A 57671-nucleotide genomic window follows, 5' to 3' on the forward strand; every position below is an offset into this window, starting at 1 on the left:
GGCGTTCCTTCGCGGGAATCAGGTGACGTGAACAATCACCAGCCTGCCATGACCGCCCCCTCTCAGCGAATTTGCAGAACTCTCAGCACACTACCTGTGGAAGTCGTGGCTCCAACAGTCGCCGATCTGGCGCCTGTCGGCCACCGCCTGGTGCGTCGGTCACCGCGCACCTGAGAAAACCAACTGCAGTCCACTAAGGAGCGCCTCAGGTCACCGCTTCCACCAAACGCCTGAGGAAATCCGTCAGACCGGCTTCAGGATCATCACCTGCGCCAACGAGCACCGAAATACCCCAGCGCCCAAGCACGGCCTCCTCCACAGGGTTGCGGCTGGGCATGAAGATGAACGAAGGGGGACGATCTTTCTCATATCCAGACCGGTGCCAGGTTTGCCAAAGCCGGTGCAACAGCAGCCGGATGTTTGGATCGGAGAGGCTATAGCCAATGAACAGGATCGTGCTGCCGAGAGCATCGGAGCGAAAGCGGACATCAAGGGGAGAATTGAAGGACAGGCGGTCAAGATAGTCGGTTTCGGTGAGGACAAGGGAAGAGTCCTCGTCAAAGTCGCCGTGAAATTTCACGATGTGCGTTACGCCTCGACGGGCCTGCGCAACGTGCCGTGCGTTGGCCACTTTCACGTACTCTCGACCGTGGATTTCAAAAGCGAGTTCCAGGTTCCGGTCATAGTTCGTCGTGTAGATGACGGGAAAATCGAGCGTCACGATGAGACGGTGCAATTCCGATTTCTCAATCCGTTCCTTGGCGACAGACCAGTTTCTGTCCATCCAACTGCGAAGTGGTCCGATGCTGCCATGCTTGATCCGATAGTATTCGGCCAAGGTCTGAAAACGATCGCGTCGCGTGGAAAATTCATCGTCGACGCCGAGCTCCTTTGCCATTCGCTCGATGAGTTTCTCCCAAGACGGAAGTCCGACGCTGATCGATACCCCCGCCCCCACAAACAAAATTGCGCTGCGATGACGAATTGCATTGGCGAGCGAATCTATAGGATCATCATCGTTCATGGATTGGTCCTCCGAAGCCACTCGCGTGGGCCGGACCTAAGGTGCGTGCCCCGGTGCGGGGATCGTGGACGCGGCTCCCCAATTCGAGCCAGCGTGCTCCGCCCTCATCGACGAAATCGGATCGACCACGCACCAGCCAGCCCAGAGGGGGCGGCCCTTGCAGTCCTGCCGAGCCGCTTGCCACCCGAACCGAGGTAGCGGCCGCGAGGACACTGGCTGTGAACTGGAACCGGCGCTGTTGCGGTTTACTGGCCACGTTGATTCAGTTCTGCGCCAGCCATATTGCGCAAAACTCTATCGAGTTTCGCATTCACCAAAAGGTTGCGCCGCTTCGCGCCGATAAAGATGGCGAGAGAGTAAATCATTGTAAGAACAGAGATCATCGTCATTCCGGCCTAAACATCAGCGACCGGAGATGTTCCATGCGCCCGGAAATATTCCAGTGCAGGTGTTTTAAATCGCCGAAGCTACGCGCTCAATGCGCGGTTGGTTTCGTGTCTAGGGCGGACGAATTAGCGCAAGGCGGTATTCATCCTCCCACATCGGCGGCGGACTGAAGCGAAATGCTGGTTGTGTCCCCCAGGATGCAATGAAACGCCGATGCTTTGCATGCGGCCCGGAACAAATGCCCGCTTGCACAGTTCGAGCCATGCAGCGGTCGACCCCCGCGCTGCAAGATCGGTAGCCCGATCGCCCGCGCCGGCCCCTCCCACGGCGCGGGCTTTCGTTTGAATTCACGCTGTCGGGGTTGGAGTCGCTCCGCCGTTGTCGCGAGCCGGCTGATATACGCGCTGTCCGGGGCTCGCGGGATGCCGGCGACATCGGCATTCGCGCAGTCCGGCAGGTCAGCCGATGCACGGGAACAACGCGGCACTGTGATGGTTTGGTGGCCTCGGAAGGTGGCAGAGAACGATGGGCAAAAAGCCCAAACAGCACGCAAAATCCACGGCGGATCGCGAAAAGGCGATCGAGGCGCTCTACTTCGCGCGCAAGTGCGGCCTTACGAAGGAAGAGGCACTCAAGATGCTCAGGGAAGCCCCGATCGGGATCGATGATGAAGCCGAAGAGCGCTCCGGCAGTTAGAGGCGACCGCCATTCGCGCGTCGCAGCCGGCCGCGGCGCATGATCTTCTTCACTTCCGATACGCATTTCAACGATCCGCGCATTCTGCGCCTCGACCGGCGTCCCTTCGCCTCGTTGGTAGAGCATGACCAGGCGCTGGTTGCGTTTTGGAACGAAACCGTTGGCCCGAACGACGAGGTCTGGCACCTCGGCGATTTCGCCAAGGGTCCAGCCGAGACCGTGTCTTCACTGCTGTCGTCTCTTAACGGGTCCAAGCACCTGATAATTGGCAACAATGACAGCGCTGCCACCGTTGGCGACCCGGCCTGGGCGAGCGTGCACCACTACATGGAGCTTCTTGTCGAGGGCCGCTTGCTGGTTCTGTGTCACTATCCTTTTCGCACCTGGAACCAGATCGGCAAGAGATCGGTAAACCTGCACGGTCATTCGCACGGTCGTCTGAAGCCGATGACGCGCCAGCATGATGTCGGCGTCGACGCATGGGGGTTTCGTCCGGTAACCTTTGCTGCCATTCGGGCCAGTCGCCGGCGGGGTTAGCCCGGCAGAACGCCGGGCGAGCGAAGGTGTCAGCTTTGCGGGATTCGAGCCGACGAGAGGCCGTCTGTAATCCTGCCGGGCCTGCCACAACGCGACAATCCTGGTTGGGCGACTTCAAATAGGAGAACTGCTTCATATATGCGGTTTTCGCGGTACGCGGACCGCGCCGCACCATCAGCTTGAGTGCGGCGAAGTCTTAAGAAATCCCCACCGGTCGTCGCAGCGCGAGATCGAACGCATCGCCTGAGCTCAGCACGTGAACCCTCAGATCATGGATGGAAAGGGCGGCATCAGGCTCACCTTCCGCGATGTTGGAATGCGTCACGCCGGCTGCATCGACCAGATAGACAGCGCCGCTGCCGATGACCTTGAACATCTCGCCCTTCACCACGATCGCCGTGTCTTCATCGATGCCGATGCCGAGGACGCGCGGGTTCTGCGACACCGCCCCGATGAGCCGCCCAATGCGGCCCCGTTCCGCAAAGTGCTGGTCGATAATGACGTTCGGCAGCAGGCCCAGTCCCGGCGCCATGCGAATGTGGCCGATCCGAAAGGACGCTGCGTTCGGCCCCTTCACCATCATTGTGTCGCTCATGACCGACGCGCCCGCGGAGGTGCCGGCAATGACGCCTCCGGCTTCATAGATTTCGTGCACCCGCTCGTCGATGGGCGTGTCGCCGATCTGGCTGGTGATCCGGAGCTGGTCGCCGCCGGAGAAGAACACCGCACTCACGTCTGCGAGCGCACTTATTTTCTTTTCATGAGCTGCCTCGAGGCGGTCGTTGACGTAGAGCTCGATGACATCCTTGATGCCCAGCTCACCGAAGGACCTCTGATACTTCTCGAGATAGCCATCCGGCTCATGAGACGCGATGGTGGCAAGCACCAGGCGGCCGTTCGGAACCAGGCTCGCTACCTCCTTCAAGATGACACGATCGCCATCATGGTCCTCGTGGCCGCCGATGATGACGAGCGTTCCGGCTTTACCGTTCGAGGATCGTTTTTTCTTCTTGTCGGTCATTTGCCCACGTCTTTCTTGCGCAGGAAAACGTGCGGGTGGTTGTCCTCGCTGGTCATGAAAGCGACTGCGAACTCCCTGCTGTTATGCGCCCATCCAGACACGCCGGTCGCGGTAAGCACGATGGCTCCGGCTTCGCCGCCGATCGCCTCGACTTCCTTGAGCGCGGGATTCAGCACCTGCTCCAGGCCGCCTTCAGCCTGTCCCGAAGACAATGCCTGCCGCGCCGAGAGTGCCTGCATGACACGGGCCGCGAGAGCCTTTCGCGCGATATGCTCACCGTCTCCCGAGAAGGCGACGGCTCCCAACCGGTTGTCGGCATAATAGCCGCAGCCGGGTTGCGGAGAATCCCCCACACGACCGGGAGCACTGCCGTCCAGTCCGCCGGTCGAAGTGCCGACGGCGATGTCCCCGTACTGATCCAGGGCAACCACACCGATCGTATCCTTCGCCTCAGACTTGCTGGAGGCGTCGCGCTGCTGCGACGTGATCAAATCCGCCGGATCGCAAAGCTCCAGCTGCTTGTCGGCGGCGAAACGCCGGGCCCCCTCCGACGCCAGCAGGATCGGCTCCTCATGCAGCATGGCCTTGGCGACACTGATTGGATGGCGCACGCCCTTGATCACTGCGACGGCACCTACATTGAAGTCCCTGCCCTCCATCAGGCCAGCGCACATCTCGACCTCGCCGTCCGAATTGAGGGCACTTCCATATCCCGCATTGAATGTCGGGTCGGCCTCGAGGACGCGACCGGCAGCTTCCACGGCATCGACCGCCGTTCCGCCGCCGGCCAGGACGGCCCGACCTGCCTCGAGCGCCTCGATGCATCCGTTGCGATGCGCCTCCTCCTCTTGCGGATCGATCTCCTTGGCGCCGCCGTGCAGGATCAGCGACCACATCAGCCAGCCCTCAGATGGCGAATATGGGTCTGATCGGGCCCTCCCCTCGAAGGCGTCGCGCCTCCGAAGCCGGTTACCTGCCGCCACACGGCTTCAACGTCGTCGACGGTCAGCACGACAAGGTCGTTTTCCCGTGCAAGCCTGAGACACACGTCGACGGCCTCCTTCTCGGGACAGACGGCGTGAATGCGGCCTGGGGCGCAGCCGGCGTTCAAGGCACCTTCCCGCAGCAAGCCGGCGATCGCTCCGGGGGCTCGGCCGCGCAGCTCCTGCTCATCCTCCTTGAAGACGATGACGTCGAATATCCGCGAAGCGATCGCGCCCATCTCGCGTATATCACAATCGCGGCGGTCACCGGGTATGGCGACCAAGCCGATCGTGCGCTGATAGCCGCGCCTCATGTGGGAAACGAGCTTTCCGAGTGCCTTCAGCCCTTCCGGATTGTGCGCATAGTCGACGATCGTGCGGAAACCATGCCCGTCGAAGACGTTGAGGCGACCGGGAGATTGCTCGAACGAGGTGCCAAACTCGGCCAGCGCCGCCCGGATCGTTGCCGCCGGAACGTCGTAGCAATGCGCCATGGCGACGGCTGCCAGGCTGTTGGCAACGTTGAATTCGGCCGAACCCTCGAAGGTCGCGGGAATTTCGTCGACGCTCATCAGGAACATCGACTCCCCATCCTCGTGGATGAGCCGTCGCTGCTGGGCTCCCGCGTCACGGCGCGGCCGCCTTCCGCCAGGTGGCTGCGCAAGAAATCGGGCCACTCGCTCCTGCTCGCCAGCGAGAAGTAGCAGATCCTGCCGCCGGCATCTCGCGACATTGCGGACGTGTGGACGTCGTCGGCATTAAGAATGCTCCATCCGCCGCGGCGGACGGACTCGACCACGACAGATTTCACCTCCGCCAGGTCCTCGATCGTGTCGATGCCCCTCAGCCCGAGATGATCGCCGTGGACGTTCAGCACCGCGCCAACATCGCATGCATCGAAGGCAAGCCCTTCGCGCAGGATGCCGCCGCGTGCACATTCCAGCACCGCGACATCGACACCCGGCTCGCGCAGCACGATCCTGGCGCTCTGCGGGCCTGAGCAATCGCCTGTGATGATTCGCTCGCCGTTCAAGTAGACGCCGGTGGTGGAGGTGAGCCCGACGGTTGCCCCATTCGCCTGCAGGATGTGCGCCAGCATCCGGGCAGTGGTCGACTTGCCGTTGGTTCCCGTGATCGCGAAGATCGGAATCCGGCCGTCCTTGCCGCCTTTGAAGAGAAGATCGAGCACGGGCCGTGCGACGTTGCGGGCGCGCCCCGACGAGGGTTCGAGATGCATGCGAAAGCCAGGACCGGCATTCACCTCTATGATGCCGCCGCCGGTTTCGCTCACCGGCCGTGAGATGTCGGGACAGACGAAGTCGATCCCGGCAATGTCGAGGCCGACGATCTGTGCCGCCCGCCTGGCGATCAGCGCGTTTTCGGGATGGATTTCTTCCGTTCGGTCGATCGCGGTCCCACCGGTGGAGAGATTGGCGGTGGGCCGCAAGAGCACCATTTGACCCGGCGCTGGAACGCTCGCCAGGGTGAGCTGCGATTTTGACAGGAAATGCTCGACGCATTCGTCGATCTCGATGCGGGTCAATACCGAGGAATGGCCCTCTCCCCTTCGTGGGTCGCGGTTCGTCTCCTCGACGAGCTCGGCGACAGAACTCCGGCCATCGCCGACCACATGGGCCGGAACCCTCTCGGCAAGCGCCACGACCTTTCCACCGATCACCAGGATCCTGTGGTCCGAGCCGACGAAATGCTGCTCGACGATAACGCTGCGGCTGTATTCTCGCGCCTGTTCGAAGCCCCAGCGGACCTCGTCTTCTGTTGCCAAACCGATGTTGACGCCGCTTCCATGATTGCCATCGAGTGGTTTGGTGACCACGGGGTAGCCCAGCCGTGCTGCCGCCGCGACTGCGTCCTGCGCCGATCGCACCAGCTCCCCGCGTGGCACCGGCAGGCCGGCCTGTTGCAGCAGGAATTTGGTCAGGTCCTTATCCGAGGCGATCTCGGTCGCAATCTCGGAAGTGAGGTCGCTGCAACTGGCGCGGATGCGCTTCTGATGCTTTCCGTGACCAAACAGCACGAGGCTGCTGTCGTCGATCCGCGCCGCCGGAATGCCTCGCCTCTCGGCCTCGCGCACCAAGGAAGCAGTCGTAGGCCCCAAGGCACGCTCGGCGGCCAGAAGCTTGAGCTGCTGCAGCCTGGCTGCGAACTCGAATGGCCCCTGCCTTTCCGCAATGTCGCCGAGCCCCTCGACACCATGCAGATTGGCCGGCAGCAGGCTGTCCACCAGTTCGAGCGCGACGCATCCGGCGAGCAGCCCGACAAGCTCATCCTTGTAGGCGAACATGACGTTATAAGTGCCGGGACTGCCTTTGACCGACCGTGTCTTTCCTCGTGTCACCCGGTGACCGAGCATGCTCTGCAGTTCCAGGGCGACATGCTCGACGACGTGGCCGAGCCAGGTTCCTTCCTGCATGCGGCGGACGAAGCCGCCGGCGGCGCCATAGCTACAGCCATGGCCCGCAAGGCCGGGCAACAGTCGGACGATTTGTTCGGAAAACCCAGGCAGTTTGTCTGTCGGGAACGCCTCAAGTGCTCCGAGGTCGATCCGAATCTGGACCATTGGCGTCATGCTATAGAGGTGCGGCCCGCGAAACACACGGGCGTCCACGACGCGGATAGGGCGAAAACGCGAGGCGCCCCGATGAATTTCTTTGTCCGACATAGTCCGTTTCTCCTGACTAACTCCGCAACATCCGGAGGATCGGTTAGTTCCCGGCCTTTAAGCCCAAATATTTTTGCAGGAGAGAGAAACAAAAGTGGCCGTTAACATATGTTGGCCCAAGAACACCCTCTGGTCATCTCGGCCACGTGCGGTCGCTGTTCTGAGGGCTACTTATCTCTCGGGACGAGGCGGGCCAAGCATTCGCTCCTCTTCACAATCATTCGCCGGGCACACCGCGGCCGTTGAGCTAGTGCCCGGCTTTGCTCATGGCGACCCATTGTGCGGGTGCAGCACTGAGGCATTAATCTTCAGCACGCCTTCGGCACCCGGGAACATTTCCAGACGCGTCAGGTTTGGAACCATCCTTGCACCGGAACTACAGCCATGCAGAGTCGAAAATCGGTGAAGGCCGCGCTTGTCAAGGAGATCGACGCGGTCCGCCTTCGTATCTCGCTGCTTGAAAGCGAGCTATGCAGAGATGGCAGACCCAGGCAAATTGGATGGCGTTCAGGATACGAACTGAACGCCCACAAAGCCCGCCTTGCTCGACTGGAGACCGTGCTTGCCCAATATCCGTCGGCACCGACGGCCCGGGCATCGAAACAGCAACAGCTTGAGTTGCGCGCAAGGCAACCAAGTAGTTTTGGGGAAACGCCATGGCTGACAGACCCTCAATCAGAACTCCGCTAGCTCGAGTGCGGGGCCTTGGATCGGCGAAACACGGAACCGAAACGTTCATGCTGGAGCGGCTGACATCTGCTGCCCTGTTGATCCTTGTCATTTACATCGTCGCGATCGTTATAATGCTGGTCGGTGAGCCTCGAGACGCCGTCCTCAGCGTCGTAGGATCGATCTATGTCGCGCCAGCCCTTATTGGCTTCATTCTCGTAAGCTGCGTTCACATGCGGCTTGGAATGCAATCGATCATCGAAGATTACTGCCATGCCACCGTGCTCAAATCGCTTCTTCTGATCGCCAATTGGTTATTCTGCTGGGCAGTCGCGCTCGCAAGCTTGTTCGCTGTGCTGTTAATCAGCTTCAGATAGCGATCCGGTTCTCAGCTGCAGCCAGCGTCTGCCACCGGCAGGCTGAAGTTCGCCTCAGCGGCGAACCGGGCTTGCTTGCGCAAAGGAGTTCGACAACCCGGCCTCATCTGATTTGCGGCAGCCTGTCCCATTGATGGAAAGGGGGTGGAGAGGTCAGCTCCCACTCCAATGTGGTAGCTCCTGGCCCCCATGGGTTCATGCCGGCGGCTCTTTGCCGGTAGAAAGCTTCCAAGATGCCGAAGAGGAAAATCACGACACTGGCGGCCGACAGGTACGATCCATACGAGGACACCATGTTCCAGTCGGCGAATGCGTCGGGATAGTCGACATAGCGACGCGGCATTCCAGCCAATCCAAGGAAGTGATGGGGGAAGAAGACGAGGTTCACGCCGACGAAGGTCGTCCAGAAATGGACCCCAGCCAGAAGCGGATTGTAGAGATATCCCGTCATTTTCGGAAACCAGTAATACCAGCCCGCGAAGATGCCGAAGATCGCTCCCAGTGAAAGTATGTAGTGGAAATGCGCGACGACGAAGTATGTGTCGTGCAGTTCACGGTCGAGGCCGGCATTTGCGAGTTGAACGCCCGTCACCCCGCCTACGGTGAACAGGAATATGAAGCCGAGGGCCCAGAGCATCGGCGTCCGCAGGCTGACCGAACCGCCCCACATGGTTGCAATCCAGGAGAACACTTTTATCCCCGTCGGCACTGCGATCACCATCGTGGCGAAGGTGAAGTAGCGCTGCGTGTCGAGGCCTATCCCGCTGGTGTACATATGGTGGGCCCAGACGACGAAGCCGATCACCCCGATCGCCACGATTGCGTAGACCATCCCGAGATACCCGAAGATCGGCTTTCGCGAGAAGGTCGAGATCACCTGGCTGACGATGCCGAACGCCGGCAGGATCATGATGTAGACTTCCGGGTGGCCGAAGAACCAGAAGAGATGCTGGTACAGCAGCGGGTCGCCTCCGCCGTCCGGCGCGAAGAACGTGGTTCCGAAATTGCGATCGGTCAGGAGCATGGTGATGGCGCCGGCCAGCACCGGCAGAGCCAGCAGCAGCAGGAAGGCGGTGATGAGGATCGACCACACAAACAGGGGCATCTTGTGCAGGGTCATCCCCGGCGCGCGCATGTTGAAGATGGTGGTGATGAAGTTGATGGCTCCCAGGATCGAGGAGGCGCCCGCAATGTGCAGAGACAGGATGACCAGATCCACGGCGGGACCGGGATGGCCGGAGGTCGACAGCGGCGGGTACAGGAACCAGCCGGTCCCAGGGCCATAGCCGCCGGGGACGCTGGGCATGAAGATCGACAATAAAAGCAACATCAATGCCGGCGGCAGCAGCCAGAACGAGATGTTGTTCATGCGCGGGAAGGCCATGTCGGGGGCGCCGATCATGATCGGAACCATCCAGTTGGCGAAGCCGCCGATCAGGGCGGGCATCACAGTGTAGAAGATCATGATCAGCGCGTGGGCCGTGGTGAAGACGTTGTAAAGCTGCTTGCCGGCGTCGATCGCCGCGTCGCCCTGGTAACCGTAGATCATCGACGCCAGTCCGGGGAAAAACTGGATCCCGGGTTGCTGCAGCTCGATTCGCATGCTCACCGACAAGAGCATGCCGATCACCCCCGCGATGAAAGCGAAGACCAGATAGAGTGTGCCGATGTCCTTGTGGTTGGTCGAAAACAGCCATCGGGTGATGCCGCTCGGCTGATGGCCGTCGAGACCGCCCGGATCTGCCGCCGTATATTCGTTCATGACCTTCTCCGCTTGAGCCGTCCGTCGCCAGCATCGAACCGTGCTGGAACTTGATTGTTCCCTCCACCGAACCGACAGCCAGGAACATTCCACGGAAGCCGCTGTTAGGTTCCGCGCGGCCGACCCTGCGCGGCTGAGGATCGACGTCCATGCTGGCGATAATTGCTGCGACACTGGTTCTGACGACGGTGGTTGGTGGGCTGATATCCGCCTTCTGGCTCGAGGCGCGTCATGGTCTCCATGACCCCATGCCGCCGGACATGTCGGTGCGCAGGCAACTGAACGCCCCGGCCTGGAGCCGGTGGTCCTGACATGGACGCGATCACCGCGACACTCGACCCGAGAACGCGAGCCGGCTGGCTGCTGCTCGGCTTCGCGCTCGGCGGTTTCTTCGACGGCATCGTCCTGCATCAGATCCTGCAATGGCATCATCTTCTCTCGGGCGTCGCCGATCCGGTGGGTTCCGACCTGCGCTTCCAGATCATGGCCGACGGCCTCTTCCATCTTTGCATGTATGTGCTCGCCGTCGCCGGCACGGTGCTGCTGGTGGCCGCGAGGGCGGCCGGCGCGCGGCCCGGGACCACCACGGAGATCCTGCGGCTCGCCTTCGCCGGGTTCGGCGTCTGGCATGTCGTCGATGCCGTCGTGTTTCACTGGCTGCTGGGTCTGCACCGGATCAAGATGAACAGCGACTTGCCGCTCGCCTGGGATATTGCGTGGCTGGTCATCTTCGGCATCGTGCCGCTTGTGTTGGTGCTGGTGCTGCCCAACCGCGGCGGACCGGCACGCGGTGCTTCGGCAGCGCTGACCAGCATCGTCCTGCTTGCGGGACTGGCAGCCGGCGCCGGCCCGTTCTTCAACGGCGCCGCCAATTCCATCATCGTCTTTCGGGCCGGGATGGAACCGGCGGCGATGATGCGGGCCGTTGAAGTCGCCGACGCCCATCTCAAATGGGTCGACGCCAGCGGCACCATCTGGGCGGTCGACCGCGTCTCATGGCGCGGGTTGGTAGCTCTTCACGCGCGCGGCGCCCTTGTGGTCAGCACGACGCCGGTCATTGCCGGATGCCTTGCCTGGACCGATGCCGCCGGAGTGAGCAGTAGCTCCAGCCAGCAGCGAGGCACTCCTGCCAGGCTATGACTTCCGGACAGGGATAGGGGAGTATCAAGCATGCAATTCGCCACCGAGAGCAGCCACGGCCGGAGCCTGACACCGCGCATCGTCGTGGTCGGCGGAGGCTTTGCCGGTCTGGAGGTTGCCAAGGCGCTCGGCAAGGCGGAAATCGGGGTGACGATCATCGACCGCCACAATCACCACCTGTTCCAGCCCTTGCTCTATCAGGTTGCAACCGCCGCCTTGTCGGCGCCTGACATCGCCGAGCCCATCCGCAAGATCCTGGGCCGCTATCCCTCGGTTCAGGTCCTCTTCGGCGATGTCACCGAGATCGGCACCGAGGCCAGGATACTGGTGCTGGCCGATGGGACCACGGTCCCCTACGACATCCTGGTCTTGGCCACTGGTTCGCAGCCATTCTATTTCGGCCAGGAGAGCTGGGCTCGGGTCTGTCCCAGTTTGAAGACCATCGAGGACGCGCGCACGATCCGGTCACGGCTGCTGCTATCGTTCGAGCACGCGGAACGGACCACCGATCCAGTCGAGCAATCCCGGCTGATGACGATCGCCATTATCGGCGGCGGCCCGACCGGTGTCGAACTGGCGGGCTCGATCGCCGAACTCAGCCGGCACACACTGGCGCGCGACTTCCGCAACATCCGGCCCGAGAAGACAAGGATCATACTGGTAGAAGCCGGCGAGCGTCTGCTCGCCGGATTCGCCCCGGAGCTTTCCAGATATGCACGTCTGCGCCTTGAAAGCCTGGGCGTCGAGGTCGCGCTCGGCAACCGGGTCGAGGCGATCGAAGCGCATCAGATCACCGTCGGCGGCCAGGTGATCCCGGTGGCCTTGACGCTCTGGGCCGCCGGGGTGGCGGCTTCTCCGCTGGTCGCCCAGCTTGGTGTCGGGCTCGACCGCGGCGGTCGGGTGAAGGTCGAATCCGACCTGCAGGTCGTCGGCCATCCCGATGTCTTCGCGCTTGGCGACGTCGCACTGGTCCTCGATGGGAACGGCCAGCCATTGCCGGGTCTTGCCCAGGTCGCCAAGCAGCAGGGCGAGCACCTCGGCAAGGCACTGGCACGCCGGATAGATGCTGGCGATACGCTGCCCGCTTTTGTCTTCAGCAATCGAGGCAACACGGCCATTGTCGGCCGCCACGCTGCCGTGTTCGAATCGGGTAGGCTGAAACTGAAAGGCTGGTTCGCCTGGTCTGCCTGGGCGCTCATCCATGTCTACCTGCTCGTCGGTTTTCAGCACCGCGTTCAGGTCTCGATCCAGTGGCTCTGGCGCTACCTGACCTATGAGCGTGGCGCCCGGCTCATCGCCGAGGAGCGAGTCGAACCGGGTTCGAAATCATCGCCGGGAGCGGCCCCGAGAGAGCCGCTGCCAACCAAGGCAGACGCCGCCCCGGCATTGCACGCCCGCACTGACTAGATTGCCGGGTGCTCAGTTCGGAGACAGTGGCGATGCGGGGGTCATCTCTGGATTCCGCCACGGCCCGTCGTCCCACGGCAGCCTGAACCTCGAAAATCGAGGCGGGTGGTTCCCAGCTTGTATCCGGTGCCGGCCTGATGGGATCCGGATGGCACCAGCGGCGTTGCGTCCCTATATGCTCAAATGAACACAGGCTCCTCGAAACGGGAGCTGTTGAACCCTCCTCTTCAGAGACAGCTTGTCATGACGTCACCTGCGACTGCTGAACAACCCCCGGTCATTCAGACGGGGCTTCCCGCCCTGAGCAACAGCTATGGGCAATTGCCGGAGCGCTTCTTCTCGCAAACAGATCCGAAGCCGGTATCCGAACCGCGGCTGATCCGGTTCAACCGGCCCCTCGCGGAGGAACTCGGGCTCGATGCCGACCAGCTTACCAGCCCGGATGGAGTGGCGATGCTTGCCGGCAACAGATTTCCGGAAGGCTTGCAGGCAATCGCCCTGGCTTATGCGGGCCACCAGTTCGGAAACTTCGTGCCTCAGCTTGGCGACGGGCGCGCTCTGCTTCTTGGCGAAGTGGTGGACGTCAACGGCATTCGCCGTGACATCCAGCTGAAGGGATCGGGACCAACGCGGTTCTCGCGCAACGGTGACGGCCGCGCCGCACTCGGCCCTGTCCTGCGCGAATATGTCGTCAGCGAAGCGATGGCGGCGCTCGGCATTCCGACGACGCGAAGCCTTGCGGCGGTGCTCACCGGCGACCCGGTCTATCGCGAGGTCCGGCTGCCCGGCGCCGTCCTGACACGGGTGGCGGCAAGTCATATCAGGATCGGCACGTTCCAATATTTCGCCGCGCGCCACGACACCGAGGCGCTCAAGATATTGGCCAACTATGCCATTCAGCGTCACTTCCCACAGCTGGCGGGGGAAGCACGGCCGTACCGGGCTTTGCTGGAGGCCGTTGTCGCCGCACAGGCGGACCTGGTGGCGCGCTGGATGCTGGTCGGCTTCATCCATGGCGTCATGAACACCGACAACATGTCGATCTCGGGCGAGACGATCGACTATGGCCCATGCGCCTTCATGGACGCTTACGACCCCGGCGCGGTGTTCAGTTCGATAGACCGCGCCGGTCGCTATGCCTATGCCAACCAGCCTCGTGTCGCCACATGGAACCTTGCGCGCTATGCCGAGACCCTGCTGCCGCTCATGAGCACGGACGAGAATGAAGCAGTGTCTGAAGCGGAAGAGGTGCTGAGGTCGTTCCAGGCCTCCTATGAGGCTGTGTTGCAGCGCGGCTTCCGCAGAAAACTCGGACTGCTGACCGAAGCGGAAGGCGACTTGCAGCTCGCTGCCGACTTTCTGGACGTGCTGGCTCACGGCGAAGCGGACTTTACGCTCGGCTTTCGGCGCCTGGGCGATGACCTCGACGCTGCGGACGGCCAAGGCACGGCGCGGCAGTTGTTTAAGGATCCAGGCTCATTCGATGCCTGGTCGGCGCGGTGGCGCCAGCGCATTGCAAGCGAAGCAGCCGACACGGCCACGCGCCGGGCAGCCATGCAATCCGTCAATCCCAAATTCATCCCCCGCAATCATCGCATCGAGGCGATGATCCAGGCGGCGTTGGGCGGCGACTTCACACCGTTCGAGGAGATCCTGGCGGTCGTCAGCCGTCCCTTCGATGAGCAGCCGGGAATGGAACGCTATGCTGAGCCGCCACGCCCGGATGAGCGCGTCCTGCAGACATTCTGCGGTACATGAGACATTCGTGATGGTCGCTTAACATGTGCAAATGCGGAAGACCCATTTGCAAGCTATCGTCACGGGCACTCTCGTAGGGGCTGAGCTATGACGATCATAGAATTGGCATTCGAATTGCTGGCACGGAAGCTCGTAGACCGTACCGGAATATCAGACGAAGATGCTCGAGACCTTGTCTCAGCCATGGGAGCTGACTGGTCATCGCTCGTGCGAGCAGCGAGGGCGATCAAAGAGGCTTAGGTCTTTTGACGTCGTTTTAGCTGCCATCAGCTGCAGGCAGATCGGACCAGAGGCTGCTGCCGCGATCCAGGCGCGACACCGCGCTCGTCACCGATCATGTCAGCAACGTGGTCAAGCACTGTATTTCGGTCGCTCCAATTGACCGGGTACAACACGCTGCTCTCCTGAAAGCCACTGCAGCCCGCTACGCAAGTCGCCGGAAGCTCGCAATAAACTGCGATAGCAGCCCAGGCTTAGGATTTATATTGCAGGCCCGCACCACTGGCGGGGCGACGCGGGCAGGCCGCTGCCGTTCGTTGAAATCCGCGTTGGGAATCAGATTCCGTCGGCACCGAAATCACAGGTGCTGACGAAGCAGACGGAACTTCCCCCCACGATCACGGTTTCGAGTCACGAGACCAACCCAAGGAGATGCAGATGTCGAGCAAAATGCCGCCCGTGCCGCCTGAGAACCAGAGCCAGAAGGGTCGAGGAGAAGGGCGACAGGTTAGCCACGATGATGCCCAGCACGGCACTCACGGAGCGCCGGATCCGGAGCGCCAAGGGCAGCAAGCCAACACCAAGGTCAACACCACTCATCAGGGCCGTCAGCAGGATCGGTGATCATGTCCACATCGAAGAAACACCCGAACACGATCCGGCAGGGCGGGCCAGGCGCATCGCACGAGAACGCCAGAAAACCCCTGCAGGTCAACAAACCCCCGGCGGATGAAGACCGTCGATCCAAAAGCCGAGTTTCAGGGGGTGGCGGTGAAAAGGACAGTCATCATTCGCACAATCCAGCCAAGAAGGGTAGCAACAGTTGAACCCACGGCTTTGTGAATGATTGTGCTAAAGCGCGCCGCGTGTGCATGTCATTGTCTCACAACCGAGCCTTTTTTTGAGTGACATGCATAGCCGGACCAGGGTGAGGATCAGCGAGTCGAGACGCCCGGAAAAACCGGAGGCCGTGGGCCCGCACCACTGGCGGAGCGATGCGGGCCCGGCCAAGGGTTACGGCCCTCGACCAGCAGCGAGGGGCTCGCTGCCGCATGCAGAACAAGCCCCGTAATTTCAGGTTCCGCTAATATACAAAAAAGCCGGCCACCTTTCGGCAGCCGGCCAGTTCCAACAGAACAAGGGAACGTGCACTGATGGGGCAGTGCAACGCCCGAAGTGTTTCGAGGCGACGATGTTCCACCGGAAATCCACGGATTCGCCGTTTCGATCTACATTGGCCGGATTGAAAGATCTTTGACGATCTCTCCCAAGTTCTCGCGGAGCCCGGTCCGACGTGTGGCGCCCTGTCTGCGTCTTGGCTCTCTATGCGGCCAGCAAGCTCATCTTTGAAGAATGCCCGCCGCGACTGCCGCGGGCGTCAAACACCGGCGTGCAATTGGTCGAGCGCGCGGCAGACCGGGGACGCGTCAAGTCGAGCGTCGGTCGACGTAGGTGTAGACGCCGGCCCCAATGGCGACCGCGCCGACCGTGATCACGATCGATGGCGCGCCCATCAAACTGGCAAAGACCGCCCAGATGAGGGCGATGACGATAGCGCCGAGTGTTCCCAGGATCAGTCTCGGCATTGTCTACCCCTCCACGTTCGGGCCGCCCGTGGATGGTCGTCACCCACCGGTCATGCGAAACGCCGCATGAAAGCACAGTGTGGCCCATGAGGTGAAGGGCCGCGCCGGAATACTCCGGTGCGGAAAAGATGATGCCCGCGCCGCCAAAGCCCGGGTGTTCAATAGCCAAATGGCTGGACCGGCGCCTAGCGCCTCAGCGCGTGGACTTCCGCCATGCTTTCGCCGCCCATCGGCAGGGCCATGTCATCATCGAGCAGCCGGGTGATGCGGGCAAAGCCCGTAAACGCCTTCCTGGCTGCTTCGGCCGACATTCTGCCCGACAGGGCCGCGGAGCAGCAATTCACGGCGCACTGATACACAGGCCCACGCCGTCCCAATGGCCATTTCTGCAAAAAGACCATCGCTTCGGCAACGCTATCGACTTCCTCGACGGGGTGTCCCTGCCCGCGCGCAATGCGCACGGGCGTAAAGAAATGCAAGCGGTCCATTTTGTTCTCTCCCTGGTCGGCCGCAGCGCGAACCAACCCTACTAAATTCGCGGATGGCGCGTTTGTTCCGCTTATTGCAAAAAAATCTGCGCTGGTGGGCTTGGGTTGCCGACGCCCGCTTTTGTCCGGAACGTTAGGCCGGCTGATGCATTTCGCTCTCGTGATTGCCTTGAGGGACACGTTCAAACCATGCGCATAGCCCATGTCGCCCCTTTGCACGAATCGGTGCCACCCCTTCTCTATGGCGGCACCGAGCGCATCGTTTCCTATCTGACCGAAGGGCTGGTCGAACTCGGCCATGAGGTGACGCTGTTCGCCAGCGGCGACAGCCGGACGTCGGCCAGACTGATACCAGGTCGCGAACGCGCGCTACGCCTCGATCCGCGTCCACTGAAATCGGACACGGCGGCGCATCTTGCGATGCTTGCCGATGTGAGGAACCGAGCCCACGACTTTGATATCATTCATTTTCATCTCAGCCATTTCCTGCATTTCTCGTTCTTCGAGACCATGCCGGACAAGACGGTGACAACGCCTCATGGCCGGCTCGATTATGTCGATCTGGCGCCAGCCTATGAGCGTTTTCCGCGCTTTCCGCTGATCTCGATCTCGCATAGCCAGAAGACCGGGCTTGCGAATGCCAATTGGCTGGCCACCATCCATCACGGGCTGCCGACGGGTCTCTATCAGCCGACCTTCGAGACGGCGGCAGGCGAACCATACCTCGCCTTTCTCGGCCGGCTTTCGCGCGACAAGCGCCCGGACCGGGCCATCGACATCGCCTTGCGCTCGGGCATGAAACTCAAGCTGGCGGCCAAGATCGGCGACGATGATCGCGCCTATTTCCATGAGACGATCGAGCCGTTGATCGATGGCGACCGCATCGACTATGTCGGCGAGATCGCCGAGGGTGAGAAGACTGAATTCCTCGGCAATGCCGCTGGTCTGCTGTTTCCGATAGACTGGCCCGAGCCGTTCGGCCTTGCCGCGATCGAGGCGATGGCGTGCGGTACGCCAACCATCGGCTGGAACTGCGGTGCGTTGCCGGAAGTCATCGACCATGGCGTTACCGGATTTGTCGTCGATTCTCTCGACGCCGCGGTCGCCGCGGTGCCGGCCTTGCTGCAACTCGACCGGCGAAAGGTGCGCGCCGTCTTCGAAAGTCGGTTCTCCGCCAACAGGATGGCGCGCGACTATCTCACTGCCTATGCGCGTCTCATCGGCGCCCCGGCTGAATCGAAAGCGTCGTGAACGACGGCGGACGTTCCGAGCCCGAAACAGAGATTTGTGACTGATGACCGAACTTGACGAGCGCAAGCTCGACCCTGCCGTGGCCCTTGCCTCCCTGGACGAAACCGCGCCGCGCGAGCCGCACCGGCTGTATGCCCTAAAGCAAGGCGACTGTTTTGCCGTGGCCGATGCCTACGGCGATATCAGGGGTGCGGGCGACGGTTTCTTCCGTGACGACACCCGGGTGCTGTCGGAGTTCAGGCTCACCGTCGGCGGCCGGCAGACATCGCTGCTCGGCGCCTCGCTCAGCCAGGACAATGTGCTGTTCACCAGCAATATGACCAATTTGCCGATGCAAAGCGTCGGTGGCCGCGACATCCCGCAGGGCGCCATCCATATCGAGCGCGTCAGGCTGTTGTGGCAGGACCGGCTGTTCGAGCGCATCACCCTTTCCAACTACAGCCAGGAGCATTCGGCAATCCGCGTCTCGCTGCATTTTGCCGCCGATTTCCGCGACATGTTCGAGGTGCGCGGTTCGACCCGGCCGAAGCGCGGAATGGCGCATGCAGCGGAGATCGCGCCTGCCTCGGTGCTGCTGCGCTATGACGGACTGGACGGGCTGGCGCGGGTGTCGGCGATCTCGTTCTCGCAGCCGCCAGACCAGTTGAGCGCCGAGCGCGCGGATTTCCTCATCGCAGTGACCAAGCGCAGCAGCAAGATGCTTTACGTCGAGGTCGGCGCGGAACTGACCGAAACGCCCGACCGCGACCGCTTCCGGGCGGCCGCGGCGCGCGCCCGTTTCGGCATGCGGGCCAAGCGCCGCCATGGCGCGACGGTGCACAGTTCGGGTCGCGTCTTCAACGATTGGGTCGAACGCGCCCGCGCGGATGTCGCCTTGCTGACCACCGAGTTGTCGACCGGCCCCTACCCCTATGCCGGCATCCCCTGGTTTTCGACGGCCTTCGGCCGTGACGGCGTCATCTCGGCGCTGCAGATGCTATGGCTCAACCCCGGCCTGGCGCGCGGCGTGCTTGCCTTCCTCGCCCAGCACCAGGCGACCGAGACATCGCCTTTCAGCGACTCGCAGCCCGGCAAGATCATGCACGAGACGCGCAAGGGCGAGATGGTGGCGCTGCAGGAACTGCCTTTCGGCCGCTACTATGGCGGCGTCGATACCACGCCGCTCTACATCCACCTCGCCTGCGCCTATGCCGAACGCACCGGCGACATGGACTTCATCGCCAGCCTGTGGCCGTCTCTCTGCGCCGCCGCCAAGTGGACGGAAGAGGCGAGCCGCGCAACCGGCTTCGTCACCTATCAGCGCGCTGCCGAATCCGGCCTTGCGAACCAGGGCTGGAAGGACAGCTTCGACTCCGTCTTCCACGCCGACGGGCGCATTCCCAAGGGGCCGATCGCGCTGGTCGAAGTGCAGGGTTATGTCTTCGCCGCCTTCAGGGGCCTTGCCGCTCTCGCCCGCCGCCGGGGCGAGTTCGCGCAGGCCGAGCACTGGGAAAATCGCGCCGAAGAGATGCGGATCGCCGTCGAGCGTGATTTCTGGCTGGACGATCTCGGCTTCTATGCGCTGGCGATCGACGGCGCCGGAGAGCCGTGCAAGGTGCGCACCTCGAATGCCGGACACCTGCTCTATGTCGGCCTGCCCGAACCGGCGCGGGCTAAGATGGTCGCCGACCAGTTGCTTTCGGCCTCCTTCCACTCCGGCTGGGGGGTGCGAACGCTTTCCGACGATGCTGTGCTGTTCAACCCGATGTCGTACCACAATGGTTCCATCTGGCCGCATGACACGGCGATGTGCGGCGCCGGCCTGGCGCGGTTCGGCGAGCGTGACAGCGTGGTGCGGCTGATGAGCGGTACGTTCGAATCGGCAGTGCATTTCAACATGCGACTGCCGGAACTGTTCTGCGGTTTCACCCGCTCGCCGGGCGAAGCGCCGATCGCCTACCCCGTCGCCTGCCTGCCGCAAGCGTGGTCGGCAGGCTCGGCCTTCATGCTGATGCAGGCGTGCCTCGGTCTGGAAATCGACGGCTGGAACGGCGAAATCCACGTCACTCGACCCCGTTTGCCGATCGGCATCGATACGCTGACGCTCAGGCATCTGGGTGTCGGCGAAAAGAGGGTCGATCTTACCTTCCAGCGCGTCGGCGACCGCGTCGTCGCCTTTCTCGCCGATCGCCATGAAGGGCTGGTTCCGCTGATCGTGCGGACATGATCTGAACGGCCTTCAACGGGAACCGAACCCAGGGTTTGTGCGTTGCGAAAAACACAGGTTCTCACGGGCGATCGTCGGCTGCGAACACTCAAATCGAACCATGAAGAAAAAGGCCCTGACGGCCAAAATTGAGTTGGAATTGGAATGACTGATTATGGCATGGCCCTGCTCTGGGTCTTGATCCTTGCAAGCCTTGGCCTTTCGATTCTAGCCGTTCTGTTATCGATCTCCAGGCAACGTCGTAGCCATAGCTTGACGGTTGCACCGACTGCCGGCGAGGACGTCGCATCGGAAGCGACGCGCAAGGTTTTGCGGGAGTTCGAGAAGAATGGACAATCTCCCGACGCGGCGCTGGTGAACTGGTCGCCCGACACCTTGCGCAAGATACTTGCCGACGACCTGCCGGACGCGCAGGTCATCGTCGTCTCGAACCGAGAACCCTATATCCACAACATCAAGGACGACGGCGTCGAGCTTCTGGTGCCGGCCAGCGGCCTGGTGTCGGCGCTTGAGCCTATCACCCGCGCCTGCAGCGGCACCTGGATCGCCTATGGCGGCGGAACGGCGGATCGTCTGACGGTCGATAGCAACGATCGGGTTCAGGTGCCGCCGGACAATCCGTCCTATACGCTGCGCCGCGTGTGGCTGAGCGACGACGAATATCAGGGCTACTATCTCGGCTTTGCCAATGAAGGGCTTTGGCCGCTCTGCCATATCGCCTTCACCCGGCCGGTCTTCCGTGCCTCGGACTGGGAGGCCTATGAGGTCGTCAACCGCAAATTCGCCGATATGGTGGTTGCCGAGGCGCGCAATGAGCGGCCGATCGTGCTGGTTCAGGATTACCATTTCGCGCTCCTGCCGCGCATGATCCGCGAGCGCCTGCCGGAGGCGATCATCATCACCTTCTGGCACATCCCGTGGCCGAACTCCGAAGTGTTCAGCATCTGCCCATGGCGCGAACGCGTTCTTGATGGACTGCTCGGGAGCTCGATCATCGGCTTTCACACCCAGTTTCATGCCAATAATTTCACTGAAAGCGTAGACCGGTTCCTGGAAAGCCGCATCGAGCGCGCCGACGCCGCGATCTCGTATGGCGGGCGGACGACCCTGGTGCACGCCTATCCCATCTCCATCGAATGGCCGGCCGAACTCCTGGCGAAACTGCCACCGGTCGAGGAAAGCCGCGCCCGCCTGCGTGAGCGGTTCGGCCTGTCGGCGGACGTCAAGCTGTGCGTCGGCGTCGAGCGCCTGGACTACACCAAGGGCATCCTCGACCGCTTCCATGCGCTGGACGAATTGTTTACGCGCCACCCCGAGTGGATCGGCAAGGTAGTGTTCCTGCAGATTGCTGCCCCAAGCCGCGGCACGCTGCCGGCCTACCAGCAATTGCACGATGAATGCCTGCGTTATGCCAACGAGCTCAACCAGCGCTACGGTCATGACGGCTACAAGCCCGTGGTCATGGTGGCTGAGCACCATTCGCAGCAACAGGTCTATGAGATCTATCGCGCCGCCGACATCTGCATGGTCACCAGCCTGCATGACGGCATGAACCTCGTAGCCAAGGAATTCGTCGCCGCGCGTGACGACGAACAGGGCGTGCTGTTGCTCAGCACGTTTGCCGGCGCGTCGCGCGAACTGCTGGAAGCACTGATCGTCAATCCTTACGACGCGGCGATGATGAGCCAGGTGTTGCTGCAGGCGCTGACCATGTCACCGGACGAACAACGCGAGCGCATGCGCCCGATGCGCGAAATAGTGCGCGACAACAATGTCTTTCGCTGGGCCGGCAGCATGCTTCTCGATGCCGCGCGCCTGCGCAAACGCGGCGACCTCGAAAGAGCGACAAGTGTCGCCGAGCGGCCCGCAAACACCGACACCAACATCGTCTCGCTGTTCGACCGCATGCGGAAGGTGGCGTCATGAATAGCCTGTCGAAAGCACCGGGCCTGCCAACCGCACCCGACCTGCCGGAAGGACAATGGGCGCTTTTCCTCGATATCGACGGCACGTTGCTGGAGCACGCGGCGCACCCCGACGCCGTGTCCGTGAGCGACGAACTGCGCAACCTCCTCGGCATCGTCGATGAACGGCTGGACGGCGCTGTCGCCTTTATCACCGGCCGCTCGGTCGAAGGCGCCGACCGCCTGTTTCATCCGTTGAAGCTGCGTGTTGCGGGTCTTTATGGGCTGGAACACCGGCTGACGCCGGACGGCCCGGTCGTTACCGCCGATGCTCCCGCCGATATAGCTGCCCTTGCCGACGCCATCGAAGCCGAACTGGATGACGGCCTTGTTCATATCGAGCGCAAGGGTCCGATCCTCGCCATCCATACGCGTGCGGCGCCGCATCTGCTGGCCAGGGCAACGCATCTTGCCGAACAGGCATTGACCGAGCTTCCCAAGGGCTATCGGGTTATCCCGGGCAACGCCGGCGTCGAACTCATGCCGCTCGAAGCGGCCAAGGGCGCTGCCGTGCGGCGTTTCATGGCAATCCCGCCCTTTGCCGGACGGCGGCCGGTCTTTCTCGGCGACGACACCGCCGACGAAAACGGTTTCGAGGCGATCAACGAGGCCGGCGGCATCTCGATCCGGGTCAAGCCGCGTGGGCCGACCGTGGCCCAATACAGGCTCGATGATGTCACCTGCGCGATAGCTTGGCTTGCCGCCAATTTCGATGCATCACTGCCCTCAATCGCAAAGCGTCCTGATCGCTGCCGCCTGCAGATCGAATCAAGATCGCCGCGATTGCGCCGACCTTCGCCAAAAGCCGCTCGATAAGCGCTGTTCTCATTGAATATCTTTAAGGCCAAAGCCGGCAAATGGATTGCTTGCCGGTTCCCCTGCGTCAGGCATAACCTGCGCAGTCGACGCATGAGGGCGCGTGCGGCATCAAGGGGAGGACATCGCAGTGACCATACAAGGCGCATCACCTGATCTATACAATGAGGATCTGGCTCCGGCCAAAGTCCGAAACTGGGGGCCGTTCTCTATCTTCAACGTCTGGACGTCGGACGTCCACAGCCTCTGGGGCTATTATCTCGCCGCAAGCCTGTTCCTGTTTTGCGGCGGCTTCGTCAATTTCATCATCGCCATCGGCATCGGTTCGCTGATCATCTACGCGCTGATGAACATGGTCGGCTATGCCGGCGTGAAGACCGGCGTGCCCTACCCCGTGCTGGCGCGCGCCTCCTTCGGCATCTGGGGCGCCAACATTCCGGCCCTGGTGCGCGCCATCGTCGCCTGCTTCTGGTACGGCGCGCAGACGGCGGCGGCATCGGGCGCGATCGTGGCGTTGCTGATCCGCTCGCAATGGTTCGCCGATTTCAACGCCAACACGCATTTCCTCGGCCATACGGGTCTGGAAGTGATCTGTTTTGTGGTCATCTGGGCACTGCAATTGCTGATCATCCAGAACGGCATGGAAACGGTGCGCCGCTTCCAGGATTGGGCCGGACCGGCGGTGTGGGTGATGATGTTGATCCTGGCGATCTATCTCTGTGTAAAATCCGGGAGATTTGCCTTTACCAGCGACATCCCGATGGATGTGCTGCTCGACAAGACAAAGGATGCCGGCGTACCCGGAACCCCTGGCTCCTGGACGTCGCTGTTTGCGGTGGCGGCGATCTGGGTCACCTATTTCTCGGCGCTCTATCTCAATTTCTGCGATTTCGCCCGCTATGCCCCAGACAAGGCATCGCTGCGCAAGGGCAACATCTGGGGCCTGCCGATCAATCTCATCCTGTTCTCGCTGGTCGCCGGCGTGACCACCATCGCTGCCTTCGACGTGTATGGCGAAGTGCTTCTGCATCCCGACCAGATCTCGGCGAAATTCGACAGCTGGTTCCTGGCAGCGCTTGCAGCCCTGACCTTTGCCGTGGCGACGCTCGGCATCAATGTGGTGGCAAACTTCGTCTCGCCGGCCTTCGACTTCTCCAACGTCTTTCCCCGGCAGATCGACTTCAAGAAGGGCGGCTATATCGCGGCCGTAATCGCGCTGGTGCTCTATCCCTTCGCGCCGTGGGAAGGCAGTGCCGCATCTTTCGTCAACGTCATCGGCGCGACGATGGGGCCGATCTTCGGGGTGATGATGGTCGACTACTATCTGATCCGGAAGGGCGAGGTCGACGTCGAGGCACTGTACCGCGAAGATGGCGAGTTCCGCTTCCAGGGCGGCTGGCACATCAACGCCTTCATAGCCGCCGGCATCGGCGCCATCTTCTCCTCGGTCCTGCCGAACTTCACCAACTTGCTGCCGGCATGGTGGGGCGTTTATGGCTGGTTCTTCGGCGTCGGCATTGCAGGGGTCATCTACTACGTCCTTCGCACCGCCGCCCTTGGCGCAGGGGCCAGGACGGCGAAGGCGTGAAATTGAGGGATAGGGAGTAGTCAGTAGTCAGTAGTCAGTAGTCAGTAGGGAATAATACCCCTACTCCCTACTCCCTACTCCCTACTCCCTACTCCCTACTCCCTACTCCCTACTCCCTACTCCCTACTCCCTACTCCCTACTCCCTACTCCACCATCTCAGCCAACCTCCGCACCGTGTTCCAGTTGCGTGCGGTGCCGATGCCCATGCGCTTGTGGTTCATGGCAGCGAGCAGCCGCGAGCTTGGCCGCTCGCGCGAAAAGACGACCCAGATGTCGCCATCGACCGAAGCCACCTTCTCGTCCTCGGCGGCATAGGCCTGGAGCGCGGCCACACCATCCGCTGGCGCTGGCTTGCGCATCACCCGCACAGCCACCTGATCGCCTGCCTCGGCAGAGTCGGCCGGGAATGGGTTGCCGGCGGCAAGTTTCAGCCAATCCTCGGCAGTGCGCACGATGATGACGACGTTGCGGCCGAAGGTTTTTTCGAAGGCCGTTTCCAGCCGCTGTTCCAGCTTGGCGATGCCGGTCGCCCGTGTCTCGAAGACCAGATTGCCGGTCGCCACCAGGGTGCGCGGGTTCTTCAGCCCAAGCTGTTCAGCCATCGCCTTGAGGTCGGCCATGACGACCCGGCGGCCTTCGCCGAGGATAATGCTGTAGAGCAGCGCAACATAGGTCTGCATCAGCTGCGAAACCTCACCGTGGCCCTAGACCAGTCGCGACTGGTCCACCGCGGCCGAGATGAAGCTGGCGAACAGGGGATGCGGCTCAAGCGGCCGGCTCTTCAGCTCCGGATGGTACTGGACGCCGATGAACCAGGGATGGTCGGGGTATTCGACCGTTTCCGGCAGCACGCCGTCGGGCGACATGCCGGCAAACACCAGGCCGCAATCTTCCAGCCGCTCCTTGTAGTCGATATTGACCTCGTAGCGGTGGCGATGGCGCTCGGAAATCTGGGTGTCGCCATAGATGTCGGCGATCTTCGAACCCTTGGCGAGTTCAGCCTGATAGGCGCCAAGCCGCATGGTGCCGCCGAGATCGCCCGTTTCGCGGCGCTTCTCCAGCATGTTGCCTTTCAGCCATTCGGTCATCAGGCCGACGACCGGCTCGTCGGTCGGACCGAATTCGGTCGACGAGGCGTGTTCGACGCCGGCCAGCGAGCGCGCTGCCTCGATGCAGGCCATCTGCATACCGAAGCAGATGCCGAAATACGGCACCTTGCGCTCGCGGGCGAATTTCGCCGCCAGGATCTTGCCTTCCGAGCCGCGCTCGCCGAAGCCGCCGGGCACCAGGATGCCATGCACCTTTTCCAGCCACGGCGTCGGGTCTTCCTTCTCGAAAATCTCGCTCTCGATCCAGTCGAGCTTGACCTTGACGCGGTTGGCCATGCCGCCATGCGACAAAGCCTCGATCAGCGATTTGTAGGCATCCTTGAGGCCGGTGTATTTGCCGACAATGGCGATCGTTACCTCGCCTTCCGGATTGTGGATGCGGTTGGACACGGCCTGCCAGGGCTCCATGCGCGGCTTCGGCGCCGGATCGATACCGAAGGCGGCCAGCACTTCCGAATCGAGCCCTTCCTTGTGGTAAGCCATCGGCACGTCATAGATGTGGGGCACGTCGAGCGCCTGGATGACGGCACTTTCGCGCACATTGCAGAACAGCGACAGTTTTCTGCGCTCTTCCTTGGGGATGGCGCGGTCGGCGCGGACCAGCAGGATATCGGGCGCGATGCCGATGCCGCGCAGTTCCTTGACCGAATGCTGGGTCGGCTTGGTCTTCAGCTCGCCGGCCGTGGGGATGTAAGGCATCAAGGTCAGGTGGACATAGACGGCGTTGTTGCGCGGCAGATCGTTGCCGAGCTGGCGGATCGCCTCGAGAAACGGCATCGCCTCGATATCGCCAACCGTGCCGCCGATTTCGCACAGCACGAAATCATAGTCGTCATTGCCGTCGAGCACGAAATTCTTGATCTCATCGGTGACATGCGGAATGACCTGCACGGTGGCACCGAGATAGTCGCCGCGCCGTTCGCGCTCGATGATGTTCTTGTAGATGCGGCCGGTGGTGATGTTGTCTTGCTGGTTGGCCGAGCGGCCGGTGAAGCGCTCGTAATGGCCAAGATCGAGATCGGTCTCGGCGCCGTCATCGGTGACGAAAACCTCGCCATGCTGGTAAGGCGACATCGTTCCGGGATCGACATTGAGATAGGGATCGAGCTTTTTGATGCGTGCGCGATAGCCTCGCGCCTGCAAGAGAGCCCCAAGGGCCGCTGCAGCGATGCCTTTTCCAAGTGAGGAAACCACGCCGCCTGTGATGAATACATATCGCGCCATGGGAGTCATCGCTTAACGCGGCCGAATTGATTCCGCCAGAGAAAAAACCGCCGCTGAGGCTTTTTCCAGAGAAGGCGCGATAGTCCCGAGGTTCGAGACTGGTGTTTTGGTCAAAACAAAAGGGCCGGCAAAAGCCGGCCCTTTCGGCAGGTTTGTGAAAGCGTCAGATGATGACGACCTTGGTGCCGACCCTGACGCGGCTGTAGAGGTCCATGACGTGCTCGTTGATCATGCGGAAGCAGCCATTGGAAGCGCTGGTTCCGATCGACTGCGGCGCGATGGTGCCGTGGATGCGCAGATGCGTGTCCTTCTTGCCGTCGTAGAGATAGATGGCGCGGGCGCCGAGCGGGTTCTGGCCGCCGCCGGGCATGCCGTCCTTGTACTGGCCATAATGCTTGGGTTCGCGCTTCTGCATGTCGAGCGTCGGGATCCAGCGCGGCCATTCCTGCTTGTCGCCAACGGCAACCTTGCCCTTGAACTGCAGGCCTTCGCGGCCGACCGCGATCGCATAGCGGCGGGCGGTGAAAGCCGATTCGACGAGGTAGAGGCGGCGCGCGCTGGTATCGATGACGATCGTACCCGGCTCATAGCCGCTGAATTCGACGTCCTGCGGCACGAATTCCGGCTTCACCTTGAACTGCTTCTTGGCTTGCCGCTTGGCGAGAGCCTGGTCGAGCGCGCGCGTTTCGGGGAGATAGGCAATCGACGAGGCAGAGGACGTGCCGCCGAACAGGCCGGCGAACAGTCCGCCGCTCGTCGGCTTCTGGCCCGGTGCCTCGCTGCGCAATTCGCCATTGTTGCCGGTCAGCGCGATATTCATCGCTTCGGCCGGAAGCGGTTCAGCCGATTCGATCGGCTCGATCGGCGCGATCGGGTCAACCGGAGCGATGATCTTGGTGGTCTTCTTGCCTGGCTTGGCGTCGGCAACCACGACCGGCTTGCCCTTGCTTGCCAGGAACGCCTGGCGCTGGGCATCGGCCCTGGCTTTCGCCGCATCGCGCATCGCCAGCTTGCGGGCCTCGAGCGCCTTGACGCGGGCGAGATCCCTGTCGGCGGCGATCTTGTCTTCGAGCTTGCTGATCTGAGCCAGATCATCCGGGCTCGGGTTTTTCTTCTTCTTGAGAAGCTTCAGCTGCGTCGCATCGCTCTTGGCGGCGACGTTGATGACAGCGGTTTTGCCAACCGCCTGCGGTGAGGTCATTGCCGGAGTGCCGGCGAAGACCGCGGAGCTCATGCCGAATACGGCACAAAACCCCATGAAAATGAAGCTGCGAAGCTGCATGGCGAAGATCCGATCGTTCAATGCTTGTTGCCCACGGCGTCGCCCGGCGCCCCCCAAGGGCGCAGAAAGTGCCGCGGGCAATCTATAATCGAAGTGGCGTACGGGCCTCAAGCACGGGGTGCGGTCGAATCTTCGTGATCGTGTGCCATTTGCCGCGACTGTGTTGAAACAACAACAGATCGCGGCATCTGACGCTACCGACTACTGGTTCGGAACCTGCGGTGTCACCGGCAAGGTAACGCCATTGGTAGCCGGCGGCGTAGCCGAATCGGTTGCAGGTGGCGTCGCCGGAGATGGAGCCGTCGCCGGGGCCGTGGTGGCGGGCGGCGTGGTGGCGGCGCCGTTGGCCGCGGGCGCGGCCGGTGCGGTGTTGCCCGAAGGCGGCGTCGGCGCCGTCGTGCCGGGCAACTGATTGAGCACGCCGTTGCCGCTGTCGGCCGGCACGCGGTCGAGAATGTCGATCGGTTTTTCGCCATAGCGGGCAACGATCGAGAGTGTCAGCGACGTCACGAAGAAGGCCGCGGCCAGGATCGCCGTCGCCCGCGTCAGCGCATTGGCGGCGCCACGCGCGGTCATGAAACCGGAACCGCCGCCAATGCCGAGACCACCGCCTTCGGAGCGTTGCAGCAGCACCACGCCGACAAGGGCGAGCACGACCATGAGGTGGATGACGATCAGTACGGTTTCCATATTTTATCCTGGCAAGCCCTGCCGCTCCCTGGCGATCAGGGCCGGTGATTTGGAGGCGGCTCCATACAATGCTTTAACGGCATTTCCAAGCCCGTGGCCGGAATATGGGAAGCAATGCGCCCTTTGCAACGATTTCCGCCGAACTGCTGCGTTCATAAGTCTATGACCGAACTGGTCGGCAACGAAATTCCGGGGCCTACGAGATATTCTGGTATGCCTCGGCGATGGCGAGAAAGTCGGACGCCTTCAGGCTGGCGCCGCCAACCAGCGCGCCATCGACGTTTTTGACGCCTAGCAGTTCGACAGCGTTGGACGCCTTGACCGAGCCGCCATAGAGGATGCGCATCTTGCCGGCCACGGCTGCGCCGAGCGCTTCCGCCAGTATTTGGCGGATATGCGCGTGCGCCTCCGCCACGTCTTCGGCGGTCGGCGTCAGGCCGGTGCCGATAGCCCATACCGGCTCGTAGGCGATAACGGTGTTGGCGGGCGTTGCGCTCGGTGGCACCGAGCCGGCGACCTGGCGCGATAACACGTCGAGTGCTGTGCCCGCTTCGCGCTCGGCCTTGGTCTCGCCGATGCAGATGATGGCGACGAGCCCTGCCCGCCACGCCGCCGAGGCCTTGGCGAGGACGATGGCATCGTCCTCGCTGCGCTGTTCGCGGCACTCGGAATGGCCGACAATGACGTGGCTGGCGCCCGCATCCTTCAGCATCTCGGCTGAGACGCAGCCGGTGAAGGCGCCGCTTTCCTTGATGTGGCAGTCCTCGCCACCGGCCCGCACCGGCGTGCGCGACAGGATTTCGACGGCGCGCGACAGTAAGGTCGCCGGCACGCAGACCAATGCTTCGGTCTCTGCGTCGAGCCCGCTCATGAAGCCGTTGCCGATCATCCTGAGCTCGTTCAGCGAAGCGCTGGTGCCGTTCATTTTCCAGTTGCCGGCAACGAGCGGTCGAATTCCTGGCGTCATGGGGATCTGGTTCTCCGGGCGACATTGGGGTCTCGCCCTCCCTATCAAAATCAGGCCACAAAGCAATCGACAGTGAGCCGGAAGGGCGCTATTGCGCTTGTTTCAGACTCGGGCGCACGCAAAACTGCGCAAAAATCGGAAGTAACAATGCTTGGTATATTGAGAAGCGCGGCAGGGACCTGGGTCGCGAAAGCCCTGCTGTCGCTGCTGGTGTTGAGTTTCCTTGCCTGGGGCGTCACCACGCGGATGACGGGCGGCTTCCTGGCTGGCCATCATGCGGTGATCACCGCCGGCAGCACCACCGTGTCGATCACCGAGTACCGCCTCGCCTACGATCGCCAGATCGCCATGCTCCAGCAGCAGATCGGCCAGCGCATCAGCCGCGACCAGGCCAAGGCCTATGGCATCGACAACCAGGTGCTGGCTCAGTTGGTGTCCGGCGCCGTCCTTGACGAACAGGCGCGCAAGCTCGGGCTTGGCTTCTCCAAGGACAGGCTGGCCGAACTGACGCGGCAGGAACCCGCCTTCCAAGGCCCGAATGGCCAGTTCGACCGCCGGCTGTTCGAATCCCGGCTGCGCGAACTGGGAATGCGGCCGGAGGATTATCTGAAGAACCGGGCTCAGGTGGCGGTGCGCCAGCAGATCGTCGAAGCGGTTTCGGACGGCCTCAAGGCTCCGGACACCTTCTTCAAGGCAGTTGCGCTCTATCGGGGCGAAGACCGCACCATCGACTATCTGATCTTGCCAAAGGCGTTGGTGGAGCCCATCGAGGCGCCATCCGACAGCGTGCTTCAGGCTTATTTCGAGGCCAACAAGAAAACCTACGCGGCGCCAGAATACCGCAAATTCTCCTATGTCCGGCTCGAGCCCGAAGACATCATGGATGTCAGCGCCGTAACGGACCAGCAGGTCAGCGACGACTACAACAAGAACAAGGGCCGCTACACCACGCCGGAAATGCGCACCATCGAACAGCTGGTGTTCCCTTCCGCGGACGCCGCCAAGGCGGCATCCGATTCGCTGAAGACGGGCGCCACTTTCGACAAGATCGTCACCGCGCAGGGCAAGACCCCGGCCGACACGCTGCTCGGCACGCTCTCCAAGGATAAGATCACCGACAAGGCGGTCGCCGATGCCGCATTCGCGCTTGCCGTCAACGAAGTCAGCCCGGTCGTCCAGGGCGCGTTCGGTCCGGTGCTTTTGCGCGTCACCGAGATCAAACCGGAAACGGTGAAGCCGCTGGCGGAAGTGTCAGACCAGATCCGAAAGGATCTGGCGCTCGGCGAAGCAAGCCGCATCCTGCTCGACGTGCACGACAACTACGAAGACACCCGCGCCGCCGGCAGCACGCTGGCCGAAGCCGCCGCCAAACTGAAGCTCAAGGACGTCACCGTCGAGGCCATAGACCGCACCGGCCTCAAGCCGGACGGCACCATCATCAAGGACCTGCCGGCATCGCCGGACCTGATCAAGGCGGTGTTCGAGGCCGAGCCCAACACCGAGAATCAAGCCCTGACCACGCCTAACAACGGCTTCGTGTTCTATGAACTGACATCGATCACGCCGGCTCGCGACCGCACGCTGGACGAAGTCCGCCAGCGCGTGGTGGCGGACTGGACGACAGAGGAAACGACCAAGCGGCTGACCGCGAAAGCAGACGAACTCGACAAGCGCCTCAAAGCTGGCACCACACTCGACGTCATCGCCGGCGAACTGAAGCTTGAAAAGCAGACCAAGCGCGGCGTGAAGCGCGAGGCCGACGATGTCGATTTCGGCAAGGAGGGTGCTGCTGCGATGTTCGGGGTCGGCGAAGGCGGCACCGGGCTGATCCCCTCGCCCACCGGCGACGGCCAGATCCTGTTCAAGGTCGCCGAAGTGTTCGAGCCGGCCGGAGCCGACGCCAGCTCGGTACCCGACGATGCGCAAAAATCCTTCACGCAAGGCATGTCCGACGATCTGCTCGACCAGCTGGTGGCGCAGTTGCAGACGCAGTACGCCGTCAGCGTCGACCAGGCCGCCGTTTCCCAAGCCCTCGCCCAATGAATGGCCTTAGCCCAATGAACGTCTTGGCCCAATGAGCGCCCTGAAGACCCATATCGCCAAGGTCGCCACGGGAACCGGGCTTACCTTCGAGGAAGCGCGCGAAGCTTTCGACATCATCATGTCTGGCGACGCGACGCCGGGCCAGATCGGCGGCTTCCTGATGGCGTTGCGCGTGCGCGGGGAGACCGTGAGCGAGATTTCCGGCGCCGTCGCCACCATGCGTGCCAAGATGCTGCGCGTCGAAGCTCCTGAGGGCGCCATCGACATTGTCGGCACGGGCGGCGACAATTCGCATTCAGTCAACATCTCGACCGCTTCGGCCTTCGTCATTGCCGGCTGCGGCGTGCCGGTCGCCAAGCACGGCAATCGCGGCCTGTCGTCGCTGACGGGCGCTGCCGATGTGCTGGTCGCGCTCGGCGTCAAGATCGATATCCTGCCAGAGGTGATCGGCCGCTGCATCCAGGAGGCCGGCGTCGGCTTCATGTTCGCGCCGGCGCACCACCCTGCGATGAAGCATGTCGGCCCGACCCGCGTCGAGCTCGGCACGCGTACCATCTTCAACCTGCTCGGACCGCTGTCCAATCCGGCTGGCGTCAGCAGGCAGATGGTCGGCGTGTTCCTGCCGGAATGGATCGTGCCGGTGGCCGAGACATTGAAGGCGTTGGGCACCGAGCATGCCTGGGTGGTCCATGGGGATGGCTATGACGAAATCACCACCACCGGCGAAACGCAGGTGGCGGAACTGGCCGGCGGCGAGATCCGCCATTTCACGCTCACCCCGGAAGCCGTCGGCCTGCAGCGCCACACCAAGGACGAGTTGCGCGGCGGCGACGCCGCCTACAATGCCACGGCGTTGCGCGACATGCTGAGAGGTGCTGCCGGGGCCTATCGCGATACGGTGCTGATGAACGCCGGCGCCGGCATGGTGGTGGCCGGCAAGGCGACGACGCTTGCCGACGGCATGGCCGCGGCCACACAGGCCATCGACAGCGGCCGGGCGCTGGGCGTGCTCGACAGGCTGGTCGAGATTTCGAACGGATGAGCCGTGGCTGACATTCTGCGCAAGATCGAGGCCTACAAGCGCGACGAGATCGCGGCGGCGAAGGCGCGGATACCGTTGGCCGAGATCAAGGCGCGAGCCAAGGATGCCGACGCACCGCGTGGCTTTCGGAGGGCGCTTGAGGCGAAGCGCAGATCGGGCAGCTTCGGCCTGATCGCCGAGATCAAAAAGGCAAGCCCATCCAAAGGCTTGATCCGTGCCGATTTCGACCCGCCCGCACTGGCGCAGGCCTATGAGAAAGGCGGTGCCGCCTGTCTTTCGGTGCTGACCGATGCGCCATCCTTCCAGGGCGCGCCGGAATTTCTCACCAATGCACGGAAGGCAGTGTCCCTGCCCGCGCTGCGCAAGGATTTCCTGTTCGACCCTTACCAGGTCTACGAGGCTCGCGCATGGGGCGCCGATGCCATCCTGATCATCATGGCCAGCGTCGATGATGCCTTGGCGAGCGAATTGGAAGCGACCGCGTTCGAACTCGGCATGGACGCGCTGATCGAGGTGCATGACGAGGCCGAGACGCAGCGCGCGGTAAAACTCTCGTCGCAGCTGATCGGCATCAACAACCGCAATCTCAGAACATTCGAGACCAGCCTCGAGACCTCGGAACGGCTGGCATCGATGGTGCCGGGCGGCCGATTGCTGGTCAGCGAGAGCGGAATTTTCACCCACGACGATTGCTTCAGGATGCAAAAGACCGGCATCAGCACCTTCCTCGTCGGCGAGAGCCTGATGCGGCAAGAGGATGTCGCTGCGGCAACGCGGCTGCTTTTGACAGGCAAGGCGAAAGCAGAGGCCATCTGAGGATGGCAGCCGCCCTCACCCATCTCGGCGCCAAGGGCGAGGCCAACATGGTCGATGTCGGCGAGAAGGCGGAGACGACGCGCACGGCGGTCGCCGAGGGCTTTGTCTCGATGCGGGCCGAAACCCTGAAGATGATCCTCGACGGCGACGCCAAGAAGGGCGATGTGCTGGGTACCGCGCGCATTGCCGGCATCATGGCTGCCAAGAAAACGCATGAGCTGATCCCACTCTGCCATCCGCTGCTTTTGACCAAGGTGTCGGTCGACATCGAACCGGACACCACGCTGCCCGGCCTCAGGGTCACCGCGCTCGCCCGCGTCACCGGCAAGACCGGGGTCGAGATGGAGGCGCTGACCGCGGCATCTGTCGCGTGCCTGACCATTTACGACATGGCCAAGGCGGTCGACCGCGCCATGGTGATTTCCGGTATAAAGCTGGTGGAAAAGACCGGCGGCAAGTCCGGCGACTACAAGGCGGGTTCGTAAATGGCGCTGGTTCCGGTCGCCGAGGCGCTTCAACGCCTACTCGACGGCGCTGTGGCGTTGCCCGGTGAAAGCGTCGCGCTGGCGGATTCGGCCGGCCGGGTGCTGGCGGAGCCGGTCGTGGCGCTGCGTACCCAGCCGCCTTTCAATGCATCTGCCATGGACGGCTATGCCGCACGGGCGCGGGATGTGGCGACCCTCCCGGCGAGGCTTTCGGTGATCGGCAAGGCGCCTGCAGGGCGAGGCTTTGACGGCGCTGTAGGTAAGGCGGAAGCTGTGCGCATCTTCACCGGCGCGCCGCTGCCGGAAGGCGCAGACACCATCGTCATCCAGGAGAATGTCCGCGATCTCGGCGGTGGCCGGATCGAGGTCACCGAACCGACGGCGAAGAACCGTAACATCCGCCGCCTTGGACTGGATTTTGCCCAAGGCGACGTGCTGCTGGAAAAAGGCCGCGTGCTCGATCCGGCTGCATTGTCCCTGGCGGCGTCAGCCAATCATTCCCGGCTGAACGTGGTGCAACGGCCGCTGGTCGCCATCATCGCCACCGGCGACGAATTGCTGCCACCGGGCAGCGAACTTGGCCCCGACCAGATCATCTCGTCCAACGCCTATGGCGTCGCTGCTGTGGCGCAGTCGGTCGGCGCCCGCGCCCTCGATCTCGGCATCGCTGCCGACCGCAAGGAGGCGATTGCGGCACTGGTGAAAAAGGCGGTCGCTGCGAAAGCCGACGTCATCGTCACGCTGGGCGGCGCTTCGGTCGGCGACCATGATCTCGTCCATGACGTGCTGACCGGCGAAGGCATGAAGCTCGACTTCTGGAAGCTCGCCATGCGCCCGGGCAAGCCGCTGATGTTCGGGCGGCTCGGCGATATCAGGTGCATCGGCCTGCCCGGCAATCCGGTGGCGAGCCTGGTCTGCTCGCAATTGTTCCTGAAGCCGTTATTGGCGCAGCTCGGCGGCCGTCCCCACCGGCAGGACATCCGCCAGGCTCAGCTTGGCGCCGCGATGCCGGCCAATGATCTAAGGCAAGACTATGTGCGCGCCGTGGTCCGGGAAGAAGCCGGCGCATTGGTGGCGACGCCGTTTGGCATCCAGGATTCCTCGATGCTGAGAATGCTGGCCGACGCCAACGGCCTGATCGTGCGCGAGCCCTTCGCTCCGGCGGCAGAAGCAGGCGCTGCTTGCAGCGTTCTGATGTTGCGCTGAGGGTCGCGCATTTAAGCCTTTAAATCTAACAGATAAACCGTTTGTTACTACGCCAGCAATGTCCGCGTCAGCGGATGTGTCGGATCGGCAAGCCCGTCGACGATGCTGAAATGATGCCGGTCCGGCTCGACCACTGTGCTGGTCGTGGCGCCGAGGCCGATCCAGATGTTGGCAAGCAGCGCATTCTGGCGCAGGAACTCCGCCCGCTCGCCGCCGCCGGCCCAGCAGGTGATGCGCGCGCCCTGCATGGGGCGCAGCAGAACAGGGCTTTCGGCCAGTGCTTCCGCTTCATCGATGGCCAGTGTCGCGTTCATCCCCGTCCGCATGATCGGCCGCAGATCATGAACCCCGGAGATCGAGACGACATTGCGTATGCGGCCGGCCACATCGGCGGCCAGAGGCGTCGTTGTCGTCACCATCCTGGAGGCGAGATGGCCGCCGGCGGAATGCCCGGTCAGGATCACCGGCCCGCCGACCATCGTCGCCGCCTTGCCGATCGCCGCCGCGATTTCCCTAACGATGCCGGAAATGCGTATGTCGGGACAAAGCGTGTAAGTCGGCATTGCCACGGCAAAGCCATTGGCAACCGCGCCGTTGGCCAGATGCGACCATGGCTTGTTGTCGAACGCCTTCCAGTAACCGCCATGGATGAAGACGACGAGCCCTTTGGGCATGACATCGGGAAGGAACAGATCGAGCCTGTTGCGCGGGCTGTGGCCATAGGCGATGTCGAGCTTGGCCCGACCGGACGCCGACATTGTGTCGCGAAAAGCCTGTGCCGGTGTGTCCCACGCGGCCGGCCAGCGATTGCTGCCGGCAATGTTGTCGCCGTTGGCGTAGGCATTGTCCCAATCGGCGACACGATGTTGGAGCATCTGCATCCCTCCCGGATGGCTTCAGTTCAGTCGACAGGAATGGCCGCCGAACAGGGCGGCGTCAATGCTGCGACCTAAAAACATTTTAGGCTTGAAACAAATTTCGACTGGTGCGATCCTGCGCCTTGTTCAGCCATGGGCGCGAGGCAGACAGGGGCAGCCGAAAATGCTTGGGCCATCAGCACATATCGACACATTCACGCGCGACAACCTGCCGCCGCCGGAGCAATGGCCGGAGTTTTTGCTCGACGGCTTCGACTATCCCGACCACATAAATGCCGGCGTCGAATTGACCGACAGGCTGGTCGAAAAAGGGTTCGGCGACCACACCGCGCTGATCGGCAATGGCCGCCGCCGCACCTACAAGGAACTGTCCGACTGGACCAACAGGCTCGCCCATGCCCTGGTCGAGAATTATGGCGTCAAGCCGGGCAACCGGGTGCTGATCCGCTCGGCCAACAACCCGGCCATGGTCGCCTGCTGGCTGGCCGCCACCAAGGTTGGCGCGGTGGTCGTCAACACCATGCCGATGCTGCGCGCCGGCGAACTCGCCAAGATCGTCGACAAGGCGGAAATCACGGTTGCGCTTTGCGATACAAGGCTGATGGACGAGATGACCGCCTGCGCCAAGGGCAATGCGTATCTCAAGCAGGTCATTGGCTTCGACGGCACGGCCAACCATGACGCGGAACTCGACCGAGCCGCCCTCGACAAGCCGGTCACCTTCACTGCCGTCAACACCGGCCGCGACGATGTCGCGCTGCTCGGCTTCACCTCCGGCACCACCGGCGTGCCGAAGGCGACGATGCATTTCCACCGCGACCTGCTGATCGTCGCCGACGCCTATGCCCGCGAAATCCTGGAGGTGACGCCCGACGACATCTTCGTCGGCTCCCCGCCCCTTGCCTTTACCTTCGGTCTTGGCGGGCTCGCCATCTTCCCGCTGCGCTTCGGCGCCGCGGCGACGCTGCTGGAACAGGCGACGCCACCCAACATGATCCACATCATCGAGACCTACAAAGCGACCATTTCCTTCACCGCTCCAACCGCCTATCGGGCCATGCTCAAGGCCATGGATCAAGGCGCTGACTTGTCCTCGCTGCGCGTCGCGGTTTCGGCGGGCGAGACGCTGCCGGCGCCTGTCTTCGAGGAATGGACTGAGAAGACCGGCAAGCCGATCCTCGATGGGATCGGCGCCACCGAGATGCTGCATATCTTCATCTCCAACCGCTTCGACGACATGAAGCCGGCCTCCACCGGCAAACCCGTCGGCGGCTATCAGGCACGCATCGTCGATGACGAGATGCGGGAGTTGCCGCGCGGCTCTACTGGCCGGCTGGCGGTGCGCGGCCCGACCGGCTGCCGCTACATGGCCGATGCCAGGCAAAAGGACTATGTCCGCGACGGCTGGAATCTCACCGGCGATACGTTCACGCAGGACGAGGATGGCTTCTTCCACTTCGCCGCGCGTTCCGACGACATGATCGTCAGCGCCGGCTACAACATCGCCGGCCCCGAGGTCGAAGCGGCGCTGCTCTCGCATCCCGACGTCGCCGAATGCGCGGTGACCGGCGCCGAGGACGGTGAACGCGGCCAGATCGTCGAGGCGCATATCGTGCTTGTGCAAGGTGTTTCGCCGGACGCATTGACCGTCAAACGCCTGCAGAACCACGTCAAGGCAACGATCGCGCCCTACAAATATCCGCGTTCGGTGAAGTTCATCGACGCCTTGCCCAAAACCCAGACCGGCAAGATCCAGCGCTTCCGGTTGCGCGCGGAGAAGATCAATTGATTAAGCCGCACGATCCGGCGTCCGATGGCGCGCAGATGTCGTTCAAGGAGCGGATGTCCTACAGCGACTATCTGCAGCTGGACAAGGTGCTCGATACGCAGGCGCCGCTGTCTTCTGCCCATGACGAGATGCTGTTCATCATCCAGCATCAGACATCCGAATTGTGGATGAAACTGGCCCTCCACGAGATCGGCGCCGCGATCCTCTCGATCCGCGCCGACCGCCTCGAACCGAGCTTCAAGATGCTGTCGCGTGTCGCGCGCATCTTCGAGCAGCTCAACAATGCCTGGGACGTGCTGCGCACGATGACGCCCAGCGAATACACCGAGTTTCGCGACGCGCTCGGCCAATCCTCGGGCTTCCAGTCCTGGCAGTACCGCGCCATCGAGTTCATGGCCGGCAACCGCAACCTAGCCATGCTCGGGCCGCACAAGCACCGGCGCGACCTTACGGACAGGCTGGAAGCGATCCTGGCCACGCCGTCGCTCTACGACGAGGCGCTTCTGCTTTTGGCGCGCAATGGCTTCGACATCGGCGCCGATGCCGGGCGCACGGACTGGCGCGAGACGCGCGGTGAGAACGAAGACGTGCTGGCTGCCTGGCAAACCGTCTACCGCGACCCGCAGCGCTACTGGATGCTCTACGAACTGGCCGAGAAGCTGGTCGACTTCGAGGATTACTTCCGCCGCTGGCGCTTCAACCACGTCACAACGGTCGAGCGCATCATCGGCTTGAAGCGCGGCACCGGCGGCACCTCAGGCGCCTCCTATCTGAAGAAGATGCTGGAGGTCGTGCTGTTTCCGGAGCTCTGGACGGTCCGCACCCGGCTCTAGAGCATTTCACCGTTTAACGGAAACGGCGAAATGCTCTAGCTCTTTGATTGACGCAATTTCGGACGGAAAACCGCTTCACACTTTTCCTGAAATTGCTCTGGTTTCTCACGTAACCGCGGTCTTCACCGCGAAGCGGGCGTCCTGCCAGGCGCCGGTGCGCAGAATATCCTCCAGGACTTCGACCGCCTGCCAGACATCGCCATATCCGACATAGAGCGGCGTGAAGCCGAAACGGATGGTCGACGGCGCCCGGAAATCGCCGATCACGCCGCGCTCGATCAGCGCGCGCATCACCTGATAGCCATGCGGATGGAGGAACGACACCTGGCTGCCGCGCTGGCTGCCGTCGCGAGGACTTTCCAGTTCAAGCCGGTAGGCGCCGCATCTGGCTTCGACGAGCTGGATAAACAGGTCGGTCAGCGCGATGCTTTTTCTGCGCACCGCCGCCATATCGACGTCGTTCCAGATATCGAGCGCGCCCTTGAGCGCCCGCATCGACAGCACCGGCTGCGTTCCGCACAGGAAGCGGCGAATGCCGCTGCCGACGGCAAAGCCCTGCTCGAAGGCAAAGGGCCGCGCATGGCCCCACCAGCCGCTGAGCGGCTGGTGGGCATCGTCATGGTGGCGCTCGGCCGCGTAGATGAAGGCTGGCGAGCCCGGGCCGCCATTGAGGTATTTGTAGGTGCAGCCGACGGCGAAATCGGCATTGGCACGGTCAAGTTCGACCGGCAAGGCGCCGGCCGTGTGGCAGAGATCCCAGATGATCAGCGCGCCGGCGTCATGTGCCTTGCGCGTCAGCGCCGCCATGTCGCGCAACTGGCCGGATTTGTAGTTGACGTGGTTGACCAGGATGACGGCAACGCTGTCGTCGATCAGCTCCTCGATTGCGGCCGCGTCGACGCCCTCCAGCCGCAGCCGCGTTCCCGGCCGGGTCGAGGCGACGCCTTCGGCCATGTAGAGGTCGGTCGGGAAACTGTCGCCCTCGGCAACGATGACCGACCGATCCGGCCGCATGCCGAGCGCTGCGTGCAGCAGCTTGTAGATGTTGATCGAGGTTGTGTCGCAGACCACCGTCTGCCCATCAGCCGCGCCGATCAGTCGCCCGAGCTGATCTCCGAGTTCCACCGGCATGTTGAACCAGCCGGCGGTGTTCCAGGCGCGAATGAGGTCGTGCGCCCATTCCTGCGTGGCGGCCTGCTGCAGTTCGCTGAAGACGACCGCTGACGCGGCGCCCAGGGAATTGCCGTCGAGATAAATCACGCCTTGCGGCAAGACAAAGCGTTCACGCATGGAGCGCAGCGGATCGGCGGCATCCATTGCTTCGATTGTAGCGAGATCGGGTGTCGTGCTCATGATCCGGCGCCCCTCCATGGACAAACGCGCGCGGCGGAGCCTGCCGCCCAAACATGCCGGCGATCTTGAGTGGTCGCCCTTGAACTGTCAAACATTATATATAATTCACCCATTGAAAGGCTTTGATATATAATGATCCGCCCGAGCGTTTATGTCTGATGGATCACGATGCTGGATGACGAGCAGACCTCGAAGACGGAAGTGGCCTATCGCCTGCTCAGGCGCGATATTCTTGCGACCCGGCTGGCGCCTGCCGCGCCGTTGAAGCTGAGCACGCTGCGCAACACCTACGGCATCGGCTGGACGCCGTTGCGCGAGGCGCTGTCGCGGCTGGAGGCGGAACGGCTTGTGACCGCCATCAGCAACCGCGGGTTTGCGGTCGCTCCCGTCTCTCGGGCGGAGCTCGAGGATTTGGCACGTGCGCGGCTGGTGGTCGAACTGCCCCTGCTGGTGGAATCGATCGAGAAGGGCGACCGTGAGTGGGAAGACGCGGTCGTTGCCGCCCACTATCGTCTCTCACGGTGCGGGTCTGTTCTCGACGATCCATCGGATGATGCGGTCGACGCGTGGTACGAAAAACACGATGCCTTCCATGCGGCGCTGCTCAGTGCCGCGACATCCAGCTGGCTGCTGCGCTTCAATGCAACGATTTCCGACCAATTGCATCGCCATCACCGCTTTCTGGGTCTGGCCCCGACGCTGCGCGCCGCCGCCGGCCGCACGGACGGACACCGGAAGGCCGTGGCGGCCCTGCGCGACGCCGTGGCGATCGAACACCATACCGCCCTGATGGAAGCGGCCCTCGATCGCGACGTCGAACGTGCGAAAACTCTGATGACCGCTCACATCGGCTACACGCTGCGGGTCTATGCCCAGAGAGAACCCCGCGCGGATGCTGCGCAGCCCCGTCCGAAAAGGAAGCGGCGATCGTAGCCGACGACGCAGGGCACTTTGTCTTCGTTTCACCCCGTTGCTGGCAACTGGGCGCAGGCGGCGCTCGCAGCGCCGAACGTTACGCTGAACAAAACGTCAACACATTCATTAAACTTTAAAAGGTTGCGGAACACAACTGGAACAGATAGTGTTTGTTCTGGGTTTGTTTTTTCTGATTCTGGTTTCAGAACCCTTGGGGGCCGCGATGCTGACGCGCAAACAACATGAGCTTCTGATGTTCATCCATGAACGCCTGAAGGAGAGCGGAATCCCGCCGTCCTTCGACGAGATGAAGGAAGCGCTCGACCTCGCCTCCAAGTCCGGCATCCACCGCCTGATCACGGCGCTTGAGGAGCGCGGTTTCATTCGCCGGCTGCCGAACCGGGCGCGCGCGCTGGAAGTGCTGCGGCTGCCCGACTCGATCGCACCAGGCCTCAATGCGGCGAGGAAGTTTTCGCCGAGCGTCATTCAGGGCAGTCTTGGTCAAACCGGCCAAGGGCAAGGCGGCCAAGGACAAGGCGCGTTGGGCCAAGGCGGTCTCGGCCGCCAGATCAAGCCGGGCTCGCCGTCGCGTTCGATGTCGGCCGGCAATGACGATGCCGTTTCCGCGATTTCAATCCCGGTTATGGGACGCATCGCCGCCGGCGTGCCGATCGACGCCATCCAGCATCAGACCCATTCGATCTCGGTGCCGCCCGATATGATCATGGGCGGCGAACACTACGCGCTCGAGGTCAAGGGCGATTCGATGATCGAGGCCGGCATTTTCGATGGCGACACGGTCATCATCCGCAATGCCGACACAGCCAGCCCCGGCGAGATCGTGGTGGCGTTGGTCGACGATGAGGAAGCGACCCTGAAACGCTTCCGCCGCAAGGGCGCCTCGATCGCCCTGGAAGCCGCCAACCCGGCCTACGAGACCCGCATTTTTGGACCGGACAGGGTGAAGGTGCAGGGCAAGCTTGTCGGATTGATCCGGCGCTACTGAGCCGGCTTGGGTTTGTACTTTTCACGCTGGTTGTAAGGCGGCAGGCCGCGCGCTTCGCGGGAGAAGCGGCGTTGCTCGTGCCAGGGGCGATACGGCTTGTCGACGGCGAAGCGGATGGTTGGCGCTGCAGCTGCCGATTGCGGATCGAAGAAGACGGCGGCGCTGCCGTCGCGGGCCAGCTGTTTCTTCGTCACGACCAGCACCAGCGGGTCGCGGCACGGATTGTAAGCGGTGGCGTCATCGATGACGATCAGGCTCGCGAAGGCACAGGCCGGCCGCGCCGTCTTGCGGTCTTTCGCAAGCGCTACAATGGCTCCGGAAGGGTGCCGGGCGATACAGAGATCGCCGGTGCAATAGAAGGGCGAGCCGGGCGGCAGATCGAGCGGATCGAGATCGAACCGCGTATCTGTTGCCTCGAAAATCTCAGGTGGGATAATGGTTTCGGCCCGCAGCGCCCGTTTCCAATTGTCCGTGGTGAATTCGTTGGAGCGTTCGCGGTTGAGGGCGAGTTCGCCGCCACCGATCGGCATGGCCACCAGATGCGCATCCTCGGATATGAGCACGTCTGGCGTAAGCACCTGCGGCACCGTCAACAGGCCGGCCAGCGCGAAAGGCACGGCCGCCAACCTGAGCCAGGTGGTGGCCATGGTGGCGATGACGAGGGCGACCGCCACTAACAGCACCGAGCGGATGGAGATCAGCCCGACGGCGTCGACCGGCGAGCGCTCGGAAATCCAGGCCGATATAGCGATCATCGCCATCAGACCTTTGCCCATCACATAGAGGAACGGCCCGTCGGCGCCGAACGGCATCGCCAGTGCGCTGAGCACGGCAAAGGGCATGACGATCAACGAAACAATCGGCATCACGGCCAGATTGGCGATCAGGCTGAGCGGCGACACACGCTGAAAATGCCAGATGGCGAACAGCAAGGTTGCACTGCCGGCGATGATCGAGGTCATTGCGAGGCCGCCCATGGCCAGCGCGAATTTTCGCGACAGGAAGCCGACGAAGGAGCGCTTTGCCGGCGGCGTTCTCACCTTGTCGGCGCGGTAATCGGCCCAGCCGGCATAGGCGCCGACAAGGGCGGCAGTGGCGGCAAACGACATCTGGAAGCTGGGACCGACCACCTCGTGCGGCGACACCAGGATGACGGCAATGGCGGAGATCGCCAGATTGCGCATGGTGAGTGCGGCGCGATCAAACAGCACGGCGACAAGCATGACCGCCAGCATGATGAAGCTGCGCTCGGCGGCAACCACGACGCCTGAAATAACGAGATAGGCGGCGATCGAGACAAGCGCTGCCGCGGCCGCATATTTCTTCACCGGCCGGCGCGAAGAGAAATCGGGAAACAGCGCAAAGGCGCCACGCAGCAACGCCATGATGGTGCCGGCAACCAGCGCCATGTGCAGGCCGGAGATGGAGATGATGTGGTAGATGCCGGTGCGCCGCATCGCTTCGTTGACCTCGTCCGGGATGCCGGCGCGCACCCCGACAATCAACGCCGCGGCAATCTCGCCTTCGGCGCCACCGATCTTGCCCCTGATATGGTCGGCAATGTTTTCGCGCGCGTTCTCGATTGCCGAGGAGAGCCGTGCGGTCAGCGGCGGCGGTCCCTGCGTAGCAATGGTTTTCGGATTGCCGAGAAAGAAGCCGCTGCCGCCGATACCGGTGAAATAGCTGTCGAAGGAGAAATCGTAGCTCTCCGGCCGCACCGGACCGGTCGGCGGCAACAGCCTGGCATAGCCGGTGATCAGGGAGCCGGCGGTCATATCGGCGGGAACGGTCCGCGCCGAGAGCCTGACCCGCTCCGGGGCGTAGCGCAGCTCGGGGTAAGCGGTCGAAACCACGTCGAGCGTCAGCCTGATGCGGCCGCTTTCCATCTGTTCGAGACTGACGACGCGGCCGGTCAGCCGTGTCTGAATCTCGGAGCCGAGCATCTGCGTTCCGGCGCGCCAGGTCTCGACCTTGGCGGCGACGACGCCGAGCGCGCACAGCATCGCGGCCATGCAGAACAGATGCGTCCTCGGCCGCGATCGCGTGGCGACAGCGCAACATGTCGCCAGCACCACAATGGCGATTGGCTGCGCAAAGCCCGGCTCGCCGGCCAGCGAGAAGTAGACGATGACGCCGGCTGCCAGGAAAACCGGGACCAGCAGGAAGGCGACGCCCCGGTCGAGCTCCGTGTTGGCGGCCACGGCAAGGCTGCGGCGGAGCGCGGGCCATGACGGGCGGCGAAGCCGTCTGCGCAGTCGGGCGATAGATCCGGGCGCTGTGACTTGCGCCGGCAACGCGTCACCGGGCAGCGCGGGCGCTATGCCGGGATGCGGCTCAGGCAGCGCGAGGGGCAGCGGCTCGGCATAGGGACTATCGGCAAACAGCGAGCGTTCGCTGACGCCTGCCTCGGCGCCTTCGCCTTCCTTCGTGCCCCGGCCACGTCCAGCCATCAGGTCTGCCCCTTGCGCCCCAGACCTCCTATGCTACATGAACGCGCAAAGCGCGAAAGTCCGTGCGGTCGCGTCCACCGCGCCGGAATTGACCCGCCAAGGACGCTCAATCCTCAATCATATCCCGGCCCTCCGCCCTCAGGCGAGCAAGCCCATCGTGCATTGCCTTCAATTGTTCCGGTGTATGACCCTGCCATTCACCGAGTTCACCCAGGATGAGCAACGGACCACGGGAGCGGTAGGATTTCGTCGGATTACCGGGAAATTTTTTGTCGGTCAGGTTAGGGTCATCCATAAAAAACCCCGTCGGCTTTACGATGTAAATCCTTTGACGACCGTCACCCGTTGCAAGCTCTGCTCCCCAGATGGCGGCTTCCAGTGTCTGGGTGAAATAGATCCATGACAGTGGTTTACCTCTGAAATTGGAAGGGTGGCCGACGCTCAGCAGATCCCCGGGTTTCAAATCCGCCCGGGTACCATGGTAGAACGGATCACCCTCCGTATGGTCGGCGTTTTCGGTCATCGGTAGTCCTTCTTTCAATCATGCCTCCTTCGTGGCGAGACCGGCCTGCACACAGTTGCGGTGTTCACGATAATGATTGCAGAAAGGTCAATATGCGTGACCAAGCCAACGCTGTCACGGCGGCGTTGTAGTCGGGCAGTGCCGCATCCGTGAAGAAATGTCCGCTCGTCAGAGGGGGCTACCACCGTCGCAGCGATGTTCCAGGCACTGTGACGGACGCTGCAGCCGAATGAAACCCAGACATTGACGCTGCTGCCAAACGAGGTTGCGCGGAGGGTGCGAACAGATTTTGTGCTACAAGGCTCCAGCGCCAGTTGACGCAACCGATAATTGCCGACGTGCCCCGGCCACGTCCAGCCATCGGGTCTGCCCCTTGCGCCCCAGACCCCCTATGCTACATGAACGCGCAAAGCGCGAAAGTCCGCGCGATCACGCTCCGCTTTCCAAGGTTCCAAGAGTTCCATGTCCGACACGGTCGTCACCCGTTTTGCCCCCTCGCCCACCGGCTATCTGCATATCGGCGGCGCGCGCACGGCGCTGTTCAACTGGCTGTACGCCAAGCACACCGGCGGCACGATGGTGCTGCGCATCGAGGACACCGACCGCGAACGCTTCAACGAGGCGGCGACACAGGCCATTCTGGATGGGCTGACCTGGCTCGGCCTTTCCTGGGACGGTGAGGCCATATCGCAGTTCGAGCGCGCGCCGCGCCACCGTGAGGTGGCCGAGGAGCTGGTGCGCCTGGGCAAGGCCTATTACAGCTACGAGACGCCTGCCGAGCTCGAGGCGATGCGCGAGGCCGCACGCGCCAAGGGTCTGCCGCCGCGCTACAACGGCCAGTGGCGCGATCGTGCCCCCTCGGAGGCGCCTCCCGGCGTCAAGGGCGCCATCCGCATCAAGGCGCCGACCGAGGGCGAAACCGTGGTGCACGACCGTGTGCAGGGCGAGGTGCGCTTCCCCAACAAGGACCTCGACGATTTCATCATTCTGCGCTCGGACGGCAATCCGACCTACATGCATGCCGTCGTCGTCGACGACCATGACATGGGCGTCACCCACATCATCCGTGGCGACGACCATCTGACCAACGCCGCGCGCCAGACGGTGATCTACAACGCCATGGGCTGGGACGTCCCGTCGATGTCGCATATCCCGCTGATCCACGGCGCCGACGGCGCCAAGCTGTCGAAGCGGCACGGCGCACTCGGTGTCGAGGCTTATCGCGCCATGGGCTATCTGCCCGAGGCACTGCTCAACTATCTGGCAAGGCTCGGCTGGAGCCATGGCGACGACGAGATCATGTCGATCAAGGACATGATTTCGTGGTTCGACATCGGCGATGTCAACAAGGGTGCGGCGCGCTTCGACTTCGCCAAGCTCGAGTCGATCAACGGCGCGCATATGCGCAAGATGGCCGATGCCGAGCTGTTCGACATTTTCGTCGCCACTCTGCCATACCTGGAAAGCGGACCGGCTATCGCCGCCCGTCTCGACGACGCCAGGAAGGCGCAGCTGCTGGCTGCCTTGCCGGGTCTGAAAGAGCGCTCCAAGACGCTGGTGGAACTGGCCGATGGCGCGGCCTTCCTGTTCGTCGAGCGGCCGCTGCCGATCGACGAGAAGGCGGCAGCACTGCTCAGTGCCGACGCGCGCGCGATCCTGCGCGGCGCACATGCCGCTTTGCAGACTGTTTCGGGCGATTGGTCGGCTGCCGCGGCTGAAGCCGCGGTGCGCGAGTTCGCAGCGGCCGGCGGCCACAAGCTCGGCGCCGTGGCCCAACCGCTCCGGGCGGCCCTTACCGGCCGTAGCACCTCGCCCGGCGTGTTCGACGTGCTTGCCGTGCTTGGCCGCGAGGAAAGCCTGGCGCGGATTGCGGATCAAATCGATTAGGAGCGAGCTGGCCCAAAAAGATTGGCATTGAAAGGCGGGTTTCGCAGTGCAACATTAGGCCTTGGCCCAATCAGGCACGCACCTCCCAAAATGCGGTGGCGAGTTCGCGCATTCCGGTGATTTCGACGTGTCGTTTGCAGGAATTGCCTTGCCGGCATGAGGAACATGAAGGAGTTTGAGAATGAGCGAAGCTGCGACAAGACTGGAAACCGGCAGCAAGACGACGCACCCGTCGACTGCCACGCTCGAACTGGCCGGCAAGACGCATGAATTCAAGGTGCGAAGCGGGTCGGTCGGGCCCGACGTCATCGACATCGGTGCGCTCTACAACACCACCGGCGCCTTCACCTACGATCCCGGCTTCACTTCGACGGCGAGCTGCGAGTCGGCGATAACCTTCATCGACGGCGATGCCGGCATCCTGCTTCACCGCGGCTATCCCATCGACCAGCTGGCCGAGCATGGCGACTTCCTCGAAGTCTGCTACCTCCTGCTCTACGGCGAACTGCCGACCAAGGCGCAGAAGGACGATTTCGACTACCGGGTGACGCGCCACACCATGGTGCACGAGCAGATGTCGCGCTTCTTCACCGGCTTCCGCCGCGACGCGCATCCGATGGCTGTGATGTGCGGCGTGGTCGGCGCGCTGTCGGCCTTCTATCACGACTCCACCGATATTTCGGATCCGTATCAGCGCATGGTCGCCTCGATGCGGCTGATCGCCAAGATGCCGACGATTGCGGCCATGGCCTACAAATACCATATCGGCCAGCCCTTCATTTACCCGAAGAACGAGCTGAACTTCGCCGCCAACTTCCTGCATATGTGCTTTGCGGTTCCGTGCGAGGAATACAAGATCAATCCGGTGCTGGCGCGCGCCATGGAGCGCATCTTCATCCTGCATGCCGACCACGAGCAGAACGCCTCGACCTCGACGGTGCGGCTTGCCGGCTCGTCGGGCGCCAATCCGTTCGCCTGCATCGCCGCCGGCATCGCTTGCCTGTGGGGCCCGGCGCATGGCGGCGCCAATGAGGCGGCGCTCAACATGCTGGGCGAGATCGGCCATGTCGACCACATCCCGGAATTCATCGCCCGCGCCAAGGACAAGAACGATCCGTTCCGGCTGATGGGCTTCGGCCATCGCGTCTACAAGAACTACGATCCTCGTGCGAAAATCATGCAGAAGACGGCGCATGAGGTACTCGGCGAACTCGGCATCAAGGACGATCCGCTGCTCGACATCGCCATGGAGCTGGAAAAGATCGCGCTGACCGATTCCTACTTCATCGAAAAGAAGCTCTATCCGAACGTCGATTTCTATTCCGGCATCACGCTGAAGGCGCTGGGCTTCCCCACCACCATGTTCACCGTGCTGTTCGCGGTCGCCCGCACCGTCGGCTGGATCGCGCAGTGGAAGGAAATGATCGAGGACCCGCACCAGAAGATCGGCCGCCCGCGCCAGCTCTATACCGGCGCCCCGGAACGCGACTACGTGCCGATTGCGAAAAGGTGAAAGAGAGTGAATGGTGAATGGTAAGTAGTGAATAGCATGTAGTAAGTAGCAGGTAGTAAGTAGCAGCTTGATTATAGCGAGAGCGCATTAATCACTATTCACTATTCACTATTCACTATTCGCTATTCACTATTCATCGTTCACTCCTTACTAAGCCCTATTCGCTCTCCCGATGTGGCGAAGAACGACATCGGCGGCGATGTCGCCGGAGGGCCTGTCGGTGGCCATGCGTCTGGCAACCTCGCCAAAGCCGTCCTTTTGCCAAGCGCGGTAGGCGGTGTCTGAGAACAGTGCCTCGAGCTGCCGCGCCAGATAGTGCGGCCGCACATACTGGTTGTAGCTTTCCGGCACGACCGGCCGGTCGGCAATAAGGTTGGGCAAAGCAGCGCTCCACACCGTGATCAGGCTCTGCGCCATCAGCATGATCGGATCGAACTTGTAGCAAGAGATCATCGGGACACCCGACATCGCCAGTTCCAGTGACACCGTTCCAGACGCGGTCAGCGCCGCATCGGCCTTGCCGAAGGCCTGCCACTTGCGCTCGGGATCGAGGATGACTTCCGGCTCCTGATCCCAGCGCGCCACCGATGTCTTGACCAGTTCGGCGACATGCGGCACCGTCGGCAGCAACAGCCGCAGCCGGTGGCCACGCGCGCGCAGCGCCGACACCGTCTCGCCGAACGGACCGATAAGCCGGCTCACCTCGCCGCGCCGCGACCCTGGCAGGACGAGCAGCGTCTTGACGTGATCGGCCGAGAGATCGCGTGGCTGGGCTTGCGCCCTGGCCGCGCCCTGCACGCCTGGATCATGCGTGAGGCGATGTCCGACGTAAGTGCCAGGCGGGCCGCCGAGACGGCTGAGCTCCTTTACCTCGAAAGGCAGGATGCACAGTATGTGGTCGACATAGGGCTTCATCGCGGCCGCCCTACCCGGCCGCCACGCCCAGACGCTCGGGCAGACATAATGGACGATCGGGATCGACGGATCGGCGGCGCGGATCTTTTTGGCGACGCGCAGCGAGAAATCGGGGCTGTCGATGGTGATCAGACAGTCGGGTTTTTCGGCGGCGACAGCACTTGCCGTCTGGCTGATCCGCCGCATCAGGCGCGGCAAGTCACGCAGGATGGCGCTGAGCCCCATCAGCGCGATCTCGGCGCCGTCGAACAGCGGCGCCAGTCCGAGCGCCTGCAGATGCCGCCCGCCAGTGCCGACGAGTTGCACCTCGCGCCCGGTCATGCGCTTCAGCGCCTGCACGATGTCGGCGCCGAGCAGGTCGCCGGATTCTTCGCCGGCGACGATGGCAATCTTCAGCGGCTTCTCAGCTGCCATGGACAGACTCCGCAGCCGGCAGGCCGAACACGAACAGGCCGAGCGCATTGGCGCGCGCGACAACGGCGGGGCCTTCGAGGATGAGCGAACGGCGGGCTTCGACGGCAATGCCGGCGAGCCCCGCGGCATGCGCCGCCTCGACGGTCTGGGGGCCGATAGATGGCAGATCGGCACGCAATTCCTGGCCAGGTTTGGCGCATTTGACCAGGACACCGCGCGTCTTGCCGGCCAGCCTGCCATGGCCGCGCAACTGCTGCGTCCGCTCGAGCAGTCCGTGGGTGCCCTCGACGCCTTCCAGGGCAACAGTGCGGCCACCGATGGCAATTGCCGCCTGACCAATGTCGAGCGCGCCGATGGCCTTTGCCGCCGCGTGTGCCGCCTCGATATCGCGCCAGTCGGACTTTCGCGGCACTGCTTTGGTCAGCGGCCCTTCGGCCGCGACGAGCCGGGGCACGACTTCATGCGCACCGACAACCTTGACGCCCCGTGCCTCCAGGCCGCGGGTCAATATCTTCAACAGCCCGTCATCGCCGCGGGCAAGCGCCATGGCGAGCGAGGGTATAAGTGCCAGTAGCCCAAGGTTCGGACGCATGTCGACCAACCGCGGCCTGCGCCTGATCTCGCCGGCAAGCACAAGATGGGTGATCCGCCGGCGCCTCAGCAACGCAACCAGCGAGCCGATGTCTTCCAGCGCAAGGCTTTCATGCTCATAGATTGTGAGGTCGGACTGACGGTCGGCCTGACCTTCGACCAGGATGATGACGGGCGGATGTCCGGCCTCCGCCAGGCCGGCGGCAACTTCGACCGGCAAGCTACCGCCGCCGGCAATGATGCCGACCCTGGCGTCCGGCGCAAGATCGAGGGCCGTTGAAGTGGCCTCAGCCTTCGTCATCGGCATCGTCGCCGTCGCCACCCTTAAGCGACGGGACGGCAAAATGCCGCTTGCCGCGACTGGTGATGAAATCGATGATTTTCATGGCCGTCGGCGACGACGCAAACTCGGCCTTGGCGAATTCGATGTTCTCGCCGACAGTGCGGGAGCGGTCGAAGATGGTCTTGTAAGCCTTGCGCAGCAGGTAGATTTCGGCGCGCGGCAACCCGGCGCGCTTCAGGCCGATGATGTTGAGTCCACGCAGGCTCGCGCGATTGCCCACCGCAATGGCGTAGGGAATGACATCGCCGACAAAAGCCGAGCAGCCGCCGAGAAAGGCGTTGTCACCAACACGCACGAACTGATGAACGGCGCTGAGGCCGCCAATATAAACGCTGTCACCGACCTCGCAATGGCCGCCCAGGGTCGCGCCATTAGCGAAGGTGGCGTTTTTACCGACGACGCAATCATGGGCAATGTGGGCATAGGCAAGGAAATTGCCGTTGTCGCCGACGGTCGTCTCGCCGCGGCTGGAATCGGTGCCGAGATGCATGGTCACGCCTTCGCGGATCGTGCAGTTCTGGCCGATGACCAAAGTGGTGCGGCCGCCCTTGTGCTTGGTGTTCTGCGGCGGTCCGCCCAGTGTCGCCATTGGATAGACCTTGGTCGCGGCGCCAATGGTTGTCGCGCCCAGCACCGAGACATGGCTGACCAGTTCGACGCGGTCACCGATCACGGCGTCAGCGCCGACATAGCAGAAAGGTCCTATTGCGGCGCCTTCGCCGATCTGCGCGCCGGCCTCGATGACGGCCGAGGGGTGGATTGAAGTCTGTATTTTCATGAGCATTTCGAACCGTCAGCCGGTAACCATCATTGCCGAGATCTCGGCTTCGGCGGCCTTTGTGCCCTCCACCATGGCCTCGCAGGCGAATTTGAGCAGGTTGCCGCGCATCTTGATTTTCTTGACGTGGATCTTCAACTGGTCGCCCGGGACGACCGGTTTGCGGAATTTCGCGTTGTCGATGGTCAGGAAATAGACCAGCGACGGCTTTTCCGTGTTGAGGTTACGGATGCAGATCGCGCCGGCCGTCTGCGCCATAGCCTCGACGATGAGCACGCCCGGCATCACCGGCTGATCCGGGAAATGGCCCTGGAAATGCGGCTCATTGATGGTCACGTTCTTGATGCCGATGGCAGAATCATTGCCGTCGATTTCGATGATGCGATCGATCATCAGGAAGGGATAGCGATGCGGCAAAAGCTTCATCAACCCCAATATATCGACCGCTTCGAGCGTCGCCGGCACCATCTCAGCTACTTCCCCCCTCGCCCTGCTTGCGCGTCCTGGCGAGCTTCCTCAGCATGGCGATCTCGCGCATGGCTTCCGCCATCGGCTGCGCCGGATAGCCTCCCCAGATCTCGCCCGCCGGCACGTTGCTCATGAACCCGCTCCTTGCAGCAAGCTTGGCCCCTGATCCTATGGTCAAATGATCGGCAAGGCCAACGCCGCCGCCCATGGTGACACCGTCGCCGACGGTGACGGAGCCGGAAATACCAGAGAGCCCGGCAATAATGCAATTGCGGCCGATGCGAACGTTATGGGCGATCTGCACCAGATTGTCGATCTTGGTGCCCTGACCGATGACCGTATCCGACATGGCGCCGCGATCGACGGTCGTGTTCGAGCCGATTTCGACATCGTCCTGAATGATGACGCGGCCGACCTGCGGCACACGCTCGGGCCCTTTGGCGCCGCCGACAAAGCCGAAGCCGTCCTGGCCTATCCTGGCGCCGCCATGAATGATGACGCGGTTGCCGATCAGCGCGTACTGGACGCTGACACCTGGTCCGATATAGCCGTCGCGGCCGATCTGGCATGACGGACCGATAACGGCGTGGGGGGCAATGACCGTTCCGCTGCCGATGGAAGCACGCGGGCCGACGACGGCTCCGGCCTCGATGATCGCGCCTGCCTCGATATGCGCCGTGGTATCGACATGAGCTTGCGGCGAGACCCCGGTTTCGCTGGTCATCGGTCCCGGCGTAGCCGCCATCGGGAACAGCAGCCGGCCGATCATGGCGAAGGCCTGCTGCGGGCGCGGATGCACCAGAACCGCAATGCCGGCCGGCGCCTTGCCGGCGAACTCGGCGGGACAAAACACGGCCGCCGCCTTCAGCGACTGCATCAGCGCGAAATTGCGCTTGCCGTCGACGAAGACGAGCGCACCCTCGCCGCCTTCGTTGGCTGGCGCCAACGCATCGATCGATATGTGGGCAAGATCGGAATCGACAAGCGATGCGCCGGTCAGATTCGCGACTTCGCCGGCCGTATACCGGCGTGATGGCGCGAAGAACACCGGATCGGTCATTCCAGAAGCAATATCCAGCTAGGTCGGATCAATTCTCTTCCGGACCCCAACGGCCCGGAAGCATCGTTACCGCAAGATCAGAAGCGGCTCGACATGCCGAAGTTGAATTCCTGCACGTCGTCGGTCTTTTCCTTCTTGACGGGCATCGCGTAGTCGATGCGGATCGGGCCAAAAGGCGATGACCACAGCAAGCCGACACCAACCGACGCGCGCAGCTCTAGATCAGTTGAAGCTTGAGTAACCCCGGCGACATTTATCTTGCTGCCGTACAGTGTGGCGGCATCAGCAAACACAGCGCCGCGGACACCAAAGCTTTCCGGAATGACCGGTATCGGGAATTGAGCTTCGGCCGACGCATTGAAATAAGTGGTGCCGCCGAGGTGGTCACCCGTTGCAATATCCGCGGGGCCGATACCGCCATACTCGAAGCCGCGGATCATGCGGTCGCTGCTCTGGAACTGATCGAAGATACGCAGGCCGTTATCGCCATAGCCCGCAATATGGCCAGCACCACCTGAGATCAGGCCGACCAGATCCAGCTGTTCGGACAACGTCTGGTAGACAGTGCCACGACCGGTAACCTTGACGAATTTGGCATCGCCACCAAGGCCGGCCACTTCCATGGTCGTGGTGGCGTAGATGCCTTCATGCGGGCTCTTCATGTCGTCGATGGTGTTGTAGACCAGCCCAAGGCTGACCGACGACTTGATCCAAGGGCTTTCATCAATTCCCTGGACGATTGCCGCAGATACGTTGCAGTCCGCGTCGGGAATCCCGTCGCCAGGGGCGTTGCCCGGGATGGCAGGATTGTTATCGCAACCGTCGTCGAGCTTGTACTTCTCCTGGGCGATATTGTACGCCAACTGCGTCGAGATGTTGTCGGTGATCGGCAGGCCGAAGCGCACCGTCGCACCCAGCGTCTCGCTGTCATAGTGGTCGTAGTTGCGGGTCTGCTGGAAGATATCGAAGCCGGCGGCGATACGGCGCCCCAGGAAATAGGGTTCGGTGAAGGACAGGCTGTAGTCCCGCGAATTCTTGCCGCCACCCGCCGAAACCTTGATGTACTGGCCGCGACCGAGGAAGTTGCGCTCCGCGACCGAACCTTCGACGGACGGACCGGCAGTGTCGCCACCTGTCGAATAACCTGCGCCAACCGAGAACTCGCCGGTCGATTTCTCGACCACGTCGACCACGAGCACGACCTGGTCTGGCTCAGAACCCGGGACAGTCGAAACGTCGACTTTCTCAAAGTAATCTAGCTTTTCCAGCCGCTTCTTCGCGCGCTGGATGAGTACCTGGTTGAAGGCGTCGCCTTCGCTGACATCGAACTCACGACGAATGACATAGTCGCGTGTGCGGTCGTTGCCGCGGATTTCGATGCGCTCGATATAGGCCTTGGTGCCCTGGTCGATCGTATAGACGACCGAAATGGTGTGGTTCTCGAAGTTGCGATCGCCGCGCGGCGTCACCTGGGCGAAGGCATAGCCCGAACCCGCGACCTTTTCGGTCAGCGCGATGATGGTATCCTCGACATTCTTGGCGTTGTAGACGTCGCCCTTGTGGGTCTGAACCACCGATTCCAGCGCCTTCGAGTCGACTTCGGGAATGGTGCTCTCGACGCTGACGTCGCCGAACGTATAGCGGTCGCCTTCCTGGACGGTGATGGTAACGGTGTACTGGTTGGTCGTGTCGTCGAGCTCGCCGACGGCTGAGACCACCTGGAAGTCGGCATAGCCGTGATTGTAATAGAAGCGGCGCAGCGATTCCTGGTCGGCGCGGAGCTTGTCCTCGTCATAGACGTCGTCACGCAGCACGAAGGACAAGAAGCTCGAGCGCTTGGTTGCGATGACGTCGGACAGGCGGCGGCTCGAATAGGCGCTGTTGCCGACGAAATTGACAGCGGCGATCTTGGTGCGGCCGCCTTCGTTGATGTTGAAGACCACGTTCACGCGGTTGTCGCCGAGATCCATGATCTGGGTCGTGACAGCGGCGTCATCCCGGCCAATTCGCCTGTAGGCAGCCTTTACCGCCTCGACATCGGAGTCCAGCGTTGCCTGCGAGAACGTCCCGCGCGGCTTCAACTGCACGGCGACTGCCAGCGCGTTGTCCTTGAGCTTCTTGTTGCCCTGGAACAGAACCTGGTTGACGACCTGGTATTCGGCAACCTTGACTACCAGCGTCGAACCGACCTGATTGATCTGCACGTCCGAGAACAGCCCGGTGCCGAACAGCGCCTTGACCGCATCGTCGATATCGGCGCTGGAAAACGCCTTGCCCGGCTTGATCGTGATGTAGTTGCGGATGGTGTCGGCGTCGACACGCTGGTTGCCGCTGACCTCGACTCTCGAGACAACGGCTGCCTGCGCCGCAGATGTGGCAACGAACTGCACGGCGAGCGCACCTGGTACAACCAGAGCGGCGGACATAGCCACCGCGGACGCGGCGCTCAAAAATTTGGATGCTGCCTTCATCGGGCTTTTGTACCTTTTCTCGAAGTCCCCACGGCGAGAAAACCGGACGTGCGGTAATTTCTCCTACCGTATTAACCGGATTTTCCCTACACGCAAGGCTTCTGGTTAATTTGTAATTACTTAACCCTGATGCGTGGCTTTCGCGTCACGCATACCCCCGTGCATGGTAAACGGCGTCTCAACATTGCCGGTGCTGAAGCCAAATTTCTTCATGATTTCAGCACCCAAACAGATCGTTCCAGAAGACGAAGCCCATAAATCCCAGAACCAGAAAGAGGCCGGCCCGGTATCCCATTTCCATCATCCGCTCCGATACCGGACGCCGGAAAACGGCTTCGAGTGCGTAGAACAGGAGATGGCCGCCGTCGAGGGGGGGAATCGGCAAAAGGTTCAGAATTCCGATCCCGACCGACAGGCCGGCGACGAGTTGCACCAGCCATAGGAAGCCCAGCTTTGCCGCCTGCCCCGACATCTTGGCGATCTTGATCGGGCCGCCCAGCTGGCATTTGTCTTCGCGGCCGACAACGAATCGCTGCAGGAACTGGCCGGTGCGCTGAATGACGTGCCCCGTCTCCTCGACCGCGGCGCCGACTGCTCCGACAGGGCTGTAGGTGATCAGCCTGGGCTGGCCGACATCCTTGTTGTTGACGACGCCGATGACGGCCACCTTGACCTTGTTGCCCAGTGCGTCCAGCTGCTCCATCGGCTCCGGCGTCGCGACGACCGTGACCTCCTTGCCGTCGCGCAACATGGTGAAGGTGATGGCGTCGCCGCCGCGGCCCGAAACTAGGCGCTGGACGTCGGCGAAGGTCTCAACCTTGCTGCCGTCGACGGCGACGAATCGGTCGCCTGGCAAAATGCCGGCCCTTGCGGCTGGACTGCCGGCGGTGACCGCCGCCACCATCGGCTCAAACACAGGGCGGCCATAGAGGGAAAACAGCACGGCAAAGACGGCAATGGTCAAAAGGAAGTTGAACAGCGGTCCGGCCACCACCGTGGCGGCGCGTTTCCAGATGGGTTGCGTGTGGAAGGCGACCTTGCGTTCAGCGTCAGTCAGCGTTTCCAGATCTTCCGAACTCGGCTGGCTCGACGTGGCGCTCATGTCGCCGACGAATTTGACATAACCGCCGAGCGGTATGGCGCAGAGCTTCCAGCGCGTGCCGTGGCTGTCGTTGAAGCCGAGAAGTTCGGGGCCGAAGCCGATCGAAAAGGCCTTCACGCCAATGCCGCACCAGCGGCCGACCAGGTAATGGCCCATTTCGTGAATGAAGACGACCACGGTCAGCACGAACAGAAACGGCACCAGCGTGCCGAGGACAAAGCCTTCCGTGCTGAAAAACGCGTGAAGAATTTCGTTCAACTCATGCCCTCAAATTCACCTGCGGCAAAAGGTGTCGCCGCGACTGTGACATCAATCCAGGCGAATCCGTGGCGTGCGCCATTTCTTCGCCGTGAAATATCACTCAAGCCGGAAACAGTCCCCGCGCCGGATGATCGGCGCCCGCCGAAATCCAGCCGATCACGTATAGGGCAACAGCCGCCGCGACAAGCCCGTCCACCCTGTCCATGACACCGCCATGCCCGGGTATCAACGCGCTTGAATCCTTGCGGCCGTGGCGGCGCTTGACCCAGGATTCGAAGAGATCGCCAACCTGGGCAACAATCGACAGCACCAGCGCAACCAAGGCGAGGACGCCAAGATTGCCGGCCCCGGCGGCGGCAGCCAGAAGCACGCCGGCGGCCACGCCGCCGACAGCGCCGCCAAGTGCGCCGCTCTGCGTTTTGCCGGGGGATATCGATGGCGCGAGCTTGGGCCCGCCGACGGAGCGGCCGGCGAAATAGGCGAAGATGTCGGTCGCCCAGACCACGGCGAACAGAAACAGGATTGCGACCAGGCCGGGATGGTCGCCGCCGCGCAGCAGCGCCAGCGATAAGCCGGACAAAGCCGCGTAGGCAAGACCGGCTGCATCCCATTGCGCCGCTCCACGCATACGGGCGCCGACAGCAGCGACCACAACCATGGCCAGGACAAGAGACAGAAGCCACGATGCCGGCACGCC

At 62.6% G+C, this 57671-nt stretch carries 49 protein-coding genes (1 of these 49 running past the window's edge); 24 read left to right on the forward strand and 25 right to left on the reverse strand.

All coding sequences use genetic code 11. From position 1 onward, the window contains the following. Positions 1-205: 205 nt before the first annotated feature. The gene (locus tag NKI15_RS29205; protein ID WP_352546244.1) at positions 206-1024 is read right to left on the reverse strand and encodes an SIR2 family NAD-dependent protein deacylase; all 819 of its coding nucleotides are present in this window, start codon (positions 1022-1024) and stop codon (positions 206-208) included. Between the two features lie 912 nt (positions 1025-1936). Between NKI15_RS29205 and NKI15_RS29210 the strand changes: the two genes are divergently transcribed. Both NKI15_RS29210 and NKI15_RS29215 read left to right on the forward strand, forming a co-directional pair. Further along, positions 1937-2107, forward strand: coding sequence for a hypothetical protein (locus NKI15_RS29210; protein WP_023672674.1), 171 nt, complete (start codon positions 1937-1939; stop codon positions 2105-2107). Positions 2108-2146: 39 nt separating this feature from the next. Beyond that, entirely contained in the window at positions 2147-2644 is a 498-nt protein-coding gene (locus tag NKI15_RS29215) for a metallophosphoesterase family protein (RefSeq protein ID WP_352546245.1), read from the forward strand. Positions 2645-2840: 196 nt separating this feature from the next. Here NKI15_RS29215 and NKI15_RS29220 read toward each other — a convergent pair whose 3' ends face one another. Genes NKI15_RS29220 through cphA form a run of 4 tightly spaced genes read right to left on the reverse strand, consistent with a single transcriptional unit; the run spans position 2841 to position 7328 of the window. After that, the gene (locus tag NKI15_RS29220; protein ID WP_023696171.1) at positions 2841-3665 is read right to left on the reverse strand and encodes a cyanophycinase; all 825 of its coding nucleotides are present in this window, start codon (positions 3663-3665) and stop codon (positions 2841-2843) included. Further along, positions 3662-4561 carry an isoaspartyl peptidase/L-asparaginase family protein gene (locus NKI15_RS29225; RefSeq protein ID WP_352546246.1) on the reverse strand — a complete coding sequence of 300 codons (900 nt, stop codon included), beginning with the start codon at positions 4559-4561 and terminating at the stop codon, positions 3662-3664. The genes NKI15_RS29220 and NKI15_RS29225 overlap by 4 nt, the downstream gene beginning before the upstream one ends. Continuing rightward, complete coding sequence (locus tag NKI15_RS29230) at positions 4561-5220, reverse strand: glutamate ligase domain-containing protein (RefSeq protein ID WP_352887783.1); 660 nt, start codon at positions 5218-5220, stop codon at positions 4561-4563. The genes NKI15_RS29225 and NKI15_RS29230 overlap by 1 nt, the downstream gene beginning before the upstream one ends. Then, positions 5220-7328, reverse strand: coding sequence for a cyanophycin synthetase (gene cphA / locus NKI15_RS29235; RefSeq protein ID WP_352887785.1), 2109 nt, complete (start codon positions 7326-7328; stop codon positions 5220-5222). The genes NKI15_RS29230 and cphA overlap by 1 nt, the downstream gene beginning before the upstream one ends. A 656-nt stretch (positions 7329-7984) precedes the next feature. Here cphA and sdhD point away from each other — a divergent pair. Then, entirely contained in the window at positions 7985-8374 is a 390-nt protein-coding gene (gene sdhD / locus NKI15_RS29240; protein ID WP_023688545.1) for a succinate dehydrogenase, hydrophobic membrane anchor protein, read from the forward strand. Positions 8375-8477: 103 nt separating this feature from the next. Here the strand turns inward: sdhD and ctaD are convergent, their stop codons facing one another. Next, the gene (gene ctaD, locus NKI15_RS29245; protein WP_352887788.1) at positions 8478-10136 is read right to left on the reverse strand and encodes a cytochrome c oxidase subunit I; all 1659 of its coding nucleotides are present in this window, start codon (positions 10134-10136) and stop codon (positions 8478-8480) included. Between the two features lie 312 nt (positions 10137-10448). Between ctaD and NKI15_RS29250 the strand changes: the two genes are divergently transcribed. The 5 genes from NKI15_RS29250 (at position 10449) to NKI15_RS29270 (ending at position 15487) form a co-directional block, all read left to right on the forward strand. Continuing rightward, the gene (locus tag NKI15_RS29250; protein ID WP_023710464.1) at positions 10449-11276 is read left to right on the forward strand and encodes a DUF2243 domain-containing protein; all 828 of its coding nucleotides are present in this window, start codon (positions 10449-10451) and stop codon (positions 11274-11276) included. A gap of 30 nt (positions 11277-11306) precedes the next feature. Continuing rightward, on the forward strand, positions 11307-12683 hold the full coding sequence (locus tag NKI15_RS29255; protein WP_352887790.1) for an NAD(P)/FAD-dependent oxidoreductase: 1377 nt from the start codon (positions 11307-11309) through the stop codon (positions 12681-12683). 243 nt (positions 12684-12926) lie between these two features. Continuing rightward, positions 12927-14441 carry a protein adenylyltransferase SelO gene (locus NKI15_RS29260; protein ID WP_023715805.1) on the forward strand — a complete coding sequence of 505 codons (1515 nt, stop codon included), beginning with the start codon at positions 12927-12929 and terminating at the stop codon, positions 14439-14441. Positions 14442-15098: 657 nt separating this feature from the next. After that, positions 15099-15284: a hypothetical protein gene (locus NKI15_RS29265; RefSeq protein ID WP_023688550.1), complete on the forward strand. Its 186-nt coding sequence runs from the start codon at positions 15099-15101 to the stop codon at positions 15282-15284. A 2-nt stretch (positions 15285-15286) separates the two neighbouring features. Next, the gene (locus NKI15_RS29270; protein WP_081725396.1) at positions 15287-15487 is read left to right on the forward strand and encodes a hypothetical protein; all 201 of its coding nucleotides are present in this window, start codon (positions 15287-15289) and stop codon (positions 15485-15487) included. 600 nt (positions 15488-16087) lie between these two features. Here the strand turns inward: NKI15_RS29270 and NKI15_RS29275 are convergent. Further along, on the reverse strand, positions 16088-16246 hold the full coding sequence (locus tag NKI15_RS29275; RefSeq protein ID WP_023672685.1) for a hypothetical protein: 159 nt from the start codon (positions 16244-16246) through the stop codon (positions 16088-16090). 185 nt (positions 16247-16431) lie between these two features. After that, positions 16432-16938, reverse strand: coding sequence for a DUF982 domain-containing protein (locus tag NKI15_RS32050; RefSeq protein ID WP_373432840.1), 507 nt, complete (start codon positions 16936-16938; stop codon positions 16432-16434). On the opposite strand from NKI15_RS32050, the gene NKI15_RS29285 reads away from it, so the two are divergent. From NKI15_RS29285 to NKI15_RS29305, 5 genes are all read left to right on the forward strand, one after another. Beyond that, on the forward strand, positions 16924-17985 hold the full coding sequence (locus tag NKI15_RS29285) for a glycosyltransferase family 4 protein (protein ID WP_023726636.1): 1062 nt from the start codon (positions 16924-16926) through the stop codon (positions 17983-17985). The genes NKI15_RS32050 and NKI15_RS29285 overlap by 15 nt on opposite strands. Before the next feature lie 43 nt (positions 17986-18028). Beyond that, positions 18029-20191 carry an amylo-alpha-1,6-glucosidase gene (locus tag NKI15_RS29290; RefSeq protein WP_352514055.1) on the forward strand — a complete coding sequence of 721 codons (2163 nt, stop codon included), beginning with the start codon at positions 18029-18031 and terminating at the stop codon, positions 20189-20191. A gap of 144 nt (positions 20192-20335) precedes the next feature. Beyond that, a complete protein-coding gene (locus tag NKI15_RS29295; RefSeq protein ID WP_023707492.1) occupies positions 20336-22117 on the forward strand; it encodes an alpha,alpha-trehalose-phosphate synthase (UDP-forming) in 1782 nt (593 codons plus the stop codon). Then, positions 22114-22971, forward strand: a complete 858-nt coding sequence (gene otsB / locus NKI15_RS29300) for a trehalose-phosphatase (protein WP_352514056.1) — start codon at positions 22114-22116, stop codon at positions 22969-22971. Before NKI15_RS29295 ends, otsB begins: the two co-directional genes overlap by 4 nt. A 130-nt stretch (positions 22972-23101) precedes the next feature. Beyond that, the gene (locus NKI15_RS29305) at positions 23102-24559 is read left to right on the forward strand and encodes an NCS1 family nucleobase:cation symporter-1 (protein ID WP_023693457.1); all 1458 of its coding nucleotides are present in this window, start codon (positions 23102-23104) and stop codon (positions 24557-24559) included. Between the two features lie 144 nt (positions 24560-24703). Here NKI15_RS29305 and NKI15_RS29310 read toward each other — a convergent pair whose 3' ends face one another. The 5 genes from NKI15_RS29310 to tpiA all read right to left on the reverse strand — a co-directional run bounded on the left by NKI15_RS29310 (position 24704) and on the right by tpiA (position 29832). Further along, positions 24704-25240, reverse strand: coding sequence for a DUF1697 domain-containing protein (locus NKI15_RS29310; protein WP_023702848.1), 537 nt, complete (start codon positions 25238-25240; stop codon positions 24704-24706). Positions 25241-25264: 24 nt separating this feature from the next. Continuing rightward, the gene (pyrG, locus tag NKI15_RS29315; protein WP_081725397.1) at positions 25265-26902 is read right to left on the reverse strand and encodes a CTP synthase; all 1638 of its coding nucleotides are present in this window, start codon (positions 26900-26902) and stop codon (positions 25265-25267) included. Between the two features lie 154 nt (positions 26903-27056). Beyond that, complete coding sequence (locus tag NKI15_RS29320; RefSeq protein WP_023693456.1) at positions 27057-28175, reverse strand: L,D-transpeptidase; 1119 nt, start codon at positions 28173-28175, stop codon at positions 27057-27059. Between the two features lie 201 nt (positions 28176-28376). Beyond that, positions 28377-28865 carry a preprotein translocase subunit SecG gene (gene secG, locus NKI15_RS29325; protein WP_023693455.1) on the reverse strand — a complete coding sequence of 163 codons (489 nt, stop codon included), beginning with the start codon at positions 28863-28865 and terminating at the stop codon, positions 28377-28379. Positions 28866-29061: 196 nt separating this feature from the next. Next, the gene (gene tpiA, locus NKI15_RS29330; protein ID WP_352514057.1) at positions 29062-29832 is read right to left on the reverse strand and encodes a triose-phosphate isomerase; all 771 of its coding nucleotides are present in this window, start codon (positions 29830-29832) and stop codon (positions 29062-29064) included. Between the two features lie 147 nt (positions 29833-29979). On the opposite strand from tpiA, the gene NKI15_RS29335 reads away from it, so the two are divergent. Genes NKI15_RS29335 through NKI15_RS29355 form a run of 5 tightly spaced genes read left to right on the forward strand, consistent with a single transcriptional unit; the run spans position 29980 to position 35424 of the window. Further along, entirely contained in the window at positions 29980-31875 is a 1896-nt protein-coding gene (locus NKI15_RS29335; RefSeq protein WP_023688560.1) for a peptidylprolyl isomerase, read from the forward strand. A 31-nt stretch (positions 31876-31906) separates the two neighbouring features. After that, positions 31907-32917, forward strand: coding sequence for an anthranilate phosphoribosyltransferase (gene trpD, locus NKI15_RS29340; protein ID WP_023684712.1), 1011 nt, complete (start codon positions 31907-31909; stop codon positions 32915-32917). A 3-nt stretch (positions 32918-32920) separates the two neighbouring features. After that, complete coding sequence (gene trpC, locus NKI15_RS29345; protein WP_023684711.1) at positions 32921-33733, forward strand: indole-3-glycerol phosphate synthase TrpC; 813 nt, start codon at positions 32921-32923, stop codon at positions 33731-33733. Between the two features lie 2 nt (positions 33734-33735). Continuing rightward, positions 33736-34218, forward strand: coding sequence for a cyclic pyranopterin monophosphate synthase MoaC (moaC, locus tag NKI15_RS29350; RefSeq protein ID WP_023684710.1), 483 nt, complete (start codon positions 33736-33738; stop codon positions 34216-34218). Beyond that, a complete protein-coding gene (locus NKI15_RS29355; RefSeq protein ID WP_352514058.1) occupies positions 34219-35424 on the forward strand; it encodes a molybdopterin molybdotransferase MoeA in 1206 nt (401 codons plus the stop codon). Between the two features lie 47 nt (positions 35425-35471). Here NKI15_RS29355 and NKI15_RS29360 read toward each other — a convergent pair whose 3' ends face one another. Further along, positions 35472-36305, reverse strand: a complete 834-nt coding sequence (locus NKI15_RS29360) for a hormone-sensitive lipase (protein WP_502898729.1) — start codon at positions 36303-36305, stop codon at positions 35472-35474. 160 nt (positions 36306-36465) lie between these two features. Between NKI15_RS29360 and NKI15_RS29365 the strand changes: the two genes are divergently transcribed. Both NKI15_RS29365 and kynA read left to right on the forward strand, forming a co-directional pair. Then, on the forward strand, positions 36466-38091 hold the full coding sequence (locus NKI15_RS29365; protein ID WP_352887797.1) for an AMP-binding protein: 1626 nt from the start codon (positions 36466-36468) through the stop codon (positions 38089-38091). Beyond that, the gene (gene kynA / locus NKI15_RS29370; RefSeq protein ID WP_031204220.1) at positions 38088-38924 is read left to right on the forward strand and encodes a tryptophan 2,3-dioxygenase; all 837 of its coding nucleotides are present in this window, start codon (positions 38088-38090) and stop codon (positions 38922-38924) included. The genes NKI15_RS29365 and kynA overlap by 4 nt, the downstream gene beginning before the upstream one ends. Positions 38925-39029: 105 nt before the next feature. On the opposite strand, the gene kynU is transcribed toward kynA, so the two are convergent. Beyond that, a complete protein-coding gene (kynU, locus tag NKI15_RS29375) occupies positions 39030-40277 on the reverse strand; it encodes a kynureninase (RefSeq protein ID WP_023684705.1) in 1248 nt (415 codons plus the stop codon). A gap of 168 nt (positions 40278-40445) precedes the next feature. Between kynU and NKI15_RS29380 the strand changes: the two genes are divergently transcribed. Together NKI15_RS29380 and lexA are read left to right on the forward strand one after the other, a co-directional pair. Then, on the forward strand, positions 40446-41210 hold the full coding sequence (locus NKI15_RS29380) for a GntR family transcriptional regulator (RefSeq protein ID WP_023684704.1): 765 nt from the start codon (positions 40446-40448) through the stop codon (positions 41208-41210). Between the two features lie 205 nt (positions 41211-41415). Then, complete coding sequence (lexA, locus tag NKI15_RS29385) at positions 41416-42198, forward strand: transcriptional repressor LexA (RefSeq protein ID WP_023684703.1); 783 nt, start codon at positions 41416-41418, stop codon at positions 42196-42198. Here the strand turns inward: lexA and NKI15_RS29390 are convergent. Then, entirely contained in the window at positions 42192-44648 is a 2457-nt protein-coding gene (locus NKI15_RS29390) for a ComEC/Rec2 family competence protein (RefSeq protein ID WP_352514060.1), read from the reverse strand. The two genes, lexA and NKI15_RS29390, sit on opposite strands and share 7 nt — an antisense overlap. Positions 44649-44754: 106 nt before the next feature. Next, positions 44755-45171, reverse strand: coding sequence for an NAD(+)--rifampin ADP-ribosyltransferase (arr, locus tag NKI15_RS29395; protein ID WP_352514135.1), 417 nt, complete (start codon positions 45169-45171; stop codon positions 44755-44757). 462 nt (positions 45172-45633) lie between these two features. On the opposite strand from arr, the gene gltX reads away from it, so the two are divergent. After that, positions 45634-47058 carry a glutamate--tRNA ligase gene (gltX, locus tag NKI15_RS29400; RefSeq protein WP_023822206.1) on the forward strand — a complete coding sequence of 475 codons (1425 nt, stop codon included), beginning with the start codon at positions 45634-45636 and terminating at the stop codon, positions 47056-47058. A gap of 181 nt (positions 47059-47239) precedes the next feature. Beyond that, a complete protein-coding gene (gene gltA / locus NKI15_RS29405; RefSeq protein WP_023671037.1) occupies positions 47240-48571 on the forward strand; it encodes a citrate synthase in 1332 nt (443 codons plus the stop codon). Positions 48572-48721: 150 nt separating this feature from the next. Here the strand turns inward: gltA and lpxB are convergent, their stop codons facing one another. The 8 genes from lpxB to NKI15_RS29445 form a co-directional block, all read right to left on the reverse strand. After that, a complete protein-coding gene (gene lpxB, locus NKI15_RS29410) occupies positions 48722-49900 on the reverse strand; it encodes a lipid-A-disaccharide synthase (RefSeq protein ID WP_023706237.1) in 1179 nt (392 codons plus the stop codon). Then, positions 49890-50792, reverse strand: a complete 903-nt coding sequence (locus tag NKI15_RS29415; protein WP_023706236.1) for an LpxI family protein — start codon at positions 50790-50792, stop codon at positions 49890-49892. The genes lpxB and NKI15_RS29415 overlap by 11 nt, the downstream gene beginning before the upstream one ends. Further along, positions 50779-51612 (reverse strand): acyl-ACP--UDP-N-acetylglucosamine O-acyltransferase, encoded by an 834-nt coding sequence (gene lpxA / locus NKI15_RS29420; RefSeq protein ID WP_023706235.1) that lies wholly within the window; start codon positions 51610-51612, stop codon positions 50779-50781. The genes NKI15_RS29415 and lpxA overlap by 14 nt, the downstream gene beginning before the upstream one ends. Before the next feature lie 15 nt (positions 51613-51627). Further along, positions 51628-52080 (reverse strand): 3-hydroxyacyl-ACP dehydratase FabZ, encoded by a 453-nt coding sequence (gene fabZ, locus NKI15_RS29425; RefSeq protein ID WP_023684696.1) that lies wholly within the window; start codon positions 52078-52080, stop codon positions 51628-51630. 1 nt (position 52081) lies between these two features. Then, positions 52082-53140: a UDP-3-O-(3-hydroxymyristoyl)glucosamine N-acyltransferase gene (gene lpxD / locus NKI15_RS29430; RefSeq protein WP_023706234.1), complete on the reverse strand. Its 1059-nt coding sequence runs from the start codon at positions 53138-53140 to the stop codon at positions 52082-52084. A gap of 77 nt (positions 53141-53217) precedes the next feature. Then, on the reverse strand, positions 53218-55611 hold the full coding sequence (bamA, locus tag NKI15_RS29435; protein WP_023706233.1) for an outer membrane protein assembly factor BamA: 2394 nt from the start codon (positions 55609-55611) through the stop codon (positions 53218-53220). Positions 55612-55828: 217 nt separating this feature from the next. Further along, complete coding sequence (rseP, locus tag NKI15_RS29440) at positions 55829-56971, reverse strand: RIP metalloprotease RseP (RefSeq protein ID WP_023693444.1); 1143 nt, start codon at positions 56969-56971, stop codon at positions 55829-55831. 103 nt (positions 56972-57074) lie between these two features. Continuing rightward, positions 57075-57671, reverse strand: partial view of a phosphatidate cytidylyltransferase gene (locus NKI15_RS29445; protein ID WP_023706232.1) — the 3' portion only. Its footprint extends 219 nt past the window's final position; 597 of the gene's 816 nt are visible here — the last part of the coding sequence; the start codon falls outside the window, past its right edge; it ends in the stop codon at positions 57075-57077.

The organism is Mesorhizobium sp. M0862, assembly GCF_040319795.1.
Taxonomy (GTDB): Bacteria; Pseudomonadota; Alphaproteobacteria; order Rhizobiales; family Rhizobiaceae; genus Mesorhizobium.

Bases quoted from the DNA above. Each gene is read 5' to 3' on its own strand.
- NKI15_RS29285 (WP_023726636.1), top strand. From the start codon at position 16,924: ATGCGCATAGCCCATGTCGCCCCTTTGCACGAATCGGTGCCACCCCTT.
- kynU (WP_023684705.1), bottom strand. From the start codon at position 40,277: ATGAGCACGACACCCGATCTCGCTACAATCGAAGCAATGGATGCCGCC.
- NKI15_RS29205 (WP_352546244.1), bottom strand. From the start codon at position 1,024: ATGAACGATGATGATCCTATAGATTCGCTCGCCAATGCAATTCGTCAT.
- NKI15_RS29225 (WP_352546246.1), bottom strand. From the start codon at position 4,561: ATGTGGTCGCTGATCCTGCACGGCGGCGCCAAGGAGATCGATCCGCAA.
- NKI15_RS29270 (WP_081725396.1), top strand. From the start codon at position 15,287: ATGTCCACATCGAAGAAACACCCGAACACGATCCGGCAGGGCGGGCCA.
- NKI15_RS29390 (WP_352514060.1), bottom strand. From the start codon at position 44,648: ATGGCTGGACGTGGCCGGGGCACGAAGGAAGGCGAAGGCGCCGAGGCA.
- bamA (WP_023706233.1), bottom strand. From the start codon at position 55,611: ATGAAGGCAGCATCCAAATTTTTGAGCGCCGCGTCCGCGGTGGCTATG.
- NKI15_RS29415 (WP_023706236.1), bottom strand. From the start codon at position 50,792: ATGACGAAGGCTGAGGCCACTTCAACGGCCCTCGATCTTGCGCCGGAC.
- ctaD (WP_352887788.1), bottom strand. From the start codon at position 10,136: ATGAACGAATATACGGCGGCAGATCCGGGCGGTCTCGACGGCCATCAG.
- moaC (WP_023684710.1), top strand. From the start codon at position 33,736: ATGGCAGCCGCCCTCACCCATCTCGGCGCCAAGGGCGAGGCCAACATG.
- tpiA (WP_352514057.1), bottom strand. From the start codon at position 29,832: ATGACGCCAGGAATTCGACCGCTCGTTGCCGGCAACTGGAAAATGAAC.
- otsB (WP_352514056.1), top strand. From the start codon at position 22,114: ATGAATAGCCTGTCGAAAGCACCGGGCCTGCCAACCGCACCCGACCTG.
- trpD (WP_023684712.1), top strand. From the start codon at position 31,907: ATGAGCGCCCTGAAGACCCATATCGCCAAGGTCGCCACGGGAACCGGG.
- NKI15_RS29295 (WP_023707492.1), top strand. From the start codon at position 20,336: ATGACTGATTATGGCATGGCCCTGCTCTGGGTCTTGATCCTTGCAAGC.
- secG (WP_023693455.1), bottom strand. From the start codon at position 28,865: ATGGAAACCGTACTGATCGTCATCCACCTCATGGTCGTGCTCGCCCTT.
- NKI15_RS29210 (WP_023672674.1), top strand. From the start codon at position 1,937: ATGGGCAAAAAGCCCAAACAGCACGCAAAATCCACGGCGGATCGCGAA.
- NKI15_RS29320 (WP_023693456.1), bottom strand. From the start codon at position 28,175: ATGCAGCTTCGCAGCTTCATTTTCATGGGGTTTTGTGCCGTATTCGGC.
- NKI15_RS29360 (WP_502898729.1), bottom strand. From the start codon at position 36,305: ATGCAGATGCTCCAACATCGTGTCGCCGATTGGGACAATGCCTACGCC.
- NKI15_RS29275 (WP_023672685.1), bottom strand. From the start codon at position 16,246: ATGCCGAGACTGATCCTGGGAACACTCGGCGCTATCGTCATCGCCCTC.
- NKI15_RS29230 (WP_352887783.1), bottom strand. From the start codon at position 5,220: ATGAGCGTCGACGAAATTCCCGCGACCTTCGAGGGTTCGGCCGAATTC.
- gltX (WP_023822206.1), top strand. From the start codon at position 45,634: ATGTCCGACACGGTCGTCACCCGTTTTGCCCCCTCGCCCACCGGCTAT.
- lpxB (WP_023706237.1), bottom strand. From the start codon at position 49,900: ATGGCAGCTGAGAAGCCGCTGAAGATTGCCATCGTCGCCGGCGAAGAA.
- cphA (WP_352887785.1), bottom strand. From the start codon at position 7,328: ATGTCGGACAAAGAAATTCATCGGGGCGCCTCGCGTTTTCGCCCTATC.
- lpxD (WP_023706234.1), bottom strand. From the start codon at position 53,140: ATGACCGATCCGGTGTTCTTCGCGCCATCACGCCGGTATACGGCCGGC.
- NKI15_RS29290 (WP_352514055.1), top strand. From the start codon at position 18,029: ATGACCGAACTTGACGAGCGCAAGCTCGACCCTGCCGTGGCCCTTGCC.
- fabZ (WP_023684696.1), bottom strand. From the start codon at position 52,080: ATGGTGCCGGCGACGCTCGAAGCGGTCGATATATTGGGGTTGATGAAG.
- NKI15_RS29220 (WP_023696171.1), bottom strand. From the start codon at position 3,665: ATGACCGACAAGAAGAAAAAACGATCCTCGAACGGTAAAGCCGGAACG.
- pyrG (WP_081725397.1), bottom strand. From the start codon at position 26,902: ATGACTCCCATGGCGCGATATGTATTCATCACAGGCGGCGTGGTTTCC.
- NKI15_RS29265 (WP_023688550.1), top strand. From the start codon at position 15,099: ATGTCGAGCAAAATGCCGCCCGTGCCGCCTGAGAACCAGAGCCAGAAG.
- NKI15_RS29355 (WP_352514058.1), top strand. From the start codon at position 34,219: ATGGCGCTGGTTCCGGTCGCCGAGGCGCTTCAACGCCTACTCGACGGC.
- NKI15_RS29255 (WP_352887790.1), top strand. From the start codon at position 11,307: ATGCAATTCGCCACCGAGAGCAGCCACGGCCGGAGCCTGACACCGCGC.
- NKI15_RS29380 (WP_023684704.1), top strand. From the start codon at position 40,446: ATGCTGGATGACGAGCAGACCTCGAAGACGGAAGTGGCCTATCGCCTG.
- NKI15_RS29260 (WP_023715805.1), top strand. From the start codon at position 12,927: ATGACGTCACCTGCGACTGCTGAACAACCCCCGGTCATTCAGACGGGG.
- NKI15_RS29365 (WP_352887797.1), top strand. From the start codon at position 36,466: ATGCTTGGGCCATCAGCACATATCGACACATTCACGCGCGACAACCTG.
- gltA (WP_023671037.1), top strand. From the start codon at position 47,240: ATGAGCGAAGCTGCGACAAGACTGGAAACCGGCAGCAAGACGACGCAC.
- NKI15_RS29335 (WP_023688560.1), top strand. From the start codon at position 29,980: ATGCTTGGTATATTGAGAAGCGCGGCAGGGACCTGGGTCGCGAAAGCC.
- NKI15_RS29215 (WP_352546245.1), top strand. From the start codon at position 2,147: ATGATCTTCTTCACTTCCGATACGCATTTCAACGATCCGCGCATTCTG.
- arr (WP_352514135.1), bottom strand. From the start codon at position 45,171: ATGACCGAAAACGCCGACCATACGGAGGGTGATCCGTTCTACCATGGT.
- lexA (WP_023684703.1), top strand. From the start codon at position 41,416: ATGCTGACGCGCAAACAACATGAGCTTCTGATGTTCATCCATGAACGC.
- NKI15_RS29310 (WP_023702848.1), bottom strand. From the start codon at position 25,240: ATGCAGACCTATGTTGCGCTGCTCTACAGCATTATCCTCGGCGAAGGC.
- lpxA (WP_023706235.1), bottom strand. From the start codon at position 51,612: ATGAAAATACAGACTTCAATCCACCCCTCGGCCGTCATCGAGGCCGGC.
- sdhD (WP_023688545.1), top strand. From the start codon at position 7,985: ATGGCTGACAGACCCTCAATCAGAACTCCGCTAGCTCGAGTGCGGGGC.
- NKI15_RS32050 (WP_373432840.1), bottom strand. From the start codon at position 16,938: ATGGGCTATGCGCATGGTTTGAACGTGTCCCTCAAGGCAATCACGAGA.
- NKI15_RS29250 (WP_023710464.1), top strand. From the start codon at position 10,449: ATGGACGCGATCACCGCGACACTCGACCCGAGAACGCGAGCCGGCTGG.